Consider the following 57,125-nt stretch of genomic DNA (forward strand, 5'->3'; position numbering starts at 1 on the left):
GCGCCGAAGTCTCCGCCGACGCCCACATCGGCCCCTTCGTCAGCATCGGCGCGCGCAGCCGCGTCGAGGCCGGGGCGATGATCGGCCCCGGCTGCGTGATCGGCGACGACTGCGTGGTCGGCGCCGGCAGCGAGCTGGTCGCACGGGTGACCCTGGTGACCCGCGTGCGGCTCGGCCAGCGCGTGCTGATCCACCCCGGCGCGGTGCTCGGCGCCGACGGCTTCGGCCTGGCGATGGAGGCCGGCCGCTGGCTCAAGGTGCCGCAGCTCGGCGGCGTGTCGATCGGCGACGACTGTGAGATCGGCGCCAACACCACCATCGACCGCGGCGCCATCGAAGACACCGTGCTCGAGGAAGACGTCCGCCTCGACAACCAGATCCAGATCGGCCACAACGTCCACATCGGCGCCCATAGCGCCATGGCCGGCTGCTCGGCCGCGGCCGGCAGCGCCAAAATCGGCCGCTACTGCCTGATCGGCGGCGGCGCCGGCGTGCTCGGCCATCTGGAGGTCTGCGACAAGGTCGTGATCACCGCGATGAGCCTGGTCACCAGCTCGATCCGCGAACCCGGCGAGTACTCCTCGGGGACGCCGCTGATGGACAACCGCAGCTGGCGCAAGAACGCCGCGCGCTTCAAGCAGCTCGACGCGATCGCCCGGCGCACCCCGCGCGGCCGCGAGGACGGCTGAGCCGGTCCGCATCGATTCGGCGCGGTTCGGCCCGCGGCACCATACGGCGCCGCTCCACCGCCGGCGGAAACTGCGGGACAATGGGCCAGGCTGCACCGAACGAAGCCAATCAACGATGGGGCCGCACACGGAACCGCGGATTCAACGCGCAGGACGCGCATAACGGACGAACCAAGAAGATGAGCCAGACCCTGCAACTCCCGCTCGACGTGACGGCGATCCAGAAGCTGCTGCCGCACCGATACCCGTTCCTGCTGGTCGACCGCGTGGTCGAGTTCGAGGCGCACAAACGCGTGCTCGCCTACAAGAACGTGAGTTGCAACGAGCCCTTCTTCAACGGCCATTTCCCCAACAACCCGGTCATGCCGGGCGTGCTCGTGATCGAAGCCCTGGCCCAGGTCGGCGGCATCCTGACCCAGCTCTCGCACGGCGGCGAAGCCGAAGGCCGGCTGTTCTACCTGGTCAAGATCGACGGCGCGCGGTTCTCGCGCATGGTCTCGCCGGGCGACAAGCTCGAACTCGAGGTCACCCTCAAGCGCACCATCCGCAACATGGCGATGTACACCGGTATCGCCCGCGTCGACGGCCAGCAGGCCGCGTGCGCGGAGATCCTTTGCGCCGAGGTCAAGGAGTGACGCGATGAGCGCCACGACCCACACGATCCACCCCACCGCCTTCGTCGAGGCCGGCGCCCGGCTCGGCGACGGCGTCGTGGTCGGCCCGTTCTGCTACATCGGCGCCGAGGTCGAAGTCGGCGACGGCACCGTGTTCGGCCCGCATTGCGTGGTCCACGGCCCGACCCGGATCGGCCGCGGCAACCGCTTCTACGCCCAATGCGCGATCGGCGGCGATCCGCAGGACAAGAAGTTCGCCGGCGAACGCACCGAGCTGGTCATCGGCGACGACAACGTGTTCCGCGAGTTCGTCACCGTCAACCGCGGCACCGGCAACGGCGGCGGCGTCACCCGCATCGGCGACGGCAACTGGCTGCTGGCCTATACCCACGTCGCCCACGACTGCCACATCGGCAATCAGTGCGTGTTCTCCAACAACTCGACCCTGGCCGGCCACGTCACCGTCGAAGACCAGGTGATCATGAGCGGCTTCGCCGGCGTGCATCAGTTCTGCCGGATCGGCGCGCACGCCTTCATCGGCATGGGCGCCCTGGTCAACGGCGACGTGCCGCCGTTCGTGATGGTCGCCCAGGACGGCTACGGCCGCCCGCGCGGCATCAACAGCGAAGGGCTCAAGCGCCGCGGCTTCGACGCCGAGCGCATCGGCGCGATCAAGCGCGCCTACCGCGCCCTGTACGTGTCCGGCGCCTCGCTCGAGGAAGCGCGCGGCAAGCTCGACGAAATCGCCGAGACCAGCGCCGACGTGCGCGCCCTGCTGGCCTTCATCGGCAACGGCGACCGCCCGCTGCTGCGCTGAGGCGCCGGAATGGCCGCGACGGTCCAGCGCCTGCGCATCGGCCGGACCGTCGTCGCCTGCGACATCGATGGTGCGCTGCGCCAGGCCGAAGTCGCCGAGCTCTTCATCGACGAGCGTCCGCACGCGCACTGGCTCGGCCTGCCGCGCGATCTGAGCAACCGCGATACCGACCTGGATCCCGCCCAGCCGCGGGCGCTGGCCGAACGCGGCCGTGCCGCGTTCCTCGGCCTGCAACCGGCGCACAACCCGCTCGGCTCGGGCCGGCTGGTGCTCTACCGCTGCCACTGCGGCAGCGACTACTGCGGGGTGATCTCTTGCGCCCTGGAATTTGATCGCGATCACGTCGTTTGGCAGCAAGTGACCCTGGAGGACGATGATGGCCCCATGTCCGGGCCGGATTCGGGCGAGAATGTTCAGGAAGAGAATGCGGCGCCGTCCTCGTTCTCTCCTGCCGCTCCACTGCGGTTCGTGTTCGATCGAACCCAGTACCGGCTCGAACTGGAGCGTCACTTCCAGGAACGTCACTCCTAAGAGCGCCCTTTCCCCCGATGAATGCCGCCGCGCCCGTCCCCACTCCGATCGACGAAATCTTCCCTGCCCCGCCCCCGCCGCCGCTGCGTTTCGCCCTGATCGCCGGCGAAGCCTCCGGCGACCTGCTCGGCGCCGGCCTCATCGAGGCGCTCAAACGCCAGCACCCCGGCGCCGAATTCATCGGCATCGGCGGCGAGCAGATGCGCGCCGCCGGCATGGAAACCTGGTTCGACGCCAACGAGTTGGCGGTGATGGGCCTGTCGGAAGTGCTCAAGCATCTGCCGCGCCTGCTGCGTCTGCGCCGCGACGTGCGCCAGCGCATCCTCGACTGGAAGCCCGACGCCTTCATCGGCATCGACGCGCCCGACTTCAACCTCGGCGTCGAGCGCTGGCTCAAGCAGCGCGGCGTGCGCACCGTGCACTACGTCAGCCCCTCGGTCTGGGCCTGGCGCGAGAAGCGCGCCGAGAAGATCGGCCGCAGCGCCGACCGGGTGCTGTGCCTGTTCCCGATGGAACCGCCGATCTACGCCAAACACGAGGTCGACGCGCGCTTCGTCGGCCACCCGCTCGCCGACGAGATGCCGATCCATCCCGATCGCGATGAGGCGCGCATGAATCTCGGTCTCGACGACGAGGCGCCGGTGCTGGCGATGCTGCCGGGTTCGCGAGTCGGGGAGATCGAACGTCTGGCCGGCGATTTCCTCGGCGCCGCTGCGCTGGTGCTGGCTGCCGAGCCGCGCCTGAGCATCGTCGCGCCAATGGCCAACGCCCCTTCGCGCGCCGCCTTCGAGCGCATCCTCGCCGCCCATCCCGACGGCGAACGCCTGCGCCGCGCCCTGCGCATCGTCGACCGCGGCGCACGCACGGTGATGGTCGCCAGCGACGCGGTGCTGCTCGCCTCCGGCACCGCCACCCTCGAAGCCATGCTGGCCAAGCGGCCGATGGTGGTGGGCTACAAGGTCGCGCCGCTGACCTACGCGCTGGTCAAGCGCCTGGGCATGCTCAAGGTCGATCACTACGCCCTGCCCAACGTGCTCGCCGGCGAAGCGGTCGTGCCCGAACTGATGCAGCACGACTGCACCCCGGAAAACCTCGCCGGCGCCTGCCTGCGCTGGCTGCGCGACCCGCAGGCCGCGGCGACCCTGCTGCCGAAATTCCAGCGCATCCACCTCGAACTCAAGCGCGACGCCTCGGCGCGCGCGGCCGATGCGGTGCTCGAGTTGATCGGTGAGAATGCGCCTGCATGAGTAACGCGCCATGACCACCGAATCGCTCGACCTCGCCGACACCGCCGTCGTCGCGGGCGAACCGGTGCGCGTGCGCGCCAAGCCGCGCCTGATCGCCGGCGTCGACGAAGCCGGCCGCGGGCCCCTGGCCGGGCCGGTCTCGGTGGCCGCGGTGATCCTCAACCCGCGCCGCCGCATCGACGGCCTGGACGATTCCAAGAAGCTCAGCGAGGCCCGCCGCGAGGCCTTGTACCCGCTGATCCTGGAGCGCGCCGTGGCCTGGCGGATCGAATTCGTCGAGGTCGAGGAAATCGACCGGATCAATATCTTCCAGGCCACCATGACCGGCATGCGCCGCGCGGTGCTGGGCCTGGCGCCGGTCGCCGACCTGGTGCGCGTGGACGGCAACCACCTGCCGCAGGGCCTGCCCTGCCGCGGCGAGGCGCTGATCGGCGGCGACGCCATCGAACCGGCGATCATGGCCGCCTCGATCCTGGCCAAGGTCGCGCGCGACCGCATGATGCGCAGCCTGCACGAGCGCTACCCGCAATACGGTTTCGACCAACACAAGGGCTATTCGACCGCGGCGCATCTCGCCGCCCTGAGCGCGCACGGCCCTTGCCCGCATCACCGCCGCAGCTTCGCGCCGGTGCGCACGGCATACGAAAACCTGCCGCTGTTTTGAGCGTCCCGCTTAGCAACGCCGCGACGCCGCCGGTATTCGCGCGTTTGCTCGACGACGACGCCCGCGCCAGCCTGGCCCCGGCGGTGCGCGCCTTCCATCAGCACGGCCCGGCCCATTACCGCGGCGAAGCCGTGGTGCGCGGCGCCGGCCATCCCCTCGCGCGACTGATGCGCTGGTGGTTCGGCTTCCCGGTGCCCGGCGAACGTGTGCGCGTGTCCTTGCGCATCGAAGAACGCGGCGGCCGCGAACACTGGCATCGCCGCTTCGGCGAACGCGATTTTTCCTCGTCGTTCGCCCCGAGCCCGGATGGGCGTTTCCTGGCCGAGCAATTCGGCGCATTCCGCTTCCGTTTCGCTCTGCGGTCGGAAGCCGGGAGATTGCACTGGGATTTCGCCGGCTGGGCCTTCGGCCCGCTGCCGATGCCGCGCGCGCTCGGGCCGCGCATCGTGTCCTGGGAAGCGCAGGGCGACGATGGCAGCCTGCGGTTTTTCTCGCAGGCCGATTTCCCGCTGCTCGGGCAGTTGATCTATTACGACGGCTGTGTGCAGCCGGTGTTGGCGGATTGACCTCGCCACCGCACGCGCTTTGGCGTGAGCATCGCAGTGGGTTTGCAGCGGGCTGAAGAGGCGAGCCTGCGTCGTAGCGACGACGCAGGCATGGTGTCGTGTCGCGGCTTGCGCCGCTCCTACCCAAGAGCCACGCGCCCGGGTAGGAGCGGCGCAAGCCGCGACCGCGTTCGTTCCGCGGCCATCGTCGGCCGCGATAGGCGCCTGTCTCAACCACGACGCCGTTGCCGTTGCTGTTGCTGTTGCTGTTGCTGTTGCTGTTGCTGTTGCTGTTGCTGTTGCTGTTGCTGTTGCTGTTGCCGAGATTTTGATCTGCGCTTTGCCGGTCAAAAGAAGACCCGTAGGGCGGCCCGCAGGGATGCGGGCCGTGTGCAAGCAGGCCATGGATGGCCTGTCTGGAGCATCCCTGCGTCGGCTTCGATCGTGCGGGCTTGTGCCCTTGCAAGGAAGGCCTTTTCTTTGGTTAGCTTTCTTTTGGGCCAGCAAAAGAAAGTAACCCGGCCGCGTCAGCGGACGGAAGCTTTGCACTTGCTTATGGCTTATGGCTTATGGCTTCTTGCGAAGCAAGATCAAACGCCAAAAGCTTCCGCCACTAAAGCGGCGGGTTACTTTCTTTTGTCTAAAGCAACAAAAGAAAGGTAACCCAAGAAAAATGCTCTCTTTGAATCACAGGCCCGCACGAGCGATGCATACGCAGGGGTTTTTTCATACGGGACATCCCTGTCCCGATGAAAAACGGCCCGCATCCCTGCGGGCCGCCCTCCGGGTCTTCGATGGCCTTCGCGAGTGCGAAGCGGCGCACAGCAACCGCAACCGCAACCGCAAAACCCTTACGGCAACGATCGTCGTTGCTCTTGGGTAGGAGCGGCGCAAGCCGCGACCGCGCAACCGCACACCGCGCCGCAACTCATGCAATGCAAGACGCGCCACACGTCGCCAAAAAACCAACGATGCCGAGACGACTAAAGCAGCACCGCAACCGGTTAAAACGCGGTCGCGGCTTGCGCCGCTCCTACCCTTAAGGCAAAAACCCCATCAAAAAAACGAAGGCCCCACCGAAGTTCCCGCCACCTCGACCGCCGGTCGGCTGAACGCGCATCCCGTGCCACTGGTCACAACGACTTCATACCGGCGCGCCCACACTGCCGTCAGGCGCACAGTGAGTTCGCAAGCTCTCCAGGTTCGCGTCGCCTCCGGCCCGCGGCGCGCATCCCGCCCTTCTTACCCGGCCGGACGCGAGGTGTTTCATGCGCATGCCTCACCCCACTCCGACTTCCGAGCCGCTGCCGTTCGAGCGCGACAGCGCGTTGCCGCGCGGTCGTATCGGCTACGAGCCGGCCATGGCGGTCACCTCCGCCGCGATCGCCGCCTTCGATGCCCTGGTGCACGAATTGCACCCCGACGCCGCACGGGTCGATACCGCGCGCCTGCAACGCCTGGCCGGCTGGCTGGCGTCGCTGCCGGCAAGCGAAGCCCGCCGCGTTATCGACGAGCGAATGCAGAGCCTGCAGGACCTGCGCGCGATGGCCGCCGACCCGGCCTGGGACAGCGACGCAGCCATGCGGGCCCGCCTGGCCAAGCTGTTCGCCTACGTCGACAACGACGAAGACCTGATCCCCGACCGGGTGCCGCTGCTCGGCCTGCTCGACGACGTGCTGCTGATCGAGTTGACCTGGCCGGCGTTCGCCGCCGAAGCCGAGGACTACCGCGATTTCTGCGTCTACCGGCGGATCGAGCATCCGAGCGGCGACGACGCCGAGCAACGCGCGGCCTGGGTCCGCGACCGCATCGCCGAGTTGTCGCTGCTGCAGCACAACGCCCGGGTCAACGACAGCCACTACGCGAACGGGCGCTCGCCCGAACCGGTGTTCCGGATCGCCTGAACGCCGGGCGGCCCGCCGGCGCGACGAATCCGCACCGATGCCCGCCATCGGCGCTCGGTTCGCCGGCGCCGCCGCGCGCCCAATAACAGGCCGGATAACAGGCGGATCAACGGGCCGATCATCGGGCCCGTGAACAGCCGGCTATACCGATCCGCCGCCGGCCGAACGCCGCCTTGTCGCAACCCGGCGAGATCGACCTCCAGGCGGCCATCCAAGCCTGTCAAGGCTTGTCGCTGGCCGCCGGGCTGATACCCTGCTGTTCGGCACGCAATCCGCTTGCCGTCCCACGGCTTGAATCCACCCGGTACGGCCGCAGAAACGGTACGCATGTCCGCTCCATTCGTTCATCTTCACCTGCACAGCGAATACTCGCTCGCCGATTCGACGATCCGCATCGGCGAACTGGTCAAACGCTGCGTCGCGCTCGGCCAACCGGCCGTCGCGCTGACCGACATCGACAACCTCTTCGCCACGGTCAAGTTCTACAAGGCCTGCGAGGGCGCCGGCATCAAGCCGATCATCGGCGCCGACGTCGGCCTGGCCGACGGCAACGAGACCGCCTCGCGCCTGACCCTGCTGTGCCGCGACCGCGGCGGCTACCTGACCCTGTCGCGCCTGCTCAGCCGCGCCTGGATGGAGGGCCACCGCACCGAGGGCGTGGTGCTGCGCCCGGAATGGCTGCGCGAAGACAACGAGGGCCTGTTCGCCCTCGCCGGCCGCCACAGCCTGGCCGGCCGCCTGGCCGCCGGCAGCCGGGTCGAACTCGCCCATGCCTGGCTGGTCGACTGGCAAGGCGTGTTCGGCGACCGCCTGCACCTGGAACTGACCCGCAGCCAGCGCGACGGCGAGGAAGCCTTCAACGCCTTCGCCATGCAGGCCGCGAGCAAGCGCGGCCTGCCGCTGATCGCCAGCAACGACGCCCGCTTCCTCGACCGCGAGGGCTACGAGGCGCACGAAGCGCGCGTATGCATCGCCTCCGGCCGGGTCCTCGACGACCCCAAGCGCCCGCGCGACTACAGCGCCGAGCAGTACGTCAAGTCGACCGAGGAGATGCGCGAGCTGTTCGCCGACGTGCCCGATGCGATCGACAACGCCCTGGCGTTGGCGACTCGCTGCAACGTCGAACTCAAGCTCGGCGAATACGCGTTGCCGGACTTCCCGGTGCCGAGCGAACACACCATCGAATCCTGGCTGCGCGCGCAATCGCGCGAAGGCCTGGTCAAGCGCCTGGAAAAGAACCCGCTGGCGCCGGGCAAGACCCGCGAGGTCTACGACGAGCGCCTGGAAATCGAGCTGGACGTCATCATCAAGATGGGGTTCCCCGGCTACTTCCTGATCGTCGCGGACTTCATCAACTGGGCCAAGGATCATGAAATCCCGGTCGGCCCCGGGCGCGGTTCCGGTGCCGGTTCGCTGGTCGCCTGGGCGCTCGGCATCACCGATCTCGACCCGCTGCCCTACGACCTGCTGTTCGAGCGATTCCTCAATCCCGAACGCGTGTCGATGCCCGACTTCGACATCGACTTCTGCATGGACCGGCGCGACGAGGTCATCGACTACGTCGCGCAGAAGTACGGCCGCGACCGGGTCAGCCAGATCATCACCTACGGCACCATGGCGGCGAAGGCGGTGGTGCGCGACGCCGGCCGCGTGCTCGGCCATCCCTACGGTTTCGTCGACGGCATCGCCAAGCTGATCCCGAATACCCTGGGCATCTCGCTCGACGACGCCCTGGGCGAGTCGGAAGCGGCGATCAAGAATCCGGAGCTCGCCTCCAGCGAACTGATCGCGCGCTACCGCAGCGAAGACGACGTGCGCGACCTGCTCGACCTGGCGCGCGAACTCGAAGACCTGACCCGCAACGCCGGCAAGCACGCCGGCGGCGTGGTGATCGCGCCGAGCCCGTTGTCGGACTTCTGCCCGCTGTTCGCCGAACACGACGGCGAGGGCCGCGGCAAGAGCCCGGTGACCCAGTTCGACAAGGACGACGTCGAAGCCGTCGGCCTGGTCAAGTTCGACTTCCTCGGCCTGCGCACGCTGACGATCATCGATTGGGCGGTGCGCGCGATCAACAAGCGCCGCGCCCGCGAAGGCCAGGAACCGCTCGACATCACCACGCTGGAGCTGACCGACCAGCCCACCTACGAGCTGTTCGCGCGCGGCGACACGGTCGCGGTGTTCCAGTTCGAATCGCGCGGCATGCGCGAGCTGCTCAAGCGCGCCAGGCCCGACACCTTCGAAGACATCATCGCGCTCGCCGCGCTGTTCCGTCCCGGCCCGCTGGGCTCGGGGATGGACAAGGACTGGGTCGACCGCAAACACGGCAACGCCGAGGTCACCTACCCGCACGACAGCCTGGAACCGGTGCTGGGGCCGACCTACGGCGTCATCGTCTACCAGGAACAGGTGATGCAGATCGCCCAGGTCCTGGCCGGCTATTCGCTGGGCGGCGCGGACATGCTGCGCCGCGCGATGGGCAAGAAAAAGCCCGAGGAAATGGCGAAGGAGCGCGCCAAGTTCGAGGCCGGCTGCGCCGAGCGCAACATTCCGGCCAAGCAGGCCAGCCCGATCTTCGACTTGATGGAGAAGTTCGCCGAGTACGGCTTCAACAAGTCGCACTCAGCCGCGTACGCGCTGGTCGCCTACCAGACCGGCTGGCTCAAGCGTCACTACCCTGCCGAATTCATGTCCGCGACCTGCTCGTCGGACATGGACAACACCGACAAGGTCGTCAACTTCCTCGACGAAGCGCGGGTCATGGGCCTGACCGTGCTGCCGCCGCACGTCAACGAATCGGACTACATGTTCGAGGCCATCGACGCCAATACGATCCGCTACGGCCTCGGCGCGGTGAAAGGCGTCGGCCGCGGCGTCTGCGAAGCGATCGTCGAGGCGCGCCGCGCCGGCCCGTTCGACGACCTGCTGGATTTCTGCAAGCGCGTCGACACCGGCAAGCTCAACCGTCGCGCGCTCGAAGCGCTGGCCCATGCCGGCGCGCTCGATGGCCTCGGCCGCAACCGCGCCACCTTGATGCTGCAGTTGCCGGAGGTGCTCAAGGCCACCGACCAGCTCGCGAAGGAACGCGCCGCCGGCCAGGTCTCGCTGTTCGGCGGTTTCGAAGCGGCCGCACCGGCGCTGCATCTCGACCTGCCGCAGGCCGACGAATGGCCGCTCGCGCAGATCCTGCACGGCGAGCGCGAAACCCTCGGCCACTATCTCAGCGGCCATCCGTTCGATCCCTATCGCGACGAGTTGCGCAGCCTGGTCGGCACCGACCTGGGCGAACTCGAAGGCATCTGGGAAAAACGTCCGGAGAGCGCACGCAGCGGCTGGCGCCCGGAACTGGAAGTGATCGTCGCCGGCCAGGTGGTCGGTTTGCGCAAGAAAGGCGACAGCCAGATGTTCGTGCAGATCGAGGACGGCCGCGGCCGCCTGGAGTGCGCGTTCTTCGCCGAGACTTATAGCGAGTTCGCCTCGATGCTCGCGCGCGACCGCCTGCTGGTGGTCCAGGGCGGCCTGCGCGAGGACGCCTTCAGCGGCGGCTTCGCCCTGCGCGCGGCGCGCTGCTGGGACTACGCGCAGGTGTGTTCGCGCCATGCCCAACGTCTGTCGATGCGGCTGGACCTGCGCGTGCCCGGCACCTGGCAACGCGTCGACGCCCTGCTGGCCAAACAGCGGCCCGGCCCGACCCCGATCCGCCTCGATCTGTTGCGCGCAGGCGCGGCCGGCATGCTCGACCTCAACGGCGCCCAGTCGGTGCGCGTCGATGCCGACCTGGTCGGCACCTTGCGCGCGCAGCCCGGCGTGAAGGCGGTCAAGCTGACCTTGTCGAAGCCCTGGGCTCAGAGCTAGAAGTGAGCGAGGAGAAGTGAGGCGAGCGGAAAGCCGCCGTTACTCACTCCTCGCTCCTCTCCACTCACTCCTGCCCCGCCCCTCCCATGCCTCTCGGTACGGTCCCCCGCCCTGGGCTAGACTGTGCGCCAACCCGGCCAACGGCCCGAGCATGAATCCGAATTACCTCGACTTCGAGCAGCCCATCGCCGACCTGGAAGCCAAGATCCAGGAACTGCGCCACGCCAGCAGCGGCCCGGCCGTCGACATCGACGCCGAAATCCACACCCTGCAGAACAAGCTGCGCCTGCGCACCGCGCAGATCTTCCGCGACTTGAGTTCGTGGCAGATCTCGCAGTTGGCCCGTCATCCGGCCCGTCCCTACACCCTCGACTACATCCGGGTGATGTGCGACGAGTTCCAGGAACTGGCCGGCGACCGCGCCTTCGCCAACGACACCGCGATCGTCGGCGGCCTCGGCCGCATCGCCGGCCGCAGCGTGGTCATCATCGGCCACCAGAAAGGCCGCGACACCAAGAGCAAGATCAAGCGCAATTTCGGCATGCCGCGTCCGGAGGGCTACCGCAAGGCGCTGCGTCTGATGAAGCTGGCCGAGCGCTTCCACCTGCCGCTGCTGACCTTCATCGACACCGCCGGCGCCTGGCCCGGCATCGACGCCGAAGAGCGCGGCCAGTCCGAAGCGATCGCGCGCAACCTGCTGGAAATGGCCGAACTGAAGATCCCGGTGATCTGCACCGTGATCGGCGAAGGCGGCTCCGGCGGCGCGCTCGCGATCGGCGTGGGCGACCGCACCTTGATGCTCGAATACAGCACCTATTCGGTGATCACCCCGGAAGGCTGCGCCTCGATCCTGTGGAAGACCGCGGAGAAGGCCAAGGACGCGGCCGAACAGCTCGGCCTGACCGCCAAACGCCTGTACGAACTGGGCCTGATCGACAAGATCGTGCGCGAGCCGATCGGCGGCGCCCACCGTAATCCCAAGCAGATGGCCACGCGCCTGAAGGCCGTGCTGCTCAACGAACTCGACGCGCTCGAGCCGTTGCCGGTCGAAGACCTGCTGCAGCGCCGCTACGAGCGCCTGCGCGGCTACGGCGCATACGAAGCGGCCTGAGGGCCAAACGCCGCTGTGTTGAATCACGAGGGCGATCGCAGCCATTGCGATCGCCCTCGTCGTTTGCGCGATCGGTCGGTATGCGGTCTACGCCTCGGCCATGGTGTCCTGCAGGCGTAACGGCCAGCCTCACCAAGCCCGCTGATACTGCTCCGGCACGTGCGTCGTCGCGCCGAGTTCGCGGGCGGCGCGATGCGGGAAATACGGGTCGCGCAGCAACTGCCTCGCCAGCAGCACCACGTCGGCTTCGCCGTCGGCGACGATGCGTTCGGCCTGCGCCGCCTCGGTGATCAAGCCGACCGCGCCGGTGGCGATGCCGGCTTCGCGACGGATACGCGCCGAGAACGGTACCTGATAGCCGGGCTCGTTCGGAATCCGCGCGTCCGGCACCAGACCGCCGCTGGATACGTCGATCAGGTCGACACCAAGGTCCTTGACGATGCGCGCCAGCTCGACGCTCTGTTCGATGTCCCAGCCGCCCTCGGCCCAGTCGGTCGCGGAAATCCGCAGCCACAGCGGCAGACGCTCGGGCCAGACTTCGCGCACGGCGGCCAGCACCTCGCGCAGCAGGCGCGTGCGGTTGTCGAAACTGCCGCCGTAACGATCCTCGCGCTGGTTCGACAGCGGCGACAGAAACTGATGCAGCAGATAACCGTGCGCGGCGTGGATCTCGACCAATTGGAAACACGCATCCAACGCGCGTTGCGCCGCGGCGGCGAAATCGTCGACCACGGTGCGGATCTCGATCGGCTGCAATTCGCGCGGCTGGGTCGAGTCTTCGCGGAACGGCAACGGCGATGGCGCCGCCGGCGTCCATCCGCCCGCGTCGACCGGCACCGCCTTGCCGCCGAGCCAGGGCGCTTCGATGCTGGCCTTGCGTCCGGCATGACTGAGTTGCGCGCCGACCACCGCCTCGCGCGAACGCAGGAAGCAGGTGATGCGGTGCCAGGCTTCGGCCTGAGAGGCGTTCCACAGCCCCGTGTCGGCGGCGGAAATGCGGCCTTCCGGCGACACCGCACAGGCCTCGGTCATGACCAGGCCGGCGCCGCCGACCGCTCGACTGCCCAGATGGACCAGATGCCAGTTGTTCGGCAGCCCGTCGACGGCCGAGTACTGGCACATCGGCGACACGACGAGACGGTTGCGCAACTTCAGCGATCGTTGCGACAGTGGTGCGAAAAGCCGGGACACAGTGGTTTGCCTGCTATGAATATGGAGAAACGACGTTAATCGTCTGCGCCGGCCGGCGCAGCATCATCGGTGGGTTGCTGCGTCCCGCGGCCATGGCACCATGCCGCGATGCCCCCGCATGCTGCCGACGCGATCACACAAGCTCTGAGCGCCATGCCGCCGACGCCGCTGTGCGTCGGCTACAGCGGCGGCCTCGACTCGACCGCGCTGCTGCACGCTTTGGCCGCTTCGCCGCAGGCCCGGGCGCAGGGTCTGCGCGCCTGGCACGTGCATCACGGGCTGCATCCGCAGGCCGACGCCTGGGCCGCGCATTGCGCCGAAACCTGCGCCCGGCTCGGCCTGGAATTCAGCGTTTCGCGGGTATCGGTTGCCCTCGCCGGCGGCGACGGCCCGGAAGCCGCGGCCCGTCGCGCACGCCACGCCGCCTTCGCTGCCGGCCTCGGCGAGGGCGAGACCCTGCTGCTCGCCCATCATCGCGACGACCAAGCCGAGACCGTGCTGCTGCGGCTGTTGCGCGGCTCGGGGCCGGACGGACTGGCGGCGATGCGCGCCTGGCGCGATTGCGGCCGCGGACGGCTGTGGCGGCCCTTGCTGAATCTGCCGCGCGCCGCCTTGCAGGCGTATGCGTCGGCGCAGCGGTTGCAATGGATCGACGACCCGAGCAACGACGAACACGGCTACGACCGCAATTTCCTGCGCCACCGCGTGTTGCCGGCGTTGCGCGAACGATGGCCGCAAGCCGATGCCGCCTTCGCCACCTCCGCCCGCTTGAACGCACAAGCCACCGAATTGCTCGACCGCGAGGATGCGATGGCCTTGGCCGAAGTGCGCAGCCTCGATCCGCAGGCGCTGTCGCGCGCGGGGCTGCGCGCGCTGCCGAGCGCGCGACGCGCGCGGGTGCTGCGACGCTGGGTCGCCACACTCGGCCTGCCGCCGTTGCCGGCCGAGGGCGTAGCGCAGATCGAATCGCAGTTGCTCGACGCGCGCGCCGATGCCGAAGCCGAATTCGCCTGGCACGGTGCGGTCGTGCGCGCCTGGCGCGATCTGCTCCACATCGAGCGCCAGCGTCCGGCGCTGGCCGGGGACTGGAGCGTCGAATGGGACGGCCGCGATGCGCTGGCACTGCCCCACGGCGGCGAGTGGCGCCTGCACGGCGCGGACCGATTCGAGGCGCCCTGTCTCGCTCACGGCCGCCGCGGCGGCGAGCGCATCGCCCTGCCGGGGCGCAGCCATCGCCATGCGCTCAAGCAGGCGCTGCAGGACCTCGGCGTACCGCCGTGGGAGCGGCGCCGCTTGCCGCTGCTGTCGAGCGCCGACGGCGAACTGTTGGCGGCGGGCGACCTGTTGCTGTCCGCGCGCATGGACGCCTGGCTGCGCGAACGCGGGGCGCGTCTGGTCTGGGCTTGACCACGGCTGGCGACGACACGGCGCCGCAGCTGCGACGGTGGGCCGCGGCCGGGCCTGCCGCCCTGCATTGACCCTGCCCCTCCCCCGCCGCACACTTCTCCCATGCCTCGTAAAACCCCCACCGAAGCCTCGCCCGTCGCCGATTTCGAACAGTCGCTCGACGCCCTCGAGCAACTCGTCGACAAGATGGAACACGGCGAGATGAGCCTGGAAGATTCGCTGGCCGCGTACGAACGCGGGGTCGGCCTGTACCGGCGCTGCCAGACCGCGCTGGAACAGGCGGAACTGCGCGTGCGCCTGCTGACCGACCCGCAGGACCCGGCCAGCGCCGAGCCCTTCGCCTCCGCCCATCCCGCAGGCCACCCCGGCAACGACAGCGATGCTTGACGGCAGCTTGCGCGATTGGCGCGAACGCGCCGACGCGGCGCTGGCGCGCGCACTGCCTTCGCCCGAGGACGAACCGCGTCTGCTGCACATGGCGATGCGGCATGCGGTGCTGCTGGGCGGCAAGCGCATGCGCCCGCTGCTGGTCCATGCCAGCGGCGCCCTGTTCGAAGTCGCGCCGTCGGTGCTCGATGCGCCGGCCACCGCGGTCGAACTGATCCACGCCTACTCGCTGGTGCACGACGACTTGCCGGCGATGGACGACGACGAACTGCGCCGCGGCCAGCCGACGGTGCATGTCGCCTTCGACGAGGCCACTGCGATTCTCGCCGGCGATGCGCTGCAGTCGCTGGCCTTCGCCGTGCTCGCCGATACCGACAGCAACGACCGCATCCGCGTCGCCCTGCTGCGCACCCTGGCCGAAGCCGCCGGCGTCGCCGGCATGTGCGGCGGCCAGGCGCTCGATATCGACGCCACCGGCTCGGGCGTGCGCCTGGACGTGGCCGCGTTGGAGCGCGTGCACGCGCTCAAGACCGGCGCCCTGATCCGCGCCGCGGTGCGCATGGGCGCGCTGTGCGGCGACGCCGACCCGGCTTCGCTGGACGCGTTGGACCGCTATGCGCGTGCGCTCGGCCTGGCCTTCCAGGTGCGCGACGACATCCTCGATGTCGAAGGCGACAGCCAGACTCTCGGCAAAACCGCGGGCAAGGACGCCGCGCAGGACAAATCGACCTTCCCGGCGCTGATCGGGCTCGATGCCTCGCGCGCGCGCCTGGACGAACTCGCGCAGGCGATGAGCGAAGCGCTGGAGCCGTTCGGCGAACGCGCCCACGCTCTGCGCGCGCTGGGGCGGATGGCGATCGAACGCGATCGCTGATCCGGGTTCGCGCTGTCGTTACCAGCGCGGGCACCGCAAAAACATCGCCCAAAACAAAGGCGGACCGAAGTCCGCCTTTGTCGTGCCGCGATGAAGCGCGCGATCAGTTGACCAGGCGCAGCGTCATCGGATAACGGTAGGACTCGCCCTTGTTCGCGGCCAGTGCGGCCATGATCGTCAGGACCAGCCAGGCCAGGCCGACGGCCAGCATCAGCAGGAAACCGATCAGCACGATGGTCAGGATCGCGCTGACGATGAAAGCGATCAACACGGTGATGTTGAAGTTCAGCGCTTCCTTGCCCTGTTCTGCCGCGAACGGCATGGTGTCCTTCTTGATCAACCAAACGACCAGCGGACCGAGGACGGAGCCGAAGGGAATAATCAAACCGACCAGCGTGCTCAGATGAGCCAGCATGCCCCAAGTCTTCTCGTCCTGACTGATATCGTTCATTACGCTTCCCCTACGTGATTGGATGGTGTCGATAGAAAAGTTCCGCGCCCACGGCTCGGCCCCCTAATGGGCATCATAAACCTTTCTTCGTCACAGTTAACCACGCCGATCCGCGCTACAGGCACCGGCGATGCAACGTCGGCCGGGACGATTTCCGGCCATCGCGCGAAGCTACGAACGCGGACCTCGGCCCGCCGAGCGGACGCCGACCTCCGTACCGGGTCGTACCCGCCGCCGCTCAGCCCACCCGCCAACCCGCCAACGGCGAGATACCGCGGCTGTCCGGAAACACGCGTTTTTCCAGCACGCCCTCGGCCAGCCCCAGGTGTTCGATCGCGATGCCCTTGAACAGGCTGCGCAGGTCGCTGGTCGCGCGCAGGTCGCGGCCTTCGTTGAGTTGCGCCGGCCCCAGGCCGGGCCAATCGCCGCCGATGCGGCCGCCGCGCACCGCACCGCCGCACAACAGGGCCATGCCGCCGGTGCCGTGGTCGGTGCCGCCGGTGCCGTTGATCGCCGCGGTGCGGCCGAACTCGGTCACCACGGCCACTACCGTGCGTGGCCATGCCGAGCCGAAACCTTCGCGCGCCGCGGCCAGGCCGCGATCGAGTTCGGCCAGTTTGCGCGCCAACTGCGGCGCCTGATTGCGATGGCTGTCCCACCCGGTGTCTTCGACGAAACCGATCCGCGGCCCGCCGGCCGCGCTCATGCGTTCGGCAGCGACGCGCATCGCCTCGGGCAGCGCGAACGCGCCCTTGCCTTCGCGGGCCAACGCCGCCGAGCGGGTGGATTGCTCGAAGGTGTCGCTGAGCCGCGCATCGGCGGCGTACAACGGTTGCAGTTGTTGCAGCAGCAGCGGGTCGACGCCTTTCGGCAACGGCGGCCACCAATTGCTGGTGCGCTCGCTGCCGCGCAGCGCCAACGGCATCACCGCGGCGACCGCGAAACCGGCCTCGCTCGGCAGCGCCTGCACGCAGCGGCCGAGCCAGCCGTCGCGCGCGCCGTTCGGCCTCGCGGTGCCGTTCTCCAGGCAGTCCTGGGCATCGAAATGCGAACGCGCGCGATACGGCGGCGCGATCGCGACGATCGGCAGCACCTGCTTGTCGCGGTACATCGCCGCGGTCTGCTGCATCGCCGGATGCAGGCCGAACATCGCGTCGATGCGGATCGGGTCGGCCACCGCACCGGCGCCGCGCAGGGCGGCATACACCGGGTCGGCATAAGGCGGCAGCAAATGCAGCCCATCGAGCCCGCCGCGCAACAACACCAACAGGAAACGCGTATCGGCATCGTCGCCAGCGGCGCGCGACGCGCTCGGGAACAGAGTCAGCAGTGCGCTCGCGCCGAATGCAGCCAACAGACCTCGGCGTTGCGAATCCATCTCAGATCCTCCATTGGAAAGCGGGGCTGGCGAACAACAGCGCATAGCCATCGCGCAGGGAACCGGCGCGGCGCAGGCCGATGGCGAAATCGCCGTCGACCGCGGCATTGCCGAGCACCGACACTGCGCATTGGTAGGGCGCCGACGCCTTCGGGTCGATACGCGCAGCCAGCAATTGCGCGGCCTGGATGCGCTTCCACAGACCGTCGGGGCTGCTCCAGTCGGCGGCGGTGTCGGGAAAGCCCGCCGGCGAACGCGGGTTGAACACCGGTTGGCCGAGGCTCGACAGCAGATTGATCAGAGCGCGCGCATCGTTGCCGACCGGCAACTCGCCGGCACGCAATGCCGAAACCACGAAATCGTTCGGCGTCTTGAACTTGCGCGCGTTGTCCGACCACGACTCCTGGCTTTCGACCAGCGCGCGGTACAGCGCGCGCAGATCGCCGTCGTGGCTCAGATACGCCTGGGCCATGCGCTTGACCAGTGTCGGCGGCGGCTGGTCGGCGACGAAATGGCGGGCGAGTTTGAAACTCAGGTGATGGGCGGTAGACGGATGCTTGGCCAGGTCGGCCAGGACCGCGCGCCCCTGCTCGACGCCGCCTTCGGCGTAACGGCGGCCGAGCACCCGGCGCTCGCCGGGTTCGTGCGACGCCTTGCGGAAGGTGAAGGCATTGTCGGCAATGCGATCGCCGGCGGCCTTGGCTTCGCGCGAATTGAACGTGCTCCAGCCGGTGATCGCGCGCGCCAGCTCGATCACATCGTCCTGGCGATAACCGCCGTCGACGCCGAGCGTATGCAGTTCGAGGATCTCGCGGGCCAGGTTCTCGTTGAGCCCGCGGCGTTCGCGACGCATCGACTCGGCGCGCTGCGCCACCGCGGAGTCGTTGCCGATCGAAATCGAATTGTCGAGATAGCGCAGCATCGCCGGATGGCTTTCGACCGCGAGCAGCATGTCTTCGAAACGGCCCAGCACGTGCGGGCGGATCGCTTCGCGCTCCATCGCCGCGGCGTACAAACGCGTATCGCCCTTGTCGATCGAAACCGCGAAATGATTCGACCAGAACTGGCTCAGGCGCTCGACGAAGGGCCGGTCGGTGCGCGACGCGTGACGATAACGCGCGGCGAATTCGTCGAGCTGGCGCCGGCGCAGGTCGCGCCGCATCTGCTCGGCGCGTTCGCCGGCTTGGTCGGCATCGACGGCCTCGCCCATAGGCTGAACCGGCGCCATCGCATCCGCAGCGCTCATCGACGCACCGGCCTGCATATCGCCCATCGCCGCAGGCGGCGCGGCCTTGACTCGGCCTGCGCGCGCGGCGCTGAGCTGTTCGTATTCGCGCGTCATCGTCACGGCGCTGCTCGGCAGGCCGCGAAATTCGTCGAGCGGGGGCGGCTCGCGCAACTGCGCGAGCAGAATCTCGCGGCCGTCGCCGCTGCCTTCGAGTTCGCCCGGCTTGGCGCCGAGCCCGAAACGATTGGCGGCCGTCGCCTTGCTTGCACTCATGCGGCCTCCCAGGAGTGGAGTTCCAGGATGAACGCCCTGATGCCGCTTGCGTTGACAGGATCGGGCCGGATCGGCGGTGTATTGCCGATTCCGCTAACCCGATCTCATTCTCGCGATCTCATGTTCGCGAGTTCATTCGCGGGTCATTCCTCGACCGATTCGCCGGCCACGGTCATGCGCCCGACCAGGATCGAACCGGTGCGCACGTGCGAGCGGTAGTCGACATCGCTGCCGACCGCTTCGACCGCGGCGAACATCTTGCGCAGATTGCCGGCGATGGTGATGCCGTCGACCGGATACTGGATCTGGCCGTTCTCTACCCAGAAACCGGCGGCGCCGCGCGAGTAATCGCCGGTCACGGTGTTGACGCCCTGCCCCATCAGCTCGGTGACCAACAGGCCGCGGCCGGTGTCGCGCAGCATCGAGGAAAAATCGCCGGCATTCGCCGCGACCTGCAGATTGTGCACGCCGCCGGCATTCGCGGTGGTCTGCAGGCCCAGCTTGCGCGCCGAATAACTGCCGAGCACGTAACGCTGCAGCACGCCGCCGCTGACGATGGCCGATTCGCGCGTGGCCACGCCCTCAGCGTCGAACGAGGTCGAACGCAGGCCGCGATGCAGGAACGGCTGCTCCTCGATCTGGAACCACGACGGGAACAACTGGGTGCCGACGCTGTCGAGCAGGAAGCTGGCCTGGCGGTACAAGGCGCCGCCGCTGATCGCGCTGAGCAGGTGGCCGATCAGCGAACGCGCGCTTTCCGCGGCGAACAGCACCGGGTATTCGCCGGTGGCGATCTGCCGCGGCGCCAGCCGGGCGATGGTACGTTCGCCGGCCTTGCGGCCGACGCTGGCGGCCGATTCCAGGTCGTCGGCGGCCAGGGCCGAGCTGTACCAGCCGTCGCGCTGCATGGCGTCGCCGCGGCCGGCGATCATCGCGCAGCCGAAGCTGTGCTGGGTGCTGCGCTCGCGGCCGACGAAGCCGTGCGAATTGGCGTAGACGCCGAGGCTGGCGCCGGTGCCGACCGAGGCGCCGTCGGAGTTCTCGATCCGCGCGTCGTAGTCGCGGCCGGCGCTTTCGCAGGCCAGGGCCAGCTCGAGCGCGTGGTCGGCGTCGATCGCCCAGGGGTGCCAGCTGTCGAAATCGCGCAGATCGGTCGCCATCAGGGCCGGATCGGCCAGGCCGGCGGCCTCGTCGTCCTCGGTGTAGCGGGCGATCGCGCAGGCCTGCTCGACCGTGGCCTCCAGGCTCTCGTCGCGCAGGTCGGCGGTGCTGGCGCTGCCCTTGCGCTGGCCGAAATAGACGGTGACGGCAATGCCGCGGTCGCGGGTGGCCTCGACCGTCTCGACCTCGCCCATGCGCACGTTCACGTTCAGCCCGGCCTCCTCCGAGCAGGACACCTCGGCCTGGCTGGCGCCGCGGGCCTTGGCGGCCGCCAGCAGGCGCTGGGACAGGTCGGCGAGCAGGTCCAGACGCGCCTCGGGGTCGGCGAAAGTGTGGGCCGAAGCGGTCGGAATGAGGGCGACTGCGTTCAATGTCTTATCCTTGCGGTACGCGGCGCGTTGGCGGCGCGGGAATTCAGGTCAGTTTGACGGTACGAGAGGTGTTTTGCGATGCGCGGCAGAGACGAAGAAACCGGCGAGTTCCTCAGCCCCAGCCGGAGCCAGAACCGGCGCGAGGCGCTGGAGGTGCTGGCCCTGGGCGAGAAACTGGTGTCCTTGACCGAGGCCCAGCTGTCCAAGCTGCCGGTGCCCGAGTCGCTGCTGCCGCACATCCGCGATTGCAAGCGCATCACCGCCAACATCGCCCATAAACGCCAGTTGGCGTTCCTGGCCAAGCAGATGCGGCGCGAAGACGACGAAGTGCTCGAAGCGATCCGCGATGCGCTCGACGAGGACGGCGAAGCGGCGCGGCGCGAAGTCGCAGCGATGCACCGCATCGAGAGCTGGCGCGAACGCCTGCTCGGCGAAGGCGATACGGCGCTGGCCGCATTCCTCGACGAGTACCCGCAAGCCGATCGCCAGCGTCTGCGCCAACTCGCGCGCAACACCCTGGAAGAACGCAAGCGCAACAAACCGCCACATTCGTTCCGCGAGCTGTATCGCGAACTGCGCGATGTGATCCTCGGCGCGGGCGCGGCGGCCGATGCGGCCGACGAAAACATCGACGACGGCCACCCCGACGACTGACGTTCGCCGCGGCGATTGAAGTCCGCGCCCATGGCCTGGGCCATCCGGCCCGGACTCTCTACCCGCACTGTCATCCGGCGCTCCGCGCCGCCTTCTCCCGCTTGTGGGAGAAGGCAACGATGGCTGGCCGCCGCGATCACGCGCTGGTGCCACCCACCGTCAGGCCTTCGATCAACAGCGAGGGCTGGCCGACGCCGACCGGCACGCTCTGCCCGTCTTTGCCGCACACGCCGACGCCTTCGTCGAGGGCGAGGTCGTGGCCGATCATGCGCACCTTCTGCATCGTCTCCGGGCCGTTGCCGATCAGGGTCGCGCCCTTGACCGGCGCGGTGACCTTGCCGTCTTCGATCAGATAGGCCTCGGTCGCCGAGAACACGTATTTGCCGCTGGTGATGTCGACCTGGCCGCCGCCGAAATTGACCGCGTACAGGCCCTTCTTGACCGAGCGGATCATCTCTTCCGGATCGTGCTGGCCGGCCAGCATGTAGGTGTTGGTCATGCGCGGCATCGGCAGATGAGCGAAGGATTCGCGACGGCCGTTGCCGGTCGGCGTCATGCCCATCAAGCGCGCATTGAGGGTGTCCTGCATATAGCCGACCAGGACGCCGTCCTCGATCAAGGTGGTGCAGTTGGTCGGCGTGCCTTCGTCGTCGATGTTGAGCGAACCGCGGCGGCCGTCGAGGGTGCCGTCGTCGACGATGGTCACGCCCGGCGAGGCCACGCGCTGGCCCATGCGGCCGGCGTAGGTCGAGGTGCCCTTGCGGTTGAAATCGCCTTCCAGGCCGTGACCGACCGCTTCGTGCAACAACACGCCGGGCCAGCCCGGGCCGAGCACGACCGGCATGATCCCGGCCGGCGCATCGATCGCCTCCAGGTTCACCAGCGCCTGGCGCAGCGCTTCGCGCGCGAGCCGGTCGGGCTTGTCGCCGCCGAGCAGTTCGGCGTAGCTGTAGCGGCCGCCGCCGCCGGCATAACCGCTTTCGCGGCGGCCGTTGTGTTCGACGATGATCTGCACGTTGAGCCGCACCAGCGGGCGCACGTCGGCGGCGAGCACACCGTCGCTGCGCGCCACCAGGACCGTGTCGATGCCGCCGCTGAGGCTGACGATGACCTGCTTGACCCGCGGGTCGGCCGCGCGCAGCAGTTTGTCGAGACGACGCAGCGCCTCGACCTTGGTTTCGTTGCCGATCGAGTCGATCGGGTCGATGCTCGGATACAGCGAACGCCCAGCGCCGCGCACCAAGGTCTTCGCCGATTGCGCGTGGCCGTCGCGGGCGATCGCGCGCGCCGATTTCGCCGCGGCCAGCAAGGCCTCGCCGTTGATCTCGTCGGAATAGGCGAAGCCAGTTTTTTCGCCGCTGATCGCGCGCACGCCGACGCCCTGCTCGATCGAATGCGAGCCGTCCTTGACGATGCCGTCCTCGACGCTCCAACTCTCGCGGCGCGAATGCTGGAAATACAGGTCGCCGAAATCGATGCCCGGCCCGAGCAAGGTGCCGAAGCTGCGCTCCAGACCGCCGGCATCGAGCCCGGCGGGCAACAAGAGGCGGTTTTCGGCGATCTGCAGGGGGAGAGTCATATCGGAACCATGGGGACGTGGAAGGGTCATCTTAGGCGGCGCGGCGGCGGTTTGGCGCGGTCCGCGGCCACCCGGACGAGTGTGGACGGATGCGGCGCGGGAAACCGTGCCGCAACCCCGTTGTCGAAACCGAAATGGTGGCGGCGGCGGCCGCAATCAACCGCCGCAAGCGGCTCCGGCCGGGCTTGGCCGGTTTGAGCCAAACCGATTCGCCCGCGATCGCCCTCCATGGCCCGTTCCGGCGCTGTGGGCCGCGGCCGAACCGAAGCGGAACCTGCCGCGCGAAGCGAATCGCCGTTCAGCCCGGCGGCGGCGCGACCGGCGGCGGCGGCGTCAGGCGCGTCTGTTCGCGCGTCACCACTTCGACCTTCGGCTCTTTCCACGGCCCGGTGACCCGATAAGTCTTCGAGGCCAGGCTGCCGAGCGGCTTCTGCAGCACCGCGTTCGCCGCCGCGCCGATCGCCGCGCCGACCGGACCGGCCGCCAGCGCGCCGACCGCGGTCAGCAGATTGGCCGCCTTGGGCCGCACTTCGATGGTCTGGTCGTAACTTTGCGCACGCAGATCGGCCGCGCCGCGGATCGCGATCGCCGCAGCGGGGCCGTCGATCACCAGGTTGTCGCTGCGCGCGGTGCCGTTGCCGAAGCGCACCGTGCCGTCGACCCGGTCGAAGGCGAACCCCTTCGAGAACAGGTCGCGGAAATCCAGGGTCAAGCGCCGCGGCAGCTGGGCGATGCTGAGCAGGCCGAGCACGCGGCCGGCGCCGGGCTCGATCTCGATCAGCCGGCCATTGCGCGCCTCCAGGGTCAGGCTGCCTTCGAGCGAACCGAGCGCGAACGCCGCCGGGCTGCCCGGCCAACCGGCGTCGAGCTTGGCCTTGGCCTTGCCGCCACCGATCTGGCCGGCGAAACCGAACCCGCCGAGCAGCGCACCGACGTCGCCGCTGTCGAGGGCCACGTTCAAATGGGTACGCGCGGCCGCGCCACGGCCGGTCCAGTCGCCGCTGATGTCGAGCGACTGCTTGTCGGCGCGCGTGCTCAACTGCTCGATGCGCATGCCGGCCGGGGTCGGCCGCGTGCGTATCATCGCCTTGCCGAGCGCGGCGTCGCCGACCCGCAGCTCGGTGATGTCGAGCGCGAGCGCGGGGATCTTCGCCGGATCGATGGCATTGGCCCCGCCGGGCGCCGCGTTCGCAGCGGTGGCTGCCGGCGCGTTGCCGGCAGCGGCGGCCGCGTTGTGTCCGTTCGCACTCACACTTGCGGAGGTCGACGGCGACGCGGCCGGCGTGCGCCAGTGCACGCGGGCGAAACGCCCGGCGATGGTGCCGCCCTCGCCGCCCGGGATCAGCAGTGCGCCTTCGAGCGCCGCGCCCTCGGCGCGCACCGCGGTTGCGCCGCGCGGCGCCGGCGCGACGATCACCCGTGTGTTCGGGAACGTGCCGCCGAGCAATTGCAGGTGCTGCGCGGTGACGTCGATGCGCTGCAACGGCAAGCCGTCGCCGCTGCCGCCGCCATGCGCGATCGCGATCCAGTCGATCGCTTCGAGCGTCGCGGCACGACCGGTGGCGATCAGGCCGCTGGCCGGCGGCGCTTCGTCGACCCGGTTCGCGCCGAGCACGACGCGCACACCGGTCTTGCCGGCAGCGCTGCGCGCGCGCAAGGCCAATACGTTGCCCAGACCGACCCGCACATCGCCGCTGCCGAGCGGCAACGGGGTTTCGATGGTCGCCGGCAGGCTCGCCGCGGCGGTCTTGTCGAGCGGCGGCGGCAAGCTCAGCGCAGTGCCGATCAGGTTCGACTGCAGGCGCAACAGGGTCGGCGTCGGCGCTGACACGCCGGGTCTCGGTGGCGTGCCGGCGGCATGGGCAGCCCTCGGAATCGAGATCCCGACCGTCCACAGCGAACGCCCGTCGAGATAGGACTTCAACCAGGCCAACTCGTCGGGACCACGCGCGATCAACTCATCGGCGCCGGACACCACATCGAGCCCGGCCTCGAACACGTTGCCGCGGTCGCGCACGAATTCGTCGCCGGCGCGCAGCGACAGCTTGCCCGGCGCGCCTTCGTGCATCACCGCCAGATCCTCGGCGCGGAAACCGCCTCGGCCGTATTCGGCATGGCCGCGCACTTGCTCGAAGGCGATCTTCCAGCGCGGATCGGCCAGCTTGGCGTTATCCAGGTCGACCGTGCCGGCGATGCGGGTGATGCTGTTGGGCTGCAAGGGCATCTGCATCTCGAAACCGACCCGCGCCGGGCCGCTGGCGCGCAGATTGTCGAGTGTGTCGGCGTGGTCCTTGCGCAGCGGGCTTTGCTTCAGCAGGGCCTGCAACTGCGCTGCGTCCGCCGCGGCTTCGGCCTGCACGCGCAGATGGCCGTCCTTGTAGTGATCGATACCGGCGCCGACCTTGCGCACGCCGACCCCGGCGATGCGGCCGCTGCCGTCGACGCTGAAACCGTCGGCGACGAAACGCACCTCGGCGTCCAGGCCTTCGACCGCCGGCCATTCCGGCTGGAACTTCACCACTGCACCCTCGAGATGGGCGCTGGCTTCGAACAGACCGTTGTTGCGGTTGAACGGCCAATCGTCGAGGTCGCCGGAAATCACCGCGCGCGCGTTGCTCAGGCGCCCGCCGACCAAGGCGGTGTCGAGCCAGTTGACCAACTTGGCCGACATGCGGTTGCGGATCCAGAAACCCTTGGCGACCGGCACTTGAGTAGGGTCGATGTCGGTGGCGATGTCGATCCACGGTCGCGTGCCGTCGCCTTGCCACCACAGGCCGCCGCGCGCGCTGAGACCGAAATCTTCGCCGCGCACGCGCAGTGCGGTGGTGCCCACACGCCAGCCCGCGCCTTCGCGCCAGCCGCCGACGCGGCCCTGCAGCTTGACCGTATGCGGCACGCCGAAACCGCGCGGCCAGTCGAAGCGCATCGGCGAGTTCTCGTCGAGGTCGAGGGTGAAGCCGTCCGCATCGCCCTCGAAACGACCGGCCAGGCCCTGCAGGCCGGGGGCGTCGCCGACCGCGTCGAAGCCGAGCGCTTCGATCCTCGCGCTCGCGAACATCGGGCCGTTGCGGCGGCCGTTGAGCGCGATATCGCGCAGCGACGCCCGCGGCCTGGCGGTCTCGAACCAGTGACGCAAGCGCTCCGGCAAGGCATCGCTGAGCGCGGCCACCGCGATCAGCGGGCCGGCATCGATGCGCTCGGCACGCAATGCGTATTGCTCGCCGCCGGCGATGGCGAGGCCATCGAGCTTCTGCACTTCCTCGCCGCTGCCGATGCGCAACGTGGAGGCATCGAAACGCCAACCATGATCGGTCAGGCGCCAGTGCGACAGGGTTTCCACGTGTTCGAAATCGACTCGCGCGGTCGGCGCATCCATGGCCGCCGGTGCGGCCGGCTGGGCACGCTCGGCGCGCAGGCCGACCCGATCCAGTGCGGCCGACACCGTCACCGAAGCGACGCGATGATCGCGCAATTCCGCCCAGGCCTCGGCCCGGCCCTGGCCCGACTCGACCCGGATGCCGGCGAGCTTGAGCAAGGGCGACCAGCCGGTCAGGTCGGCGCGGGTGGCACCGGCATAGGCGCGGCCGTCGCCGCGCTCGCGATCGAAATCCACCACCGCATCGAGCGGCGTCGACGGCGCCCCGGCCACGCCGACCGTCGGCCAGGCGCGCACGCCGGCGCGTACGCGCTTGCCGTCGACGCGCAGGCGCAGGTCGATCTTCGGGACTTGCGCATCGATGCCGAGCGAAGGCGCGATCACCGCGAGCCGGCCATCGATGACCTGCAGTTCGCCCAGGCCTTCCAGCGCCGACAACGGATCGCGCTGGCGCGTGTCCTGTTGGCCGGGCAGACCGCGCACCTTCCAACGGCCGTCGTCGCTGCGCTCCAGGGTCAGGTCGAGCCCCTTGAGGCGTAGTTCCGAGAACGACTGCCCCGGCAACAACCCGGCGTACACCGAGACCAGCATTTCGGCATCGCCGATGGTGAAAGCCTGGTTGCCTTCGCCGATGCGCAAACCGTCCAGGCGCAGCAAGGGCCCGCGCCGCGTCCATTGCGTCTCGACTTTATCGAATGCGACCGGCCGCCCGGCGCGCTGACTCAACCAGGCCGCGACGCGGTCGGGATGGCTTTCGGCCAAGGGCAAGACCTGGCTCGCCGCCCCCAACAGCACCGCCACGAGCACGAGCACGACTGCGACGCCATAGAAGGCGCCACGACGGGCCATGCGCAAGCGGCGGCGCAGGGGGGTGGGCATCAGGCACGCGCTCCGCGTCCCGCGGGGACTCGGGACTCGGGACTCGGGACTCGTACAGCGGAGACGTTCGGCCCGGGTTTGCGAGTCCCGAGTCCCGAACCCCGAGTCCCGACCATCTCAGAGCAGTACCACATCGAACTGCTCCTGCGCGTACTGGTCCTCGGCCTGGAAGCGGATCGACTTGCCGAGGAATTCCTCCAGCTCGGCCACCGCCGCGGATTCTTCGTCGGTGATGCGCGCAACCACTTTCGGCGAGGCGATCACCAGCAGACGCGCGGCGTCGAACTGGCGCACCTGGCGGACGATCTCGCGGAAGATCTCGTAGGTCACCGTTTCCGGTGTCTTCAAGGTGCCGCGGCCACCGCATTCGTGGCAGGCTTCGCTGAGTTGGCGCTCCAGGCTCTCGGTGGTGCGCTTGCGCGTCATCTCCACCAGGCCCAGCGGCGAGAATTCGTAGACCGTGGTCTTGGCGTGATCGCGGGTCAGCGCCTTTTCCAGTTGGCGCAACACCTGGCGGCGGTGCTCCTGGTCGGTCATGTCGATGAAGTCGATGATGATGATGCCGCCCAGGTTGCGCAGCCGCAGTTGCCGGGCGACCGACTGCGCCGCCTCGAGGTTGGTCCGGTAAACGGTCTCCTCGAGGTTGCGTTGACCGAGGAACGAGCCGGTGTTGACGTCGATGGTCGTCATCGCCTCGGTCTGGTCGATGACCAGGTAGCCGCCGGACTTCAGCGGCACTTCCTTGTCGAGCGCGCGCTGTATCTCGTCCTCGACTCCGTACAGGTCGAAGATCGGCCGCGCGCCGGTGTAGTGTTCGATCTTCTCGGCCAGCCCCGGCATGTACTGCGCGGCGAAGCTGCGCAAGCGCTCGCAGGTCTCGCGCGAGTCGACCTTGACCTTCTCGACGTCGCGGCGAATCAGATCGCGCACCGCGCGCAGCGGCAGGCTCAGGTCTTCGTAGACGCGTTCGCCGACTTTCGAGCTCTGCGATTTCTCGGCGATCAGAGCCCAGGCCCGGCTCAGGTAACCGATGTCCTCGGCCAGGGCTTCCTCGGGCTGGCTCTCGGCGTTGGTGCGGACGATGTAACCGTGGTTGTCGCCGGCCGGAGCCAGGGTGGTGACCAGCGACTTCAGCCGCGCGCGTTCGCCCTCGTCCTCGATCCGCGCCGACACCCCGACCACGCGCGTGCGCGGCAGCAGCACCAGATAACGCGAGGGAATGCTGAGCTGGGTGGTCAGGCGCGCGCCCTTGCTGCCGATCGGGTCCTTGACCACCTGGACGATGATTTCCTGGCCTTCGCGCAGCAGTTCGGCGATCGGCCGGGTCGGGGTCGGCGGCAGCGGCGCTTCGTCGCCCTCGCCTTCGCCGACCGGGTTGTGCTTGACGATGTCGGCCGCGTGCAGGAACGCCGCACGCTCCAGGCCGATCTCGACGAACGCCGCCTGCATGCCCGGCATCACCCGCTGCACCTTGCCCTTGTAGATGTTGCCGACCACGCCGCGGCGCCAGCCGCGCTCGATGTGCAGCTCCTGCAGCATGCCGTTCTCGACGACGGCGACGCGGGTTTCGCGCGGAGTGACGTTGACCAGGATTTCTTCAGTCATGAGGCAGGGTAGGTCCCAAGTCAGGCGAACGTCGGATGGAAAGAACGCAGTGCAGCGCGGTCGAACGTAAGCGCAGCGGCCTAGCCGCCGACGCCGAACTCCCGCAGCAGCCGCGCCGTCTCGTGCAGCGGCAACCCCATCACCCCCGAATAACTGCCGGCCAAGTGCTGCACGAAGACCTCGGCGCCGCCCTGGATCGCATAAGCGCCGGCCTTGCCCTCGGGTTCGCCGCTGGCGACGTAGCGCGCGATCGTCGCCTCGTCGAGCTCGGCGAAGCTGACCTGCGAGATCGACAGCGCCTGCGCCTCACGCGAGCGCGAGACCACCGAAACGGCCGAAATCACCTGGTGAGTGCGCCCGGACAGCTTGCGCAGCATGGCCGCGGCATCGTCGGCGTCGCGCGGCTTGCCGAACACCTCGTCGTCGAGCACGACTTCGGTGTCGGACCCCAGCACCAGCGCGGTCGGATTGCCCAGCACCTGCAGCAAGCCGGCGCCGGCCTTCTCCCGGGCGACGCGGCGCACGTAGTCCAGTGCCGGTTCGTTGGGTTGGCGGTGTTCGGGCACGTCGAGATCGAGTACGCCGAATTCCAGGCCGAGGCGGGTCAGCAATTCGCGTCGCCGCGGCGACTTGGAGGCAAGATAGAGCATACGGAAAGCATAACCCGCGCTGACTGAGCGCCAGCCGACGACGAGCCTCGCAAACCCCGTAACGAATCACGGTTCGTTCACCAGTTCAGCAAGACCCTAGCCCTCGTCCTTCAAGGAGCACCACATGACCCGGTCGTCGCCACAGTCTTCCACCCGCTTTTCGTTGCGCCCGCTGGCGCTCGCCGCTTTCCTCGCTTTCGGAGCCGCCACCGCCATGACCGCCCAAGCCCAGACCGCGCCCGCCTACGTCGCCAGCGACGGCACCCTGCTGTCGGTGTCGGCCCAGGCCGAGGCGCGCCGCACGCCGAACATCGCCACTTTGTCGACCGGCGTGGTCACCCAGGCCGCCGACGCCAATGCCGCGATGCGCGCCAACGCCGAGCAGATGAGCAAGGTCGTGGCCGCGATCAAGGCCGCCGGCATCGCCGACCGCGATGTCCAGACCGGCGGGGTCAACCTCAATCCGCAATACCGCTACGCCGAGAACCAGCCGCCGGCCATCACCGGCTACCAGGCCAACAACAACGTCAACATCGTCGTGCGCGACCTGTCCAAGCTCGGCAAGATCCTCGACGCCTTGGTCGCCACCGGCGCCAATCAGATCAACGGCCCCAGCTTCGACATCGACGACAAGGAAAAGGACGTCGCCTACGACGAAGCCCGCCGCAGCGCCATCGAGAAGGCCCAGGCCCGCGCCGAGATGTACGCCAAGACCCTGGGCATGAAGGTCCGCCGCATCGTCAGCGTCAGCGAGGGCGCGCGCTTCGGACCGCCGATGCCGATGCCGATGATGGCCATGGGCCGGATGGAGAAGGCCTCGGCCGACACGCCGATCGCGCCGGGCGAGAACGCCTTGTCGATGACCCTCGACGTCGTCTTCGAGCTGGGCAAGTAAGCATGGCCGGCCCGACCAAGACCACGCCGCCGGCGCCGGATCCGAAGCCGGGCCGCAATCCAGGCTATCCGGAACCGCAGCCGCGCGACCCCGACGACGCGCGCCAGCCGCACCCGCGCAAACCGCCGAACCCCGACGAGGGCGGGCTGGAACGCAAACCCGAGAGCGGCCCGGACCCGACTGATCGCTGAGCCGCCCTTACTGAGCCACCCCAGAAGGCCCGCGCGAGCGGGCCTTCTGTTTGCGCGACAACCGTCGCCGCGATGGCCGCTCGGCAAGTGGCCAAGCGCATGCCTGCCATGGCGACGTTGCCGTCCATTCAGCATTCCCCGCTCCCCGGCGGCCTGCGGGCCGTCGCCGCGAACCACGCGCCGAAGCGAAAAAATCCGGCGATTTCTCAAGCGACGCCCTCGCCTTCAGGCCTCGCCGGTCGCGCTCGGTCGCGCCGCAGACCGACCAAAGTCGCAAACGAGAAGCGCTTGCATCCGCAAATCGGCCGGCGCATTTTTGTGACGCAACATCGCTAAAGCTCAACCCCGCCGGCGGTATCCGAACGTTGTCAGTGATGTCAGACAAGCCAAGGAGGTAGCTCATGGTTCGCGCGATTCCCTCTCACTCCCACACGCCATTGGACGGCACCCGCATCGCCGCCAACGCCGGCGCCATCGCCTTCAACGCGGCGATGCTGATGTTGATGCTGGTCCCGCTGAGCGCGCCGCGTTTGCTGGTGCAACCCGAAGAATTGATCATCCCGGACTTCCTTCCCAGACAGAGAGTGATCGTCGAACCGCCCCCGCCGCCGCCGAAACTGGTCGAGGTCGTCCAGAGGCCACGGCAGCAACCCATCGTCCAGCCGCAAGTCCAACCAGTCGAAGCCCCGCCGGTCGTAGTCGACAACCCCGACCCGCAGCCGCTCGACTTCGCCGGCGCCGAGACCATCGCCCGGGCCACGCCGCAGATCGATCTGGGGCCGCAGATCCTCACCGGTGCCACCCTGCAGAGCCTGAAAAACCCGCCGCCGAGCTATCCGCCGCAAGCGGTGCGCGAAGGCCTGACCGGTGTCGTCGAGCTGGAGATCCTGGTCGGCATCGACGGCAAGCCGATCGACGTCAGCATCGTGCGCAGCAGCGGCCATCGCCTGCTCGACCAGGCCGCGCGCAAGGTCGTGCTGAGCCGCTGGACCTTCCAGCCGGCGATGAGCAACGGCCAACCGGTGCAGGCGCGCGGCCGCGTGCCGATCGAGTTCAAGCTGGATCAATAATTCCCAACGACGCGTCGAACCGAAGCCCGGGCCGCCAGCCCGGGCTTTTTCTTGGGACGAGAGCTGTCGAAAGCGATCCCTGGCCGCAGATCTGCCGACGGGCAGATACATCGAGGCTCAAGGACCAGCGATCGATCCACCGCTCAAGCGCGGTGATAAGGGTGGTTCGCCAGCAACGCGGCGGCCCGGTACAACTGCTCGGCGGCGACCAACCGCACCAGCATATGCGGCAAGGTCAGCGGCCCCAGCGACCATTGTTCGTCGGCGCGCGCCAGCACTTCGGGCGCATGGCCTTCCGGGCCGCCGATCAGGAACGCCAGGTCGCGGCCCTGGCCGCGCCAATGCTCCAGGCGTTGCGCCAGCTGCTCCGAGGTCCACAGGCGGCCGCGCCCCTCCAACGCGACCACGCAGGCGTTCTTCGGCAGCGCGGCGATCACCCGCGCGCCTTCGTCCTGGGTCGCACGCACGGCGTCGCGGCCCTTGCCGCGCAAGCCCGGTTCGATTTCGACCAGCTCCAGCGGCAGCCAATGCGAAAGACGTTTCTGGTACTCGCCGAAGCCTTCCGCGACCCAGCGCGGCGCTCGCTCGCCGACGGCGATCAGTCTGCTTTTCATGCGCGCATGGTAGCCAAGCGCGCGCGGTGCCGCCGACTTCGACGCGGCATTGTCATATTCCGGTTACCGCGCCGGCCTAGCGTGCAGGGTTCCCCCGCCCCACCCCAGCCCCGCAGGAGTTTCTACGATGGATGCTTTCGATCCCTCCCGCCGCCAGGTCATCAAGAGCAGCGCCGCCGCCATGGCTATCGGCGCGATGGGCAGCCTGAGCGCGTTGTACACGCGCCAGGCCGCCGCTGCGACCGATCCGACCCGGCTTTCCCCGGTACCGAGCCGCTACGGCGCGCTGGCGCCGGTCGCCGACCTCAGCACCGGCCTGCCCTTGCTGCAATTGCCGCGCGGCTTCAGCTATCGCTCATTCGCCTGGAGCGGCGACCGCATGGACGACGGCCAGGTCTGCCCGGACCGCCACGACGGCATGGCCGTGGTCGCCACCCGTCGCGGCGCGCAGCATCCGCACGGCCGCGGCCACGGCCGCAGCGAACTGATCCTGATCCGCAATCACGAACGCGGCGCCGGCAGCACCCCGATCCGCGCCCCCGGCATGTACGACACCGGCACGGTCAGCGGCGGCCAGCCCGGCGGCGGCACCACCACCCTGCGCTACCGCTCCGGCGAAGGCCGTCACGGCGACGAATGGCGCGGCGTCGAGCCGAGCCTCGGCGGCACCCTGGTCAATTGCGCCGGCGGCCCGACCCCCTGGGGCACTTGGCTGAGCTGCGAGGAGATCAAGAGCAACGCGGTCTCCAGCAGCGGCCACAAGCATGGCTACGTATTCGAAGTCGACCCGCGCAGCGAACGCACCAGCGGCCGCCCGATCGTTGAGATGGGCCGCTTCAGCCACGAGGCGGTGGCGATCGATCCGCGCACCGGCATCGTTTATCTGACCGAAGACGACCGCAACAAGTCCGGCTTCTATCGCTTCATTCCGAACCGCCGCGCCGGCTGCCACGGCTCGCTCGAACACGGCGGCCGCCTGCAGGCCGCGCGCGTGCGCGGCAAGCCCAATGCCGACCTCACCGCGGTCGCCATCGGCGCCGAGTACCAACTCGAATGGGTCGACATCCCGGATCCGGATCTGGACTCGATCGCCGCCCCGAACGGCTTCCCCGACATCGGCGCCGGCGACACCCTCAGCGGCCCGTTCGCCCAGGCCTGGAGCGAAGGCGGCCTGCGCATGAGCCGCGGCGAAGGCATCTGGTACAGCTACGGCAAGCTGTTCATCGTCGACACCAGCAACGGCACCGACGCCCAGGGCCGCAAGGGCCGCGGCAACGGCGCGGTGTGGGTGCTGGACCTGTTCACCCAGCGCATGCGCGCGTTGTTCGTCAGCAGCCATCAACTCGCCGCGCACAACCCCGACAACATCACCGTCAACGCGCGCGGCGGCGTGGTGCTGTGCGAAGACCCGGATGCGGCGCCGGCCGGCAGCCCCGACGAGTACGGCCCCGGCACGCGTCTGGTCGGCCTGACCCGCGGCGGCGAATCGTTCTATCTGTGCAAGAACAACGCCGAGTTGACCTCGACCCAGATCGCCAACGCCGGCAAGCACGTCGCCGAAGGCGATTATCGCGATAGCGAATTCTGCGGCGCCTGCTGGGACCCGGCCGCGCGCACCTTGTTCGTCAACATGCAGTCGCCGGGCATCACCTTCGCGATCACCGGCCCCTGGGAACGCGGGCCGCTGTGATCGTGAGCTGACCCGGTCCCATGCGCATCGCGGCGCCATGCATCGGCGCCGCGATCGCGCGGCATCGCGGCGTCGAACATCGAATCGATCAGGCAAAAAAAGGCCCGGCAATGCCGGGCCTTCTTATCTGCGCGTCGGTAACGATCAGCGCAGGTTTTCTTCGATCACCTTGATCTGCACGCGCTTGCGCAACGCCTTGGTCAGTTCGCGGCTTTCTTCGTAACCGCCCATCTGCGAGATCTGGGTGCGCAGCATGTCCAACTGGGCGGCCGGGATTTCCGACTTGCTGCCCGGCTTGACCTTATTGACCGCGAACAAGACCACGCGGCCGTCGGCAAGCGCGGACTTGCCGGCCGCGACCTTGCCTTCGGCCGGCGCCTTGAGGGCGAAGATCGCCTCGCTGACTTCCGGGGTCGGCAGCGGCATGCCGCGGGCGACGTCCGGGATGGTTTCCGGCGCGGTCAGTTGTTTGGACGCAGCGACCGCGGCGATCGCTTCGCCGCCGTTGATGCGCGCGACCAGCGCGTCGGCTTCCTTCTGCGCGGTCTTGATGCCGCGATCGGTACGCACCGCGGCGATCACCTTGTCGCGGACCTGGGCCAGCGGCAGCGCACGTTCCGGCGTGTGCGAGACGACGCGGATCAGCACGCTGTGCTCCTGGCCGACGTCGATCGGGTCGCTGACCGTGTTGTCCTGCAGGCGCGCGTCCGAGAACGCGGCGCGGATCACCGCCGGATTCGCGCCGATGCCGCTGTTGCCGGCGGCATCGCGGGTGACCGGGCCGATCTTCTGCACCGGCAGGTTCATCGCCTTGGCCGGACCGTCGAGCGAGGTCGGGTTCTTGTAGACCAGGTCGACCAGCTTGGCCGAGAAGTCGTTGAAGTTGCGCTCGCGGCTGGCTTCGGTCTCTTCGCGCAGCAGCGCGTCGCGGACCAGTGCGAACGGCTGCTGATCGCCGCTCTTGACCTCGCGCACCACGATCACGTGCCAACCGCTGTCGTCCTTCACCGGCGCACTGATCTCGCCGACCTTGAGCTTGAACGCGGCGTCTTCGAACGCGCCCGGGATGTCGCCCTTGCTGACCCAGCCCAATTCGCCGCCCGCGGCCTTGGAACCGAGGTCGTCGCTGTTGGCGCGGGCGATCGCGGCGAAGTCGGCGCCGGCGGCCTTGGCCTGGGTCGCGATCTGCGCGGCCTTCTGCTCGGCGGCCTTCTGCGCGGCGGCATCGGCGCCGGAGGCGAGGTTGACCTGGATGTGCGAGATCAGACGCTGTTCCTGAGCGATGAAGCGGTTCTTCTCGGCTTCGTAGCGGTCCTGCAGCGCCTTCTCGGTCGGCAGCGGCGGCGGCGGCAAAGTCGCGCCGTTGATCTCGACGTACTCGAGGTTGACGCTCTCGGGCGCGCGGAAATCCTTGGCGTGGCCGTCGTACCACTTCTGGATGTCGGCGGCGCTGACCTCGGCGGTGTCCGGGGTCGGCGCCGGCAGCATCACCAGGCTGACGTCGCGGCGTTCGCCCATCAGCTTGATCAGGCGATCGGTTTCGGCGTGGGTGAGGAAGTTGCTCTGGCCGATGCCGCCGGTCAGCAGCGTTTCCATCAGCCGGTCGCGCACGAACTGCTCGAACTCGGTCGGCGTCTGCGCCGGCTGGCGCATCTGCAGGCCGAGCAGGTAGCGCTCCTGGTTGAACTTGCCGGTGCTGTCCTGGAATTCCGGAACCGCCTGGATGGTCTTGATGACCAGCGCATCGCTGACCGCCAGGCCGTCGACTTCGGCGGCGAGCATGCGCACGCGCTCGTCGATCAGGGTTTCCAGCACGGCGCGCTTGCTGTCGGGCTTCTCGAACTCGCGCGCATCGAAGGTCTCGCCTTCGGCGGCGCGGCGGCGATCGCGTTCTTGCTGGAAGCGCGCGGCGAATTCCTGCGCCTCGATCGACTCGTGCTTCCACAGCATCGAGGCCGGCCACCACGACGGCGCCGAGCGCCACCACGACGGGGCCATGTCGATCCGCGCGACCGAGCTGTCGACGCGCTGCACGAGGTATTGCTCGATGCCGACGAAGGCGAAGGGAATGATCAGCAAGCCGAGGATCACGGTGGCGATCCAGCCCGAGGTCTTGTCGCGAAGTGTCTGCAGCATGTCCGAGTCGCGTTCAGTCGTAAGCCGGACAGTTTAGCGCGGTTCCGGGCCCCAGGCGGACGGGGCGACGACAGTCCCATTCCGGGGCGGCCCGGCCGGGGGTCGGCGGACCGCGCCGAGGGGGGCGGACGGGTCGGGCCGGAGGCGGCGGCGCGAAAGACGGCATCGGAGCCAGCGGAATACGCGAGCGGCCTGGCGCAAGCCGGCGGCGGCGGCCGGCCGTGGGCGGCGACATGGCGGCTCGGCCCGGCCGCGATCCGCGCCCACAACGCCCGCAACGCCCGCATGAGCGCGGACGTAAAAGCGCCGGGCATAAAAAAAGGCGCCGTTTCCGGCGCCTTTGCAAAACTGGCGGAGTGGACGGGACTCGAACCCGCGACCTCCGGCGTGACAGGCCAGCATTCTAACCGACTGAACTACCACTCCGCGTTTTGAAACTTCCGCATCCGCCGCGCCGCGATCGCGCAAAAACGAATGCTCTCACTTATATAAAACAAAGGCGCCGTTCCCGGCGCCTTTGGCAAAACTGGCGGAGTGGACGGGACTCGAACCCGCGACCTCCGGCGTGACAGGCCAGCATTCTAACCGACTGAACTACCACTCCGCGTTTTGAACTCTTTCAACCGAATCCTGACTCGTGTGTCTTGCCTGACTTCATCTTTCGGACGAACGTCTTGGCAGAAAGACCAGCAAGCCTGGTGGGTGCTGAGGGTTTCGAACCCCCGACCCTCTCCGTGTAAAGGAGACGCTCTACCGCTGAGCTAAGCACCCGAGTGCCCGGATTCTGCTTGACGATGCCCCAGGCACCGCCGGCGAGCTGCTTAGTTTACAGCATCCTTCAGCGCCTTGCCAGCCTTGAAGGAAGGATTCTTCGACGCTGCGATCTTGATCGTTTCGCCGGTCTTCGGATTGCGACCCTGGCGGGCGGCGCGCGCGCGCACCTGGAAGGTACCGAAGCCAACGAGCGTAACAGTGTCGCCCTTCTTGAGCGCCTTGGTGACGACGTCGATCAATGCATCGACGGCGGCGGTAGCGTCGGTCTTCGACAGCTCGGCGGTTTCGGCAACTGCCCCTACGAGATCGGCCTTGTTCATTATTTTCTTGACTCCTGTGCGGATTGGACCGCGTGTTCTGAGAATCGGATCAACGCCGTGCAGGCGTACGTCCCGATCAAGCGTGCCGCGCTGCAGAAGTGAGATTTCCTGCAGCGCGGTTGCGGTCGTTATACCAGCGGCATTTTGGGGGCGCAAGCGTGAAAGCTAGCAGCGACGCGGCTTTCAGCGCTTTTTTCAGGTTTCCGACCGACGGCCCACCGACAGTGCGACTTAATGCTTGACGTCGGGCTGCGAAGTCGTCTTGCCAGCGTCGCGCACCGCCAGCTCGCCCTCGCCGGAGGCCGGCTTCGGTGTGATAGGACGTTCGAGCGCGAGGTCGAGCACCTCGTCGATCCAGCGCGCCGGCACGATCTTGAGGCCCTGCATCACGCTCTTGGGCAGATCGGAGAGATCCTTGCGGTTCTCCTCCGGAATGATCACCGTGCGGATGCCGCCGCGCAGCGCCGCCAGCAGTTTTTCCTTGAGCCCGCCGATCGGCAGCACGCGTCCGCGCAAGGTGATTTCGCCAGTCATCGCGACGTCGGCCTTGACCGCGTTCTTGGTCAACATCGACACCAACGCGGTGGCGATGCCGATGCCCGCGCTCGGGCCGTCCTTCGGCGTCGCGCCTTCGGGCACGTGCACGTGCACGTCGTGCTTCTGCAGGAACTCCACATCGATGCCGAGCCGTTCGGCGCGCGCGCGCACCACCGACAAGGCCGCCGATGCGGACTCCTTCATGACGTCGCCGAGCTGGCCGGTCAGGATCAACTGGCCCTTGCCCGGCACCAGGGTGGCTTCGACCTGCAACAGGTCGCCGCCGACTTCGGTCCAGGCCAGGCCGGTGACCAGGCCGATCTCGTTCTGTTCCTCGGCGCGGCCGAAATCGAAACGCCGCACGCCCAGGTACTTCTCGAGATTCTTCGAGCCGATGCTCATCGCACCGTCCTTGCCCTTCTTGAGCTTCGGGCCGGCCAGGGCGATTTCCTTGACCACCTTGCGGCAGATCTTGGAGATCTCGCGCTCGAGGTTGCGCACGCCGGACTCGCGCGTGTAGTAACGCACGATGTCGCGCACCGCCGATTCGGCGATCTTGATTTCCTCGACCTTCAAACCATTGGCCTTGATCTGCTTGGGCAGCAGATAGCGCATGGCGATGTTGAGCTTCTCTTCCTCGGTGTAACCCGGGATCCGGATCACTTCCATGCGGTCCAGTAGCGGGCCGGGAATATTGAGCGAGTTGGAGGTCGCCACGAACATCACTTCGCTGAGGTCGAGGTCGACTTCGAGGTAGTGATCGTTGAAGGAATTGTTCTGTTCCGGATCGAGCACTTCCAGCAACGCCGAAGACGGATCGCCGCGGAAGTCCATCGACATCTTGTCGATTTCGTCGAGCACGAACAGCGGGTTCTTGCTGCCGACCTTGTTGAGGTTCTGGACGATGCGGCCCGGCATCGAACCGACGTAGGTACGGCGGTGGCCGCGGATCTCGGCCTCGTCGCGCACGCCGCCTAGCGACATGCGCACGAACTTGCGGTTGGTCGCCTTGGCGATGCTCTGCCCCAACGAGGTCTTGCCCACGCCGGGCGGACCGACCAGGCACAGGATCGCGCCCTTCATGTTCTTCACCCGCGTCTGCACGGCGAGGTATTCGAGGATGCGCTCCTTGACCTTCTCCAGGCCGAAGTGGTCGGCGTCGAGCACGTCCTGCGCGGCCTTGAGGTCCTTGCGGATCTTGCTGCGCTTCTTCCACGGCACGCCGAGCAGCCAATCGAGATAATTGCGCACGACCGCGGCCTCGGCCGACATCGGCGACATCTGCTTGAGCTTGTTGAGCTCGGCCTTGGCCTTGGTTTCCACCGGCTTGGGCATGCCGGCTTCGGCGATCTTGCGCGCGAGCTCGTCGACGTCGTTGGGCGCATCGTCGATTTCGCCGAGCTCCTTCTGGATCGCCTTCATCTGCTCGTTGAGGTAGTACTCGCGCTGGCTCTTCTCCATCTGCGACTTGACCCGGCCGCGGATGCGCTTTTCCAGCTGCTGCACGTCGATTTCGCCGTCGACCAGGCCGACCAGCTGTTCCAGGCGCGCGCCGATGGCATGGGTTTCGAGCAGCTTCTGCTTGTCGCCGATGCGCACGCCCAGGTGCGCGGCGACGGTGTCGGCGAGACGGCCGGGCTCGTCGATGCCGGCCAGGGTCTGCATCAACTCCGGCGGCAGCTTGCGGTTGGTCTTGACGTACTGCTCGAACAAGCCCATCAGCGAACGCGCGATCGCCTCGACTTCGCGTTCTTCGCGGTCGATCACCGGCTCGACCACGTCGGCCTGGCCGGACAGCGCGCCGTCGCGTTCGAGTACATCGCCGACCTTGACCCGCGACACGCCCTCGACCAGGACCTTGATGGTCCCGTCGGGCAGCTTGAGCAATTGCAGCACCTGCGCGAGCGTGCCGATCTCGTACAGGTCATCGGCGACCGGATCGTCGGTCTCGGCGGACTTCTGCGCGACCAGCAGGATGCGCTTGTCGGATTCCATCGCCTGATCGAGGGCGCGGATCGATTTGTCGCGGCCTACGAACAGCGGGATCACCATGTGCGGGAACACGACCACGTCGCGCAGCGGCAGCACCGGCAGTTGCAGGATTTCGTGTTCGGTACGGTCGGACATGCGGACTCCAGAGGTATGCGTTAGGCAGCCACTACGGCGGCCACGCCCGATTTATGGGGTTGGCGCCCGAACGATGCAAGCACGACATTGGTCCCAACGCCGCCAGCATGCGCCAAACCCTTGCCGATCAAGACATTGAGGCGAATACGGTACTCAATGTTCCAGCCAAGTGTTCAGTATCACAAGCGACTGACATTTGAATGGCACAGGTGCACGGAACCGCTCGGCGCAGTCCGAACCCATGATTGCCCCAACCGGCCCTCCCCGGCCGCAACGATGCGGCGTCTTACCCGATCAGACGCCGCCCACGGTCCGGATCGGACAGGCGGGGCTCGGGAGCGGCTCCAGGCCTGCCGGGAGCGCTCCGATGCACTCGGGCCCGCGCCAAGCGAAGACAGGCCTGCAGCGCCCGCAGGGCTCTGATGCCAGGCGCAGGAGCAGCAGCGGGATGCGGGGGGGGGGCCGGAGCGTTGCGCCGACGGATCGCAAAGCGACCGGTCCAGGAATGCGAATCGCGACGAGCGCGCCGCCGCTCAGGCCGGCCGTTGCCGATCCCGGATAGCAAACGCCCCGGCTGGGCCGGGGCGTTCGGGGTTCACTCGGCCGCGGCGACCTTCGGCTGCGCCGGCGGCGTCTGATAAATCAGATACGGCTCGGACTTGTGCTCGATCACCGACTCGTCGACGACCACCTTGCTGACGTTCTCCAGCGAGGGCAGCTCGTACATCGTGTCCAGCAGGACCGATTCGACGATGGTGCGCAGACCGCGCGCGCCGGTCTTGCGCTTGAGCGCGCGACGGGCGATCGCCGCGAGCGCGTCGGGACGGAATTCGAGCTCGACGCTCTCCATCTCGAACAGCTTGCGGAACTGCTTGGTGATCGCGTTCTTCGGCTCGGTGAGGATCGAGATCAGCGCCGCTTCGTCGAGCTCCTCGAGCGTGGCGACCACCGGCAGGCGGCCGACGAACTCGGGGATCAGGCCGAACTTGATCAGGTCTTCCGGCTCGACCTCGGCCAGGATGCGGCCGATGTCGATCTTGCGCTCGCTGCTCTTGACCTTGGCGCCGAAACCGATGCCGCCGGCCTCGGTGCTGCGCTGCTGGATGATCTTGTCCAGACCGGCGAACGCGCCGCCGACCACGAACAGGATGTTGCGCGTGTCGACCTGCAGGAATTCCTGCTGCGGATGCTTGCGCCCGCCTTGCGGCGGCACGCTGGCGATGGTGCCTTCGATCAGCTTCAGCAGCGCCTGTTGCACGCCTTCGCCGGAGACGTCGCGGGTGATCGACGGGTTGTCGCTCTTGCGCGAAATCTTGTCGATTTCGTCGATGTAGACGATGCCCTGCTGGGCCTTCTCGACGTCGTAGTCGCACTTCTGCAGCAGCTTCTGGATGATGTTCTCGACGTCTTCGCCCACGTAACCGGCTTCGGTCAGCGTGGTCGCGTCGGCGATCGTGAACGGCACGTTGAGCAGGCGCGCCAGCGTTTCGGCCAGCAGCGTCTTGCCCGAACCGGTCGGGCCGACCAGCAGGATGTTCGACTTCGACAGTTCGACGTCGTCGTTCTTCTGCCGGCTCTCGATGCGCTTGTAATGGTTGTATACGGCCACCGCCAGGGTGCGCTTGGCGCGCTGCTGGCCGATCACGTATTGGTCGAGCACTTCGAGAATCTCGCGCGGCTTCGGCAGATGGCTGCGGGCCGACTGCGCCTTCTCCTCGAGCTCCTCGCGGATGATGTCGTTGCACAGCTCGACGCATTCATCGCAGATGAAGACGCTCGGGCCCGCAATCAGCTTGCGGACCTCATGCTGGCTTTTACCGCAGAACGAGCAATACAGGATCTTGTTGCTGTCGCCCGTGCTGCGTCCTTGTCGATCGTCGGTCATGCTTTGGCCCGTTGGTGCTCAGTCGTACTCATATTCCCGAACAGCCATCTCGGCAAGCGCCTGAATGGCCGGTTCGGCTATCGCAGCCCGAGAATAACACACCCCTCGGCCCCGCCCTGCGGACGGGACTGATGGCGGTTGCCCAGTGCGATCAAGGGTTTGCGCGCCGGGACGAACGGTCAGGCGGCCTGGACCGAGTCGTCCGGACGGCGCTCGAGGACCTGGTCGATCAGGCCGTATTCGCGCGCGGCTTCGGCGCTCTTGAAGTTGTCGCGCTCGGTATCGCGCGCGATCGTCTCCAGCGCCTGGCCGGTGTGCTTGGACAGGATCTCGTTGAGGCGCTGACGCAGGGTCAGGATCTCGCGGGCGTGGATGTCGATATCGGTCGCCTGACCCTGGTAGCCGCCGAGCGGCTGGTGGATCATCACGCGCGAGTTCGGCAGGGCGTAACGCTTGCCCTTGGCGCCCGCGGCGAGCAGCAGTGCGCCCATGCTGGCGGCCTGGCCGACGCAGATCGTGCTCACGTCCGGCTTGATGTACTGCATGGTGTCGTAGATCGCCATGCCGGCGGTGACCACGCCACCGGGCGAGTTGATGTAGAGGCTGATGTCCTTTTCGGGATTCTCGGCTTCCAGGAACAGCATCTGGGCCACGATCACGTTGGCGACATGGTCGTCGACGCCGCCGACGAGGAAGATCACGCGCTCTTTGAGCAGGCGCGAATAAATGTCGTAGGCGCGTTCGCCGCGGCTGGTCTGCTCGACCACCATCGGCACCAGATTCAATGCTTTGGTTCGGTTGTCCATTTCAACGGCACCTATTGGCTGACGTGGAGTGCGCTTGTAATGCAAGCGCGGTCCGGCCAACTTGGGGCCGGCCGGACCGCAGCGCAAGAGGCGCGATTGCCAAAAGCGGCATTGCCGCCTGGCACGCCCGATCGGGAAAGCTCGAAAGCGTCCGATCAGGCCGGGCGAATCGCTTCGCTGAACGACAGCGGCTGCTCGGTGTGCTGGGCGCGCTCGGCGATCCAGTCGATCACCTGCTCTTCCATCACCCGGTTCTGCAGGCCGGCCATCAGCTGCTGGTCGTTGCGGTACAGGTCGATCACCTGCTGCGGCTCCTCGTAGGTCGAGGCGATCAGGCGCAGGGTCTCGTTGACGCGCTTGGGCTCCAGGCGCAGTTCGTGGCGGCGGGCGATCTCGCCGACCAGCAGGCCGACCAGCACGCGCTTGCGCGCAGCGTCCATGTAGTTCAGATGCGCATCGGCCGGGGCTTCGATCTGGCGGCCCTGGCGACGGGCCTGCTCGACGGTCTGCCAGACCATGTCGCGGGCTTCGTTCTCGACCAGCTTCGGCGGCATTTCGACCGACTCGTAGGCGGCGATCAGCTGCTCGCCGACTTCGCGGCGCAGGCGAGTCATCAGCGCGCCCTTGAGCTCGCGCTCCAGGTTGGTGCGGATGTCGCCGCGGAACTGCTCGGCATCGCCGCTCTTCACGCCGAAGCTCTTGATGAACTCGGCGTCGACGTCCGGCAGGACCGGCTCGGAGACGTGGTTCAGCTTCAGGTGCACGCTGGCCTTCTGGCCGGCGAGCTGCGGGGCGCGCCATTCGGCCGGAAATTCGACTTCGGCGACGGTTTCCTCGCCGGCCTTGAGGCCGATCAGGGCGTCCTCGAGCGGCTTGAACATGGATTCCGAACCGATCACGGTGCTGCCGTGCTCGGCGCCTTCGGCCGGCAGACGCTCTTCGCCGACCTGGGTCCAGGTCTCCAGCTCGACCACGTCGCCCTGCTGGGCGGCGCGATGGACCGACTTCAGGGTGCGGCGCTGCAGGCGCAGGTTTTCGATCATCGCGTCGATGTCGGCGTCGGCGACTTCGGCGACGTGACGCACGATGTTGAGCTTGGCCACGTCGATGTCGCCGAAGTCCGGCACGACTTCGAAGGTCGCCACGTAGGACAGCGTCTCGCCGCTTTCGTTGGCCGGCTCGATGCGCGGGTTACCGGCGATCTGCAGCTTTTCCTCGCGGATGGCGTTGCCGAAGCTCTCGCGCAGCATGCCGTCGAGGATTTCGGCCCGCACCTGCGCGCCGAAACGCTGCTCGATGACCTTGGTCGGCACCTTGCCGGGGCGGAAGCCCTTGATCTTGGCGCCGCGCGCGATTTCGCGCAGGCGGCCGCCGACCTGGTTTTCCAGGTTCTCGGCCGGGAGGCTGAAGGTCAGTCGGCGTTCGAGCGAGCCCAGCGATTCGAGCGAAACTTGCATATCCACTCCTGCGACCACGGCACTCGCCGCAGCACGATGTTGATGATCTTGTCCGGCCGCCGTTATCGACGAGACCCTCGCCGGCCAGCGGAACTTGTTAGTTTGGCGGATTACGGGCCGGCCTGCCAGCGTCGCACGCCCGAAAGGCCGTCTGGACGGGGTCGAAAAGCCGAAAACGGCGGTTTTCGCGACTTGGGTCGCAGCCGGAGCGGCTTGGGGGGCTGGTGCGGGCTGCCGCGGGGCCGGGTTCGACGGTGGCCGGACAGGCTGGCGAACCGCGCGGACGACCCGATCGAACCGCCCAAGAGCTTGAGCCGGAGCCCGGCCATAGGTTTCGGCCATTGGCGCAGTCGCGGCTGGCTGCCAGCCCCACTACGTGGTGCGAAAGGCGGGACTCGAACCCGCACGGGGGGTACCCGCTGAAACCTAAACCCGACCACTCTTGTAATAAATTAGTGACTTATAGAACCAGGTGGCCGGTGAGGTGACACATCAGGTGCCCTGGTGACATTTAAGTAAGTGACACGCCTACCCATCAGCACTCCCGTCGGGATCGGTGATCCATCGACTGGTCTTGATGAAACGTACGAAGCCTTGAAGTGTCGGGTGGAAGACCCCTGCGTGGAAGAAACCGGTCACCGTACCCACGGACTTATGGAGCTTTGTACGGGATTGGTCTGACACACAACTGAAGTGGCGCCACTTCGTCTCATCAGCCTGCGCGACAAAAGCAAGCAACTTGGCCGGAGCATCGGACCTGGGCGGCAATACCGGAAGTGACGCCGAAACCTCGTCAAGCGCCATCTCCGCCGCTATTAGCGCGTTGGAGACTAAGAACCCCACCTCGAACACCAAACCGTGCCGCGTTCTAATGCCGTAAACCCGCCGGGCCGCCATGCGGACGCGCTGAAGCCGCTCCTCCATTTCGGGAATACGGCTCCCCACGTAGTACGCGTCGAATTCGTACTCATCCCACGAGCGGTCGCCCAATAGGTCAGCATGGAGCTTGATTAGGCGATCGGAAAAGATCTCAAGATCCAGGAGATCTTCAACCGCATCCTCTACGAACCTATTCAGCTCGGCCGCGGCGCTTAGACCCAGCTCGGTGCGCTTTTGGCGTCGCCATGTCTGGATGGAGAAAGCGTAGGCGGCAAGAATCGCCATAGCTGCGACCAACACCTCCCCGGGTAGCGTTCCTGCCCATGCCAGCAGTTCTGACATGCCCCACGGCTCAGTCCCAGTTAACCGTGGCGCGGCCAGGTAGAGCCCGACACTGAGCGCCAAAATCCCGAAGAGACGTGCTGTTAACCACCACATAAGGGCAGCGGAACCGACAAGGGCAACCTGCCCCCATCGCCACACCCATCGCCGCAACCAATCCATTGGATTCGCCCTGTACGCAATTGGGAATAAAACGGGGCCCCTTGCCTGGGAAAAGCAGAAGCAAGATCAAAAGCTATCTTCTATTCTCAGTCTAAGACACACCCAGGCCTAGCTTAAGGCCTCCCCAGGCTCCCTCAAGCCTCCTAAAGACAACGCATCGGCTTTCGAAAGAGGGCCGTGCATTCGTTTGCCCAATGCGTCTCACGAACGGGATTAACCCAATAGCGGGACATGAACAACATGCAACGCTCCGACTTTATTGCTGATAAGCACGAGAAGCGATACGAAGGACAAGCCGACCTGGGCATTGCGCAATCCGGAGACGGCATTCGGTTCCGCGTTCGCGGACTCATCTAGGTCACCGGTTGCGCGAACTACCGGCGGATAACCGAACTGGTGAGCGCTATTCCGGGGTGCTCACATTGCAGTCCCGAACTTCGCCCCCCCGCCGCTAGCCGAGTCCCTCTGGTGCAACGCCCGCTGCGTTGCACCAGAGGGGATGCTAATCTCAATCGATATACCGACCTCGGCGACAACATCGCAGCTGGCCACGCAGTGAACAGAGGAAATGCTCGGCCGTCTAGATCTGCGAATGCAGAAGCAGAAAAGGATGAGTCGATACCAGAAGACTCTCGCTGCGCTCGTTTGAGCCATTAACACCTATGCGATTGAAGCCGTCGCATAGGGTTGCTCAAGGCGATCCGCCGCCGTCCTGGGCGGCTTTCGCGTCTCGCTGTTGAATTCCCGCAAGCGCCGAAGCGGGGAGGCTCGCATGAAGCTGAGCAATCTTCTTCGGCCTAGCGATTTGATCTTCCACGATGTAGTTAACCAGCTCGAACAAGTGGTTGGTGATTGCAGCAACGTCGCCGGCTGCAATCTGCCCGGGATGAACCGCGTTGTTTCCCACCACCCTAACAACGTCCAGCATTTGTTTGACTTGCGGATTGAGGCCTTTGCCGACCAAGCTCGCAATGTCGTCATTGATGTTCCTGCCCGACTCGCCGAGTTCGACACACAGCTTTTGAACGCAAAGCCGGAGGAGAGCCGCGGCAGCTCGCGGCGACGCACTGGCCACCGCGCGAGCCTCCTCAAAATCCACCGAGATGTTTGGCGGCATTTCTGGGTGCGGAGGGGCGGCCGTCAACTTGGCAGGATGAATTAACTCCCCTACCCAGTCGCTGTTCTCGTCCTTTCGTGTCCGCCATATCGCTTGCTCACTGCAGCAGGCACCGATAGAGACGTCAATATCCGCTTCATGAAACGCTTCGATATCGTCATCCGGGCGCCAGCCTTCTCTATAGAATCCGTAATGCCACTCCATGTGCGCGTACGCGCCGCAATGCGGACAATTAAACGCTGAGAGTCGGTACGACGGCGGAACTGTCATGCGCTCGCTCCTGATCCATGGATTACAACGCCACTTTAGGCCTTACGAATACTTGCCGCGAATTTCCGCGAGGGTATATAACAGTTTGGAACTCGTGCCCCCGATGGGTGCCCGTGTGTCCGCGCCAAGGCGCTTCGCACACCGCCCACGGGCTACAGGCTCCCTTGTGTCATCTGTCGTCGCAAGTCACCTACCCAAATTTAACATCGCCTTGGCTCTGGCGTATCTAATTTCACCGCCTTGTGGCTACGATATGTTCGATGCCTGCGAGAGATGCATCCCTTAAACCTCCAAGAACGCCTCAAAGTGGCGGAATCTCAGAGTCCGCCCGCATCCGTCGAATCGTGACCCTGACATTGGAGGCCAACCGGATAACCGCCCTCGACCTCTCCGGCGCCCTACTGTAAGGTCCGGCATCATCTTCAAATGGAGCAGCGCGTGGATGAGCGCCCCCCTTGCAACCGCCACTGCAGCACGTCAATTCCCTGCCCTGCGCAACCATTTTGATCACCCTCAAGAGCAGCAATGCGCCGTGAGCACTTCTAACGAAAATCCGGAAAGTCGCGCCTAAACCGAGTCTCTGTTTCGAGTACCAACGGATGCGCTGAGAGCCCTTCCAGATCACGAATCAGCGCCCATGGTGTATCGACTAGCAAATGGTCCGCGGCGAATTCCGGAAGCCCTTGGCGCCGCCGCAGTGCCTGTACGACGAGAAGCTCCGCCGGGAATATGGCGTCGAAGTTGTGATCGAACTCGTAGGTCACCTTGCTTGTCATGGGACGGCTACGGCTGATGTGGAACTCGGCAGCCGCCCTCATGGCCCCCTGGAATTCTTCGGCCTCGCCCGAACTCCATACCGTCAGGAGATCACTGTACTCAGGGGGTAACGGGTTCGCCGCCTCATAGTTCGATTCGATCTCAAATGCATCCGCAAGAAGACGGATTAAGAAAGCATCGTTCGAGCCATACCCCCAGCCCATACGAAACTGCTTTGCCGGGCGAACTCGCTGATCCTTTTCGGCGACCGCCACTAGAGCGTTCGCACAAATGGCGGCCAAGCCCCACTGCGACAACAGAGCTGGTCCAATCGCCATCATGCTCGACCAAAAGGGAAGCACCGGCTGATGCTCATGCGGCAGCGACCGTCCGACTTTAGAACGAAACTCCAGCGCCCGAAACTCAACAGCACGGTGGAATGCGGTCGGGAATGTGTCCACCGCACCGGAGGCCGCTGCGACACAGGCCTCCATTGCATAGGAGTTGCCAATCATTGGAATAGTCGTGGCCGCGGTACGCAAGATACCCGGCGCATCAAGCTCCGTGCGCAGCGCAGTCATATGCCGCGCGCGTTCGTCCTGCTCGACCATATTGGATTGCCACCAGCGCTCACAATCCTTGATTGTCTTCTTTAAGGACGGGCTCCACGCACTAGTCAACTTCTGATCCACCATTACCCCATCCTCGGCCCGCCGCGACCCGGCTCATCCTGGCCGCGTTGCAGACTCTCTTGCTGCGCCAACGCCTGCTGCTGTTGGAGTTGTTCGGTTTTCGCCAGATTCTGCTCCGCAGGCTCTTTCGACGCCTGCTCTACGTTCACACGGACATCGAAGTGAGGGCCGCGGTCGCCGTGCGGGGAGTACACCGCAAACGCTGTTTTCTCGCCAGTTCCGGGGGCAACCCCAATTGCAACACGGTCAATCTGTTTCGTGAGCGAATCTGCTGCATATGCCTTGAGCAGGGCCGCCGTCACGTTTTCTGCTTGCTGGGCATCGAGCCCACGGTCCGCAGCGATAGCGCCATGGATCTTCTTGTATTCCTCGCTGCCCCTTTAAGCGTGCAAATGTCGGCAGGGCGTCGCTTTCTCGTCCGTCGATCGCAGCCCACGGCGTCGATATCTTCTCATCGACCTTGAGTTTCAGAGAGCCCGGCTCGTTGCTGATATTGATCTGAACCCAGTGGGACTTGGCTGTCACCTTAAGTGTCACAGGGTCAACTATTTCGTTGAGCATGTTCTGGGCCGTTTCCTTCAAGCCCGGAATGGTGTTATGCCCAGCCCAATGCTGAATTCCGGCGGCGGCTCGATTGAGACGGGATTCGACGAAGTCCGCAGATGGCATACCTCTCTGTGCAACAGCCTGCCCAGTAGCCGACGTCTTGACCTCAAAGAATTCCAACTCCTTGCTTTGTGGGTGACGCCCCACGACGTCAATGCCGTGCCCCGACCTATTCTTGATCGAGATGATGTCGGTATAGCCCTGCTTGACCATGTCGTAGGTCTGTAAGGCCTCGCCAATGTCGCCCAGTTGCTTGGTACTCAGCGTCTTTAGATCGACGCCCTTGAGGCTATGGCCCATAGCCTGCTGAAAGTCGATTCTTCCTTGGAAGATCGTCTGGTCCAGCTTTGCAGCTTCGCCCAGCTCCTTCGGCGACAGCTGACCACTGCGCAAAAGACCCTCGACGTTGTCTGTAGCGTGGGCCGCCTTGATGATCGCTTCAAGATCGCCGTTTTCGCGAGCGTTGCGGACCAGGCCTTTTGCAAATTGCTCAGCGCCTTCCCCCAGGTCGCCACCTTTCTTCAGTCCCCGGCTCATGTCGCCGAGGGTCTCACCGACCTCTCGAAGAGCTTCCGCGGACTCGGCTGCGCGCACCGCATCATCGGTCAGGCCGCGGGCGCCCTTCGCCAGATCGCCGGCTCTGCCGAGCACTTGGATGTCGTGCGGAACACGCACGACTTCGCCCAGCTTCGACAGCTCGACGGCGTGCTCCGGGACGATCGCATCCAAAGCCTTCGCGGCTTTTCCGAACTTCGCCAGTGCTCCGCCGGGCACGAGATTGGCGACGATCTCTACCCCAACGACGCCCGCGGAGCCGCCCAGGTATTCGCTTTCCGCCCCGCGCGCCCAAGCCTCTTTGAAACCCTTTTCCCAACTCTCCATGGCATCGGAGGCTTTGCGCTGCGCGTCCGAGAGCGGCTTGCTGGGGTCATCGGCGACGTCGGCGGCGTACATCTTCGCCATGCCGACCATCATGTCGCGGTAGTTCTTATCGGTCGCCAGCCGATCCGCCATCTGGGCCAGGTCGACGAAATCGCCTAGCGTGCCGGCTGCGTGACTCGCCGCGCCCTTCACCAGACCGGTTTGGTATTGCGTCGTCCCGAGCAATGCGGACGCTGCGGCGGCTGCAGCGCGTTCGCCTGGTGGCGTCTGCGGGTCGTCCACGATGCCCCGAAGCTTGCGCTGTCCGGAGCCCATCAGATCGCTTAGGGCCTGATCCGCTTCCTTGATCCGCCTGACCGCCCCGTCTCGGGCTGCCGCAGCAGCCTCAGCCACGCGCTCGCCTTGCCGTTCGAGATACGAGTCGGTGATGTTGGCCGCGTCCAGAGCCTCGGCAAAGCGCCGCTTCTCCGCCGAGGTTTCCAGGCGCTCATCCACTGCGTCGAGGAAACTGTCGCGGCTACCTCTTAGTGCGGGACTGCGTTGAAGGTCGTTAACCAAGGCGGCGGCATCGACGCCCCCGACCTTCTGATTTCTGAGAATCAGGCGCTGAGCCTCGAAACCCAGCTGATCGACTCGACCTTGCGAGTCTGTTGATGCGAGTAGAGCCGCAATGTCGTGCGTGTCGGCTCGCCGATGCGAAGCAGCCATATGAATGTCCTTATTCAAGCCAGGGTTGCTGCTCAAGATTAGCAGCGCCCACAACCATGTGGGCTCGGTCCAACACCTCAAACGGCCGACACGTCCGGCCGACGACGCGTCCAAGACCAGAGGAAGCGTCCGCTGCGAACCCCAGCCAAGGAATAGACCGTGTTGCGCCATAGGCCGAGGGACGCCGCGGTAGCTCACCCTTCAAGCCAGCAACGGTTCGGAGCCCGCTCAGGAACATGTATCAAGCATGACCGAGACGGTCGGGGTTGCCGACCTGAACGGCAAAACTCGCGGCAGAAGCCTTGGACACTGCCTGATGCGGGCTTGGCTGGCTCAGGCGGGCGGCCGGTTTGGGCGGGGCTGGCCTGAAATCGGAGCCCGGCTGGATGTTTCGGCCATTGGTGCATGCACGGCGGGGCGGCTGCCGACCCGACTGCGTGGTGCGAAAGGCGGGACTCGAACCCGCACGGGGGTTACCCGCTGGAACCTAAATCCAGTGCGTCTACCAATTCCGCCACTTTCGCCCAGAGCCGGCATCGCGTGGATGCGGCCGGCGCATTCTAGCCTTCGCGCCGGAAAAAAGCGCCTGGCGGACACGCCCTGGCAGCCTTCGGCGGATGCGCCGGGACGGGCCACCGGTTCGGCTTCGAACTGGCGGTGGAAGCTCTGCGCTTTAGCGACGAAACCTTGCCCCTGCCCCGGCAGGGATCGCGGCGAGCGCCGGCGGCGGCATCAACCCCAACGACCGCAGCGGCACCGCGACCTTTGCGAACGCCAACGCCAACGTCGACATCAACATGGGTTATCGGACGGTGTCGCCGATCATCGAGCCGATCGGCAAGGTCACCGACTTCGTCGCGCATCCGCGCGACAGATTTCTTTGCCCACGTTGTTTTGCACGATGCGATCGTCGTAAGCCGCGTTCGAGCACCTATAGCTGCTCGCGAATGCCGGCGTTTGTCGCAAGAAAATCGCAGGCAAAGAAAAAGGCACCTGGATCGCTCCAAGTGCCTTTCGATTTGGTGGGCTGTCAAGGATTCGAACCTTGGACCTATTGATTAAGAGTCAACTGCTCTACCAACTGAGCTAACAGCCCGATGAAACTAGGTGCGGAACTATACAGAAAAAATCAGTACCGCACAACACCATGGGGTGGAAGACGGGATTTGAACCCGCGACCCCCGGAATCACAATCCGGTGCTCTAACCAACTGAGCTACATCCACCATAAACCTGCTACTGCAACCTGCGTTATTGAAACACGAACGCAGGTTTACGAAAACTTTTTGGCGCGCCCGGCGGGACTCGAACCCACAACCACCGGCTTAGAAGGCCGGTGCTCTATCCGGTTGAGCTACGGGCGCCAGATTACATCTTAACTGACGGCCGAGCTTGCTCGATGGATGGTCGGGGCAGAGGGATTCGAACCCACGACATCCAGCTCCCAAAGCTGGCGCTCTACCAGGCTGAGCTATACCCCGAGCCGGGACTCCCGCGACACGCCAAGACCGCGAAAGGCCGCATAGTGTGGGCGGCGCGTTGGCCTCTGTCAATCGTGTCTCGCGGGCACCGTATTGCCCTGCCCGAGCCTGCCCCGCTTGTGGGTTGTATGCTTCGGCCCCAGCTAGTATTCATCTCGAATTCGCGTTTTCCAAGGAGCAAGACCATGCGCAGCGGCAATCCCGCATTGAAGGACTCGACCTTCCTCGATCTCGGCACCGGCTCGGTCGTGCGCGGCGGCGACCAGGTGATGACCCTGAACGGTACGGTCAACAAGACCGGCGTGTTGTTGCTGCTGACCGTCATCACCGCGTCCTTCGCCTGGAGCCAGGTCCAGATCACCGAGCTCGGCGCGGTCGGCGCCGGCCCCTACGTCTGGGGCGGCGCGATCGGCGGCCTGATCCTGGCCCTGGTCACCACCTTCAAGAAGACCTGGGCGCCGGTCACCGCGCCGCTATACGCGCTGGTCGAGGGTTTCTTCCTCGGCGCGATCTCGTCGATCTTCGAGGCGAAGTTCCCGGGCATCGTGATCCAGGCGGTGATGCTGACCTTCGGCACGCTGTTCGCGCTGCTGTTCGCGTATCGCTCGGGCCTGATCAAGGCGACCGAAAACTTCAAGCTCGGCGTGGCCGCGGCGACCGGCGGCATCTTCCTGATCTACCTGGCCACCATGGTGCTGGGCCTGTTCAACATCAACATCCCCTACATCCACGAATCGGGCCTGATCGGCATCGGCTTCAGCCTGTTCGTGGTGGTGGTCGCGGCGATGAACCTGGTGCTCGATTTCGACTTCATCGAGACCGGCGTCGAGCAAGGCGCGCCGAAGTACATGGAGTGGTACGGCGCGTTCGGCCTGATGGTGACCTTGGTGTGGTTGTACATCGAGTTCCTGCGCCTGCTGTCGAAGCTGCAGTCGCGCAACTGATCCGGACGGCTCGTGTTTTGCAAAGGGCGCCTTCGGGCGCCCTTTTCTTTGCCTGGGTTTTGGAGCGCGTTACCGGGCCGCCCGCTCTCGCCCACCTTGCGGCTTGGAAGCGCCATGCAAGATGGTCCGGAAACGACGACGGCGCCCTCGGGCGCCGTCGTTGCATCGCTGCGAAACCTGTCGATCAGGCGCGGTCTTCTCAGAAGCGGTCTTCGTCGTCGGTCTCGAACTTGCCTTCGTAGCCTTCCGGCGGCGGCGGCTGGTCGCCGACGGTCCACAGGCGCTCGAGCGCGTAGAACTCGCGCACGCGCGGCAACATGACGTGGACGACGACATCGCCGAGATCGACCAGCACCCATTCGGCCTCGCGCTCGCCTTCGACGCCCAACGGCATGACGTCGAGGTTCTTGGCGAACTTGACGACTTCGTTGGCGATCGATTTGACGTGACGGGTCGAGGTGCCGGAGGCGATCACCATGTAATCGGTGACGCTGCTCTTGCCGCGCACATCGATTTCGACGACATCCTTGGCCTTGAGTTCTTCGACCGCGGCGTGGACCGTCTTGAGCAACAACGCGATCGGCGGCGGCGGGTTCGGCAGCTGGGTCTTGATGACTTGGGCTTGGCTGGTCAAGGGGAAATCGGCTCTGCGTGACGGGAAGTGTGCCGGGATTATACCGAAGCGCCGCGCAGGGCTCGCACGCCGTACAGACCATGGCGTTCTATATAGCCTGCGACGGCGGCCGGAACGTACTCGCGCCAGGGTTCTCCGGCGGCGATCAGCGAACGTACCTGGCTGGCCGATTCGGCATGGAGCGGCTGGTTCAAGCGGAAAAACCGCCCGGCCGGGGCCTGCCTGAGGGTTTCGACCTCGGCCGTCTCGCGGCCGGCTGCGAATGCGATGCGCTCGGCTTCGAGGGGGCTGCCGGGGCGCTCGGCGACGACGAAGTGGGCCAGGCCGAACAAAGCCTGCCACTCCTTCCACTGCGGCAGGTCGAGAAAACTATCGGCGCCGACCAGCAAGGCCAGCGGCTGCTCCGGGCCGACTTCGGCGCGGACCTCGCGCAGGGTCTCGACCGTGTAGGAGCGGCCCTCGCGACGCAGTTCGCGCCGGTCGACCATGAGTTCGTCCTCGCCGGCCACGGCCAGGTCGAGCATGCGCGCGCGGTGCTCGGCGCTGGCGCCGGGCAAGGCACGGTGCGGCGGATCGGCGGCCGGCATCAGGCGGACCTGCGCCCGCAGCGTGTCGCGCGCGGCGCGGGCGATCGCCAGATGGCCGTCGTGGATCGGATCGAAGGTGCCGCCGTAGAAGACCAGCAAGCCCATGGGCCGCGACTCAGGCGCCGGACACCGCGAGCAGGCGCAGTGCGCGCGGCTCGGCGACGGCCAGCAACAGGCGCTCCAGCGCGACCCAGGCATCGCCGCTCTCGCGGCCCTTGGCCATGCGGTCGACACGGCCGGCCTGGGCCAGCAAGGCCTCCCAGCGGCGGGCGTCGTGACGCTGCAGGGCGCGGCGGTACATGGGCTGCTTCGAGTCCCAGATCCGCTGCGCCTTGAATTCGGCGTTGATGTTGCCGCCGCGCGCGTTGACCCGCGCCAGGGCGGCGGTGCGCTGCAATTCCATCACCACCATGCCGAGCAAGGCCGGCACCGCCTCGCCTTCGGCGCGCAGGCCGGCGAGCATGCGCGAAACCTGCCCGCCCTGCCCGTTCATGGCCGCGTCGAGCACGCGGAACACGTCGAAGCGCGCGGCATCGGCGACCAGGGTCTGCATGCGTTCGAGATCGATGGTCTCGCCGTCGGACAACAAGGCGAGCTTGTCGACTTCCTGCGCGGCCGCGAGCAAATTGCCCTCGACGCGCTCGGCCAGACTCTGCACCGCGTCGCGGTCGGCACGCAGGCCGCGCGCGCGCAGGCGGCGCTCGATCCACTCCGGCAGTTCATGCGGCTTGATCGCCCAGGCCACGGCGATGTGGCCGACGCGGCCCACCGCCTCGCTCCATTTGCCGCCGTGCTGCTTGCTCCATTCGCCTGCGGTGATCAGCAGGTTGACGTCGTGCGGCGGGTCGGCGCAGAAATCCGAAATCACCTCGGCACCCTCTTTGCCCGGCTTGCCGCTGGGCAAGCGCAGCTCGATCAGGCGCCGGCTGGCGAACAGGCTCGGCGCGCAGAAGGCGCCGGACAAGGCGTTCCAGTCGGGTTCGCGCTGATTGCCTTCGGCCTCGTACACCTCGCGTTCGTCGATGCCCTGCTTGCGTGCGGCGGCGCGCACCGCATCGGCGGCTTCGAGCACGCGCAAGGGCTCGGGCCCGGCGATCAGGTAGACCGGCCGCAAGGCTTCGCTGTCGAGTTGGGCGAGCAGACGCTCGGGCGTCAGTTCCATGGCCGCCGACGCAGGCAGGTGACGAGGATCAACGCCGTTCGGTGACGGCGCCGATGCGGCGCAGCACCGCGGCGCTCATCTCGCGACGCATTTCGCGCATCAGGATTTCGCGTTCGCCTTCGGTACCGATCGCATTGACCGGGTTGGAGACGTAGTCGCGCGCCAGTTCGATGCTCTGGCGCGGCACCAGCGCGGTGCCGTCGGCCTTGCGCAGTTCGAAAGCCACCGCGTAGCGCAGGCTGTATTCCTGCACGCGGCCGAGTTCGTCGAGTGCGGCCGGGGTGTCGCCCCAGCGCTCCGACAACAGGTCGAGCACCGCCACTTCGCTGGAGTCGGCGGTCGCCGGCACCGCGCCGGCGCGGGTCAGCGCCTGGGCCAGGGATTCGGCGAGCGGGCTGTAGCGGTCGGCGGAGACCACCCGCACCGGACCTAGGTCCGGCGGCAGGGTCAGCGCCTGGCGTAACTGGAAACCGCAGGCCGACAGGGCCAGCACGAGGACGGCCAGCGAGGTGCGGGCAGTCGCGCGGAGAAAGGGGGTGCGAGGCGTCATGGGGCGAAGTCTGGACGAGGCGGCTTCGGGCATCAATAGGAAGCCTGAACCGCATTGGCGCCGAAGCGGTCGCAGCCGGCGCTGCGTCTGCGACCGCGTTCGGTAGGTGCGGTAATGGGCGGCGCGCCGATCCGGCGACGCCGGCGGCGCTCAGTAACCGATCGCGTGCCCGGCGAACAGCGCCTGCGGCGTCCGTGCGCCCGGCAGAGCCATCAGCCGCTCGAGCCAAGCCTGCACCGCCGGCCAGCGTTCCGGCCAGGTGCGCATCGCGAACCCGGCCGCTTCGGCCCAGGGCTCGACGGTGAAGAACAGATAGCCGCTGCAGGCGACGTCGGCGATGGTCGGCGCCTCGCCGGCCAGCCACGGCGTCCGGCTCAGCTGCGCCTGGAGGCGATCGAGATCGGCGAGCGAGCGGCGGTCGTACCAGGCCAACACCGCCGGATCGTAGTTGCCGAACTGACGACCGTAGCGCGAGTGAGCGACGTTGAGGCTGACCCGGTTGGCTTCCCACGACAGCCATTCGCGCACATGCAGGCGTTGTTCGACGGTGTCGCCGTCGAGGGCGCCGGCGCGGGTCGCCAGGTAGTCCAGGATCACGTTCGACTGGCACAGCACCAGCTCATCGATGCGCAGCACCGGCACCTCACCGTGCGCGGCGAGCTCGCGGAACTCCTGCGAACGCTGCTCGCGCGGGCTGCGGATGTCGACGTGGCGCTGCTCGAAGTCGATGCCGAGCAGGCGCAGCGCCAGCGCGACCTTGTAGCTGAAACCGGAGTCGGGGTGGCAGTAGAGGATGGGGGGCATGGGGGACGGGTTCGAGGGAGCTGGAAGGTAAGAGCTGAAAGCCAAGAGCTAAGAGCAAATCCCCCCTACCCCCCCTTTTCCAAAGGGGGGAACAGTAACAGCGGGGACGACGACCACGGCTACGGCTACGACCACGACCACGGCTGCGGCCACGGCTGCGGCGACGATTGCAGTTGCAAGGACAACGACACGACCACCCGACCGCCCTCCCCTTTGGTGAGGGGAGCCAGGGGGGATTTGCTGTTGCTGTTGCTGTTGCTCTTCGCTCTTACCAGCCCTGCCCCGCCACGCCGGATTCAGCTCGCGACGATGTTGACGATCTTGCCCGGCACCACGATCACTTTACGCACGGTCAGGCCTTCCATGAACTTGACCACGTTCGGTTCGGCCAAGGCCAAACGCTCGGCGTCTTCCTTGGCGACGTTGACCGGCACTTCGATGGTGCCGCGCAGTTTGCCGTTGACCTGCACCGCCAGGGTCACCGCGTCGCGCTGCAGCGCCGAGACGTCGACCGCCGGGAACGGCAGGTCTTCGAGCAGGGTTTCCTCGTGCCCCAGTACCTGCCACAGCGCATGACTGGCGTGCGGGGTGATCGGGTTGAGCAGCAGCA

47 protein-coding genes and 8 tRNA genes (2 of these 55 running past the window's edge) are annotated in these 57,125 nt (G+C 66.8%); 19 read left to right on the plus strand and 36 right to left on the minus strand.

Annotated elements, in window-relative coordinates; genetic code table 11:
* The 8 genes from lpxD to ACTOWK_RS02365 all read left to right on the plus strand — a co-directional run.
* Positions 1 to 689, plus strand: the 3' portion of a protein-coding gene (gene lpxD / locus ACTOWK_RS02330; protein ID WP_441328576.1) for a UDP-3-O-(3-hydroxymyristoyl)glucosamine N-acyltransferase. The gene continues 337 nt to the left of window position 1, outside the view; the window shows 689 of its 1,026 coding nt (coding positions 338-1,026); its start codon lies off the left edge, out of view; it ends in the stop codon at positions 687 to 689.
* 179 nt (positions 690 to 868) lie between these two features.
* Complete coding sequence (fabZ, locus tag ACTOWK_RS02335) at positions 869 to 1,324, plus strand: 3-hydroxyacyl-ACP dehydratase FabZ (protein ID WP_031370423.1); 456 nt, start codon at positions 869 to 871, stop codon at positions 1,322 to 1,324.
* A 4-nt stretch (positions 1,325 to 1,328) separates the two neighbouring features.
* The gene (lpxA, locus tag ACTOWK_RS02340; RefSeq protein WP_441328577.1) at positions 1,329 to 2,120 is read left to right on the plus strand and encodes an acyl-ACP--UDP-N-acetylglucosamine O-acyltransferase; all 792 of its coding nucleotides are present in this window, start codon (positions 1,329 to 1,331) and stop codon (positions 2,118 to 2,120) included.
* Between the two features lie 9 nt (positions 2,121 to 2,129).
* A complete protein-coding gene (locus ACTOWK_RS02345) occupies positions 2,130 to 2,651 on the plus strand; it encodes a hypothetical protein (RefSeq protein ID WP_441328578.1) in 522 nt (173 codons plus the stop codon).
* Between the two features lie 17 nt (positions 2,652 to 2,668).
* A complete protein-coding gene (gene lpxB, locus ACTOWK_RS02350; protein WP_441328579.1) occupies positions 2,669 to 3,898 on the plus strand; it encodes a lipid-A-disaccharide synthase in 1,230 nt (409 codons plus the stop codon).
* A gap of 10 nt (positions 3,899 to 3,908) precedes the next feature.
* Entirely contained in the window at positions 3,909 to 4,562 is a 654-nt protein-coding gene (rnhB, locus tag ACTOWK_RS02355) for a ribonuclease HII (RefSeq protein WP_441328580.1), read from the plus strand.
* Positions 4,559 to 5,128, plus strand: coding sequence for a DUF4166 domain-containing protein (locus ACTOWK_RS02360; RefSeq protein WP_441328581.1), 570 nt, complete (start codon positions 4,559 to 4,561; stop codon positions 5,126 to 5,128). Before rnhB ends, ACTOWK_RS02360 begins: the two co-directional genes overlap by 4 nt.
* Before the next feature lie 1,253 nt (positions 5,129 to 6,381).
* On the plus strand, positions 6,382 to 7,011 hold the full coding sequence (locus ACTOWK_RS02365) for a hypothetical protein (protein WP_441328582.1): 630 nt from the start codon (positions 6,382 to 6,384) through the stop codon (positions 7,009 to 7,011).
* Here the strand turns inward: ACTOWK_RS02365 and ACTOWK_RS02370 are convergent.
* Positions 6,966 to 7,340: a hypothetical protein gene (locus tag ACTOWK_RS02370; protein WP_441328583.1), complete on the minus strand. Its 375-nt coding sequence runs from the start codon at positions 7,338 to 7,340 to the stop codon at positions 6,966 to 6,968. The genes ACTOWK_RS02365 and ACTOWK_RS02370 overlap by 46 nt on opposite strands.
* Between ACTOWK_RS02370 and dnaE the strand changes: the two genes are divergently transcribed.
* The gene (dnaE, locus tag ACTOWK_RS02375) at positions 7,339 to 10,863 is read left to right on the plus strand and encodes a DNA polymerase III subunit alpha (protein WP_441328584.1); all 3,525 of its coding nucleotides are present in this window, start codon (positions 7,339 to 7,341) and stop codon (positions 10,861 to 10,863) included. The genes ACTOWK_RS02370 and dnaE overlap by 2 nt on opposite strands.
* Positions 10,864 to 11,014: 151 nt before the next feature.
* A complete protein-coding gene (locus ACTOWK_RS02380; protein ID WP_441328585.1) occupies positions 11,015 to 11,974 on the plus strand; it encodes an acetyl-CoA carboxylase carboxyltransferase subunit alpha in 960 nt (319 codons plus the stop codon).
* 129 nt (positions 11,975 to 12,103) lie between these two features.
* Here ACTOWK_RS02380 and ACTOWK_RS02385 read toward each other — a convergent pair whose 3' ends face one another.
* Positions 12,104 to 13,165 carry an NADH:flavin oxidoreductase/NADH oxidase gene (locus ACTOWK_RS02385; protein WP_441328586.1) on the minus strand — a complete coding sequence of 354 codons (1,062 nt, stop codon included), beginning with the start codon at positions 13,163 to 13,165 and terminating at the stop codon, positions 12,104 to 12,106.
* 108 nt (positions 13,166 to 13,273) lie between these two features.
* Between ACTOWK_RS02385 and tilS the strand changes: the two genes are divergently transcribed.
* From tilS to ispA, 3 genes are all read left to right on the plus strand, one after another.
* A complete protein-coding gene (gene tilS, locus ACTOWK_RS02390) occupies positions 13,274 to 14,572 on the plus strand; it encodes a tRNA lysidine(34) synthetase TilS (RefSeq protein ID WP_441328587.1) in 1,299 nt (432 codons plus the stop codon).
* A 102-nt stretch (positions 14,573 to 14,674) separates the two neighbouring features.
* Positions 14,675 to 14,959 carry an exodeoxyribonuclease VII small subunit gene (locus tag ACTOWK_RS02395; protein WP_441328588.1) on the plus strand — a complete coding sequence of 95 codons (285 nt, stop codon included), beginning with the start codon at positions 14,675 to 14,677 and terminating at the stop codon, positions 14,957 to 14,959.
* Positions 14,952 to 15,833 (plus strand): (2E,6E)-farnesyl diphosphate synthase, encoded by an 882-nt coding sequence (gene ispA / locus ACTOWK_RS02400; protein WP_441328589.1) that lies wholly within the window; start codon positions 14,952 to 14,954, stop codon positions 15,831 to 15,833. Before ACTOWK_RS02395 ends, ispA begins: the two co-directional genes overlap by 8 nt.
* A gap of 103 nt (positions 15,834 to 15,936) precedes the next feature.
* On the opposite strand, the gene ACTOWK_RS02405 is transcribed toward ispA, so the two are convergent.
* The 4 genes from ACTOWK_RS02405 to pmbA all read right to left on the minus strand — a co-directional run bounded on the left by ACTOWK_RS02405 (position 15,937) and on the right by pmbA (position 20,677).
* Entirely contained in the window at positions 15,937 to 16,284 is a 348-nt protein-coding gene (locus tag ACTOWK_RS02405) for a DUF4870 domain-containing protein (protein ID WP_031372524.1), read from the minus strand.
* A gap of 238 nt (positions 16,285 to 16,522) precedes the next feature.
* Complete coding sequence (locus ACTOWK_RS02410; protein ID WP_441328590.1) at positions 16,523 to 17,662, minus strand: DUF1501 domain-containing protein; 1,140 nt, start codon at positions 17,660 to 17,662, stop codon at positions 16,523 to 16,525.
* Between the two features lies 1 nt (position 17,663).
* Positions 17,664 to 19,163 (minus strand): DUF1800 domain-containing protein, encoded by a 1,500-nt coding sequence (locus ACTOWK_RS02415; protein WP_441328591.1) that lies wholly within the window; start codon positions 19,161 to 19,163, stop codon positions 17,664 to 17,666.
* 143 nt (positions 19,164 to 19,306) lie between these two features.
* Entirely contained in the window at positions 19,307 to 20,677 is a 1,371-nt protein-coding gene (gene pmbA / locus ACTOWK_RS02420) for a metalloprotease PmbA (protein ID WP_441328662.1), read from the minus strand.
* A gap of 96 nt (positions 20,678 to 20,773) precedes the next feature.
* Here pmbA and yjgA point away from each other — a divergent pair, with 96 nt between their 5' ends.
* Entirely contained in the window at positions 20,774 to 21,349 is a 576-nt protein-coding gene (yjgA, locus tag ACTOWK_RS02425; protein ID WP_441328592.1) for a ribosome biogenesis factor YjgA, read from the plus strand.
* Positions 21,350 to 21,485: 136 nt separating this feature from the next.
* Here yjgA and tldD read toward each other — a convergent pair whose 3' ends face one another.
* From tldD to ACTOWK_RS02445, 4 genes are all read right to left on the minus strand, one after another.
* On the minus strand, positions 21,486 to 22,928 hold the full coding sequence (gene tldD, locus ACTOWK_RS02430; protein ID WP_441328593.1) for a metalloprotease TldD: 1,443 nt from the start codon (positions 22,926 to 22,928) through the stop codon (positions 21,486 to 21,488).
* Between the two features lie 298 nt (positions 22,929 to 23,226).
* Positions 23,227 to 27,183 (minus strand): YhdP family protein, encoded by a 3,957-nt coding sequence (locus tag ACTOWK_RS02435; RefSeq protein WP_441328594.1) that lies wholly within the window; start codon positions 27,181 to 27,183, stop codon positions 23,227 to 23,229.
* Positions 27,184 to 27,300: 117 nt separating this feature from the next.
* A complete protein-coding gene (gene rng / locus ACTOWK_RS02440; protein WP_441328595.1) occupies positions 27,301 to 28,788 on the minus strand; it encodes a ribonuclease G in 1,488 nt (495 codons plus the stop codon).
* Between the two features lie 80 nt (positions 28,789 to 28,868).
* Complete coding sequence (locus tag ACTOWK_RS02445; protein WP_441328596.1) at positions 28,869 to 29,438, minus strand: Maf family protein; 570 nt, start codon at positions 29,436 to 29,438, stop codon at positions 28,869 to 28,871.
* Between the two features lie 124 nt (positions 29,439 to 29,562).
* Between ACTOWK_RS02445 and ACTOWK_RS02450 the strand changes: the two genes are divergently transcribed.
* The 3 genes from ACTOWK_RS02450 (at position 29,563) to ACTOWK_RS02460 (ending at position 31,594) form a co-directional block, all read left to right on the plus strand.
* Positions 29,563 to 30,333 carry an SIMPL domain-containing protein gene (locus ACTOWK_RS02450; RefSeq protein WP_441328597.1) on the plus strand — a complete coding sequence of 257 codons (771 nt, stop codon included), beginning with the start codon at positions 29,563 to 29,565 and terminating at the stop codon, positions 30,331 to 30,333.
* A 2-nt stretch (positions 30,334 to 30,335) separates the two neighbouring features.
* Positions 30,336 to 30,524, plus strand: coding sequence for a hypothetical protein (locus ACTOWK_RS02455; RefSeq protein ID WP_441328598.1), 189 nt, complete (start codon positions 30,336 to 30,338; stop codon positions 30,522 to 30,524).
* Between the two features lie 401 nt (positions 30,525 to 30,925).
* Positions 30,926 to 31,594: an energy transducer TonB gene (locus ACTOWK_RS02460; protein WP_441328599.1), complete on the plus strand. Its 669-nt coding sequence runs from the start codon at positions 30,926 to 30,928 to the stop codon at positions 31,592 to 31,594.
* A 143-nt stretch (positions 31,595 to 31,737) separates the two neighbouring features.
* Here ACTOWK_RS02460 and rlmH read toward each other — a convergent pair whose 3' ends face one another.
* Entirely contained in the window at positions 31,738 to 32,208 is a 471-nt protein-coding gene (gene rlmH, locus ACTOWK_RS02465; RefSeq protein WP_441328600.1) for a 23S rRNA (pseudouridine(1915)-N(3))-methyltransferase RlmH, read from the minus strand.
* Positions 32,209 to 32,335: 127 nt separating this feature from the next.
* On the opposite strand from rlmH, the gene ACTOWK_RS02470 reads away from it, so the two are divergent.
* A complete protein-coding gene (locus tag ACTOWK_RS02470; protein WP_441328601.1) occupies positions 32,336 to 33,898 on the plus strand; it encodes an alkaline phosphatase PhoX in 1,563 nt (520 codons plus the stop codon).
* A gap of 144 nt (positions 33,899 to 34,042) precedes the next feature.
* Here ACTOWK_RS02470 and ACTOWK_RS02475 read toward each other — a convergent pair whose 3' ends face one another.
* From ACTOWK_RS02475 to ACTOWK_RS02565, 19 genes are all read right to left on the minus strand, one after another.
* A complete protein-coding gene (locus tag ACTOWK_RS02475; protein WP_441328602.1) occupies positions 34,043 to 36,034 on the minus strand; it encodes a peptidyl-prolyl cis-trans isomerase in 1,992 nt (663 codons plus the stop codon).
* 349 nt (positions 36,035 to 36,383) lie between these two features.
* Positions 36,384 to 36,460, minus strand: a tRNA-Asp gene (locus ACTOWK_RS02480).
* A gap of 101 nt (positions 36,461 to 36,561) precedes the next feature.
* Positions 36,562 to 36,638: transfer RNA gene (locus tag ACTOWK_RS02485), tRNA-Asp, on the minus strand.
* 92 nt (positions 36,639 to 36,730) lie between these two features.
* Positions 36,731 to 36,805: transfer RNA gene (locus tag ACTOWK_RS02490), tRNA-Val, on the minus strand.
* A 50-nt stretch (positions 36,806 to 36,855) separates the two neighbouring features.
* Complete coding sequence (locus tag ACTOWK_RS02495) at positions 36,856 to 37,128, minus strand: HU family DNA-binding protein (RefSeq protein WP_031372509.1); 273 nt, start codon at positions 37,126 to 37,128, stop codon at positions 36,856 to 36,858.
* A 231-nt stretch (positions 37,129 to 37,359) separates the two neighbouring features.
* A complete protein-coding gene (lon, locus tag ACTOWK_RS02500; RefSeq protein WP_441328603.1) occupies positions 37,360 to 39,792 on the minus strand; it encodes an endopeptidase La in 2,433 nt (810 codons plus the stop codon).
* A gap of 595 nt (positions 39,793 to 40,387) precedes the next feature.
* On the minus strand, positions 40,388 to 41,677 hold the full coding sequence (gene clpX / locus ACTOWK_RS02505) for an ATP-dependent Clp protease ATP-binding subunit ClpX (RefSeq protein ID WP_031372507.1): 1,290 nt from the start codon (positions 41,675 to 41,677) through the stop codon (positions 40,388 to 40,390).
* Positions 41,678 to 41,856: 179 nt separating this feature from the next.
* Positions 41,857 to 42,483 (minus strand): ATP-dependent Clp endopeptidase proteolytic subunit ClpP, encoded by a 627-nt coding sequence (gene clpP / locus ACTOWK_RS02510; protein WP_441328604.1) that lies wholly within the window; start codon positions 42,481 to 42,483, stop codon positions 41,857 to 41,859.
* Positions 42,484 to 42,638: 155 nt separating this feature from the next.
* Positions 42,639 to 43,940 (minus strand): trigger factor, encoded by a 1,302-nt coding sequence (tig, locus tag ACTOWK_RS02515; protein WP_441328605.1) that lies wholly within the window; start codon positions 43,938 to 43,940, stop codon positions 42,639 to 42,641.
* 528 nt (positions 43,941 to 44,468) lie between these two features.
* Positions 44,469 to 45,161: a hypothetical protein gene (locus tag ACTOWK_RS02520; protein ID WP_441328606.1), complete on the minus strand. Its 693-nt coding sequence runs from the start codon at positions 45,159 to 45,161 to the stop codon at positions 44,469 to 44,471.
* A gap of 853 nt (positions 45,162 to 46,014) precedes the next feature.
* Positions 46,015 to 46,710 carry a DUF4145 domain-containing protein gene (locus ACTOWK_RS02525; protein ID WP_441328607.1) on the minus strand — a complete coding sequence of 232 codons (696 nt, stop codon included), beginning with the start codon at positions 46,708 to 46,710 and terminating at the stop codon, positions 46,015 to 46,017.
* Positions 46,711 to 47,252: 542 nt separating this feature from the next.
* Positions 47,253 to 48,161, minus strand: coding sequence for a hypothetical protein (locus tag ACTOWK_RS02530; protein WP_441328608.1), 909 nt, complete (start codon positions 48,159 to 48,161; stop codon positions 47,253 to 47,255).
* Entirely contained in the window at positions 48,161 to 48,460 is a 300-nt protein-coding gene (locus ACTOWK_RS02535; protein WP_441328609.1) for a hypothetical protein, read from the minus strand. The genes ACTOWK_RS02530 and ACTOWK_RS02535 overlap by 1 nt, the downstream gene beginning before the upstream one ends.
* On the minus strand, positions 48,405 to 50,372 hold the full coding sequence (locus ACTOWK_RS02540) for an XVIPCD domain-containing protein (protein ID WP_441328610.1): 1,968 nt from the start codon (positions 50,370 to 50,372) through the stop codon (positions 48,405 to 48,407). The genes ACTOWK_RS02535 and ACTOWK_RS02540 overlap by 56 nt, the downstream gene beginning before the upstream one ends.
* Before the next feature lie 420 nt (positions 50,373 to 50,792).
* Positions 50,793 to 50,878 (minus strand) — tRNA-Leu (locus tag ACTOWK_RS02545).
* 496 nt (positions 50,879 to 51,374) lie between these two features.
* A tRNA-Lys gene (locus ACTOWK_RS02550) sits at positions 51,375 to 51,450 on the minus strand.
* 52 nt (positions 51,451 to 51,502) lie between these two features.
* Positions 51,503 to 51,579, minus strand: a tRNA-His gene (locus tag ACTOWK_RS02555).
* A 61-nt stretch (positions 51,580 to 51,640) separates the two neighbouring features.
* Positions 51,641 to 51,717 (minus strand) — tRNA-Arg (locus tag ACTOWK_RS02560).
* A 40-nt stretch (positions 51,718 to 51,757) separates the two neighbouring features.
* Positions 51,758 to 51,834 (minus strand) — tRNA-Pro (locus tag ACTOWK_RS02565).
* A gap of 185 nt (positions 51,835 to 52,019) precedes the next feature.
* Between ACTOWK_RS02565 and ACTOWK_RS02570 the strand changes: the two genes are divergently transcribed.
* Positions 52,020 to 52,778, plus strand: a complete 759-nt coding sequence (locus ACTOWK_RS02570) for a Bax inhibitor-1/YccA family protein (protein WP_441328611.1) — start codon at positions 52,020 to 52,022, stop codon at positions 52,776 to 52,778.
* Positions 52,779 to 52,977: 199 nt separating this feature from the next.
* Here the strand turns inward: ACTOWK_RS02570 and rsfS are convergent, their stop codons facing one another.
* The 6 genes from rsfS to leuS all read right to left on the minus strand — a co-directional run.
* The gene (rsfS, locus tag ACTOWK_RS02575) at positions 52,978 to 53,412 is read right to left on the minus strand and encodes a ribosome silencing factor (protein WP_036148873.1); all 435 of its coding nucleotides are present in this window, start codon (positions 53,410 to 53,412) and stop codon (positions 52,978 to 52,980) included.
* 38 nt (positions 53,413 to 53,450) lie between these two features.
* Positions 53,451 to 54,104: a nicotinate-nucleotide adenylyltransferase gene (gene nadD / locus ACTOWK_RS02580; RefSeq protein ID WP_441328612.1), complete on the minus strand. Its 654-nt coding sequence runs from the start codon at positions 54,102 to 54,104 to the stop codon at positions 53,451 to 53,453.
* Positions 54,105 to 54,114: 10 nt separating this feature from the next.
* Entirely contained in the window at positions 54,115 to 55,161 is a 1,047-nt protein-coding gene (gene holA, locus ACTOWK_RS02585; protein ID WP_441328613.1) for a DNA polymerase III subunit delta, read from the minus strand.
* Between the two features lie 28 nt (positions 55,162 to 55,189).
* Positions 55,190 to 55,711, minus strand: a complete 522-nt coding sequence (locus tag ACTOWK_RS02590; RefSeq protein WP_057917448.1) for an LPS-assembly lipoprotein LptE — start codon at positions 55,709 to 55,711, stop codon at positions 55,190 to 55,192.
* 150 nt (positions 55,712 to 55,861) lie between these two features.
* Entirely contained in the window at positions 55,862 to 56,515 is a 654-nt protein-coding gene (locus ACTOWK_RS02595) for a glutathione S-transferase family protein (protein WP_441328614.1), read from the minus strand.
* Positions 56,516 to 56,811: 296 nt separating this feature from the next.
* Positions 56,812 to 57,125: the 3' portion of a leucine--tRNA ligase gene (leuS, locus tag ACTOWK_RS02600; protein ID WP_441328615.1), read on the minus strand. 2,461 nt of this gene lie beyond the right edge of the window; the window shows 314 of its 2,775 coding nt (coding positions 2,462-2,775); its start codon lies off the right edge, out of view — the gene reads right to left on this strand; the stop codon is at positions 56,812 to 56,814.

Source organism: Lysobacter sp. CA196 (assembly GCF_052078695.1).
Lineage (GTDB): Bacteria > Pseudomonadota > Gammaproteobacteria > Xanthomonadales > Xanthomonadaceae > Lysobacter.

Excerpts from the sequence above, each read along its gene's own strand:
- ACTOWK_RS02475 (WP_441328602.1), bottom strand. The coding sequence starts at position 36,034 with ATGCTGCAGACACTTCGCGACAAGACCTCGGGCTGGATCGCCACCGTG.
- ACTOWK_RS02435 (WP_441328594.1), bottom strand. The coding sequence starts at position 27,183 with ATGCCCACCCCCCTGCGCCGCCGCTTGCGCATGGCCCGTCGTGGCGCC.
- ACTOWK_RS02520 (WP_441328606.1), bottom strand. The coding sequence starts at position 45,161 with ATGTCAGAACTGCTGGCATGGGCAGGAACGCTACCCGGGGAGGTGTTG.
- clpP (WP_441328604.1), bottom strand. The coding sequence starts at position 42,483 with ATGGACAACCGAACCAAAGCATTGAATCTGGTGCCGATGGTGGTCGAG.
- ispA (WP_441328589.1), top strand. The coding sequence starts at position 14,952 with ATGCTTGACGGCAGCTTGCGCGATTGGCGCGAACGCGCCGACGCGGCG.
- ACTOWK_RS02460 (WP_441328599.1), top strand. The coding sequence starts at position 30,926 with ATGGTTCGCGCGATTCCCTCTCACTCCCACACGCCATTGGACGGCACC.
- ACTOWK_RS02590 (WP_057917448.1), bottom strand. The coding sequence starts at position 55,711 with ATGACGCCTCGCACCCCCTTTCTCCGCGCGACTGCCCGCACCTCGCTG.
- ACTOWK_RS02395 (WP_441328588.1), top strand. The coding sequence starts at position 14,675 with ATGCCTCGTAAAACCCCCACCGAAGCCTCGCCCGTCGCCGATTTCGAA.
- ACTOWK_RS02595 (WP_441328614.1), bottom strand. The coding sequence starts at position 56,515 with ATGCCCCCCATCCTCTACTGCCACCCCGACTCCGGTTTCAGCTACAAG.
- rng (WP_441328595.1), bottom strand. The coding sequence starts at position 28,788 with ATGACTGAAGAAATCCTGGTCAACGTCACTCCGCGCGAAACCCGCGTC.
- ACTOWK_RS02445 (WP_441328596.1), bottom strand. The coding sequence starts at position 29,438 with ATGCTCTATCTTGCCTCCAAGTCGCCGCGGCGACGCGAATTGCTGACC.
- fabZ (WP_031370423.1), top strand. The coding sequence starts at position 869 with ATGAGCCAGACCCTGCAACTCCCGCTCGACGTGACGGCGATCCAGAAG.
- nadD (WP_441328612.1), bottom strand. The coding sequence starts at position 54,104 with ATGGGCTTGCTGGTCTTCTACGGCGGCACCTTCGATCCGATCCACGAC.
- tig (WP_441328605.1), bottom strand. The coding sequence starts at position 43,940 with ATGCAAGTTTCGCTCGAATCGCTGGGCTCGCTCGAACGCCGACTGACC.
- rnhB (WP_441328580.1), top strand. The coding sequence starts at position 3,909 with ATGACCACCGAATCGCTCGACCTCGCCGACACCGCCGTCGTCGCGGGC.
- ACTOWK_RS02525 (WP_441328607.1), bottom strand. The coding sequence starts at position 46,710 with ATGACAGTTCCGCCGTCGTACCGACTCTCAGCGTTTAATTGTCCGCAT.
- ACTOWK_RS02455 (WP_441328598.1), top strand. The coding sequence starts at position 30,336 with ATGGCCGGCCCGACCAAGACCACGCCGCCGGCGCCGGATCCGAAGCCG.
- lpxB (WP_441328579.1), top strand. The coding sequence starts at position 2,669 with ATGAATGCCGCCGCGCCCGTCCCCACTCCGATCGACGAAATCTTCCCT.
- ACTOWK_RS02415 (WP_441328591.1), bottom strand. The coding sequence starts at position 19,163 with ATGAGTGCAAGCAAGGCGACGGCCGCCAATCGTTTCGGGCTCGGCGCC.
- tilS (WP_441328587.1), top strand. The coding sequence starts at position 13,274 with ATGCCCCCGCATGCTGCCGACGCGATCACACAAGCTCTGAGCGCCATG.
- ACTOWK_RS02365 (WP_441328582.1), top strand. The coding sequence starts at position 6,382 with ATGCCTCACCCCACTCCGACTTCCGAGCCGCTGCCGTTCGAGCGCGAC.
- ACTOWK_RS02450 (WP_441328597.1), top strand. The coding sequence starts at position 29,563 with ATGACCCGGTCGTCGCCACAGTCTTCCACCCGCTTTTCGTTGCGCCCG.
- rlmH (WP_441328600.1), bottom strand. The coding sequence starts at position 32,208 with ATGAAAAGCAGACTGATCGCCGTCGGCGAGCGAGCGCCGCGCTGGGTC.
- ACTOWK_RS02405 (WP_031372524.1), bottom strand. The coding sequence starts at position 16,284 with ATGAACGATATCAGTCAGGACGAGAAGACTTGGGGCATGCTGGCTCAT.
- ACTOWK_RS02495 (WP_031372509.1), bottom strand. The coding sequence starts at position 37,128 with ATGAACAAGGCCGATCTCGTAGGGGCAGTTGCCGAAACCGCCGAGCTG.
- ACTOWK_RS02570 (WP_441328611.1), top strand. The coding sequence starts at position 52,020 with ATGCGCAGCGGCAATCCCGCATTGAAGGACTCGACCTTCCTCGATCTC.
- yjgA (WP_441328592.1), top strand. The coding sequence starts at position 20,774 with ATGCGCGGCAGAGACGAAGAAACCGGCGAGTTCCTCAGCCCCAGCCGG.
- ACTOWK_RS02380 (WP_441328585.1), top strand. The coding sequence starts at position 11,015 with ATGAATCCGAATTACCTCGACTTCGAGCAGCCCATCGCCGACCTGGAA.
- tldD (WP_441328593.1), bottom strand. The coding sequence starts at position 22,928 with ATGACTCTCCCCCTGCAGATCGCCGAAAACCGCCTCTTGTTGCCCGCC.
- ACTOWK_RS02410 (WP_441328590.1), bottom strand. The coding sequence starts at position 17,662 with ATGGATTCGCAACGCCGAGGTCTGTTGGCTGCATTCGGCGCGAGCGCA.
- dnaE (WP_441328584.1), top strand. The coding sequence starts at position 7,339 with ATGTCCGCTCCATTCGTTCATCTTCACCTGCACAGCGAATACTCGCTC.
- lon (WP_441328603.1), bottom strand. The coding sequence starts at position 39,792 with ATGTCCGACCGTACCGAACACGAAATCCTGCAACTGCCGGTGCTGCCG.
- ACTOWK_RS02345 (WP_441328578.1), top strand. The coding sequence starts at position 2,130 with ATGGCCGCGACGGTCCAGCGCCTGCGCATCGGCCGGACCGTCGTCGCC.
- ACTOWK_RS02370 (WP_441328583.1), bottom strand. The coding sequence starts at position 7,340 with ATGCGTACCGTTTCTGCGGCCGTACCGGGTGGATTCAAGCCGTGGGAC.
- ACTOWK_RS02530 (WP_441328608.1), bottom strand. The coding sequence starts at position 48,161 with ATGGTGGATCAGAAGTTGACTAGTGCGTGGAGCCCGTCCTTAAAGAAG.
- ACTOWK_RS02470 (WP_441328601.1), top strand. The coding sequence starts at position 32,336 with ATGGATGCTTTCGATCCCTCCCGCCGCCAGGTCATCAAGAGCAGCGCC.
- holA (WP_441328613.1), bottom strand. The coding sequence starts at position 55,161 with ATGGAACTGACGCCCGAGCGTCTGCTCGCCCAACTCGACAGCGAAGCC.
- clpX (WP_031372507.1), bottom strand. The coding sequence starts at position 41,677 with ATGACCGACGATCGACAAGGACGCAGCACGGGCGACAGCAACAAGATC.
- lpxA (WP_441328577.1), top strand. The coding sequence starts at position 1,329 with ATGAGCGCCACGACCCACACGATCCACCCCACCGCCTTCGTCGAGGCC.